The 57,671-nt window shown below is 60.1% G+C and carries 46 protein-coding genes (1 of these 46 running past the window's edge); 25 read left to right on the top strand and 21 right to left on the bottom strand.

All coding sequences use genetic code 11. The annotated features are described in order from the left end of the window. A protein-coding gene (gene pstA, locus F1542_RS01920) for a phosphate ABC transporter permease PstA (RefSeq protein ID WP_193731536.1) crosses the window boundary here: on the bottom strand, nucleotides 1–72 show its 5' end (the start). The gene continues 828 nt to the left of window position 1, outside the view; the window shows 72 of its 900 coding nt (coding positions 1–72); its start codon is at nucleotides 70–72; its stop codon lies off the left edge, out of view. A gap of 8 nt (nucleotides 73–80) precedes the next feature. Further along, nucleotides 81–1,058 (bottom strand): phosphate ABC transporter permease subunit PstC, encoded by a 978-nt coding sequence (gene pstC / locus F1542_RS01915; protein WP_193731535.1) that lies wholly within the window; start codon nucleotides 1,056–1,058, stop codon nucleotides 81–83. 255 nt (nucleotides 1,059–1,313) lie between these two features. On the opposite strand from pstC, the gene F1542_RS01910 reads away from it, so the two are divergent. Both F1542_RS01910 and F1542_RS01905 read left to right on the top strand, forming a co-directional pair. Beyond that, a complete protein-coding gene (locus F1542_RS01910; protein WP_193731534.1) occupies nucleotides 1,314–1,541 on the top strand; it encodes a hypothetical protein in 228 nt (75 codons plus the stop codon). A 145-nt stretch (nucleotides 1,542–1,686) separates the two neighbouring features. Continuing rightward, complete coding sequence (locus F1542_RS01905; RefSeq protein ID WP_193731533.1) at nucleotides 1,687–3,042, top strand: inorganic phosphate transporter; 1,356 nt, start codon at nucleotides 1,687–1,689, stop codon at nucleotides 3,040–3,042. Between the two features lie 221 nt (nucleotides 3,043–3,263). Here F1542_RS01905 and ppk2 read toward each other — a convergent pair whose 3' ends face one another. Beyond that, on the bottom strand, nucleotides 3,264–4,187 hold the full coding sequence (ppk2, locus tag F1542_RS01900; protein ID WP_193731532.1) for a polyphosphate kinase 2: 924 nt from the start codon (nucleotides 4,185–4,187) through the stop codon (nucleotides 3,264–3,266). Nucleotides 4,188–4,226: 39 nt separating this feature from the next. Then, nucleotides 4,227–4,391, bottom strand: coding sequence for a hypothetical protein (locus F1542_RS01895; protein WP_193731561.1), 165 nt, complete (start codon nucleotides 4,389–4,391; stop codon nucleotides 4,227–4,229). Between the two features lie 424 nt (nucleotides 4,392–4,815). Here F1542_RS01895 and F1542_RS01890 point away from each other — a divergent pair, with 424 nt between their 5' ends. Further along, nucleotides 4,816–5,085, top strand: a complete 270-nt coding sequence (locus tag F1542_RS01890; RefSeq protein WP_193731531.1) for a hypothetical protein — start codon at nucleotides 4,816–4,818, stop codon at nucleotides 5,083–5,085. A gap of 90 nt (nucleotides 5,086–5,175) precedes the next feature. Here F1542_RS01890 and F1542_RS01885 read toward each other — a convergent pair whose 3' ends face one another. Next, a complete protein-coding gene (locus F1542_RS01885) occupies nucleotides 5,176–6,111 on the bottom strand; it encodes an AEC family transporter (protein ID WP_193731530.1) in 936 nt (311 codons plus the stop codon). Between the two features lie 283 nt (nucleotides 6,112–6,394). Here F1542_RS01885 and bfr point away from each other — a divergent pair, with 283 nt between their 5' ends. Then, nucleotides 6,395–6,883 (top strand): bacterioferritin, encoded by a 489-nt coding sequence (gene bfr, locus F1542_RS01880; protein ID WP_193731529.1) that lies wholly within the window; start codon nucleotides 6,395–6,397, stop codon nucleotides 6,881–6,883. A gap of 49 nt (nucleotides 6,884–6,932) precedes the next feature. Here the strand turns inward: bfr and F1542_RS01875 are convergent, their stop codons facing one another. Then, a complete protein-coding gene (locus F1542_RS01875) occupies nucleotides 6,933–7,565 on the bottom strand; it encodes a TetR/AcrR family transcriptional regulator (RefSeq protein WP_193731528.1) in 633 nt (210 codons plus the stop codon). 434 nt (nucleotides 7,566–7,999) lie between these two features. Here F1542_RS01875 and F1542_RS01870 point away from each other — a divergent pair, with 434 nt between their 5' ends. From F1542_RS01870 to F1542_RS01850, 5 genes are all read left to right on the top strand, one after another. Further along, complete coding sequence (locus F1542_RS01870; protein ID WP_193731527.1) at nucleotides 8,000–8,986, top strand: HlyD family secretion protein; 987 nt, start codon at nucleotides 8,000–8,002, stop codon at nucleotides 8,984–8,986. Then, a complete protein-coding gene (gene rbbA, locus F1542_RS01865) occupies nucleotides 8,983–11,751 on the top strand; it encodes a ribosome-associated ATPase/putative transporter RbbA (RefSeq protein ID WP_193731526.1) in 2,769 nt (922 codons plus the stop codon). The genes F1542_RS01870 and rbbA overlap by 4 nt, the downstream gene beginning before the upstream one ends. 4 nt (nucleotides 11,752–11,755) lie before the next feature. Next, complete coding sequence (locus F1542_RS01860; protein ID WP_193731525.1) at nucleotides 11,756–12,883, top strand: ABC transporter permease; 1,128 nt, start codon at nucleotides 11,756–11,758, stop codon at nucleotides 12,881–12,883. Beyond that, entirely contained in the window at nucleotides 12,883–14,319 is a 1,437-nt protein-coding gene (locus tag F1542_RS01855) for a TolC family protein (protein ID WP_193731524.1), read from the top strand. Before F1542_RS01860 ends, F1542_RS01855 begins: the two co-directional genes overlap by 1 nt. Nucleotides 14,320–14,771: 452 nt before the next feature. After that, nucleotides 14,772–15,419 (top strand): TetR/AcrR family transcriptional regulator, encoded by a 648-nt coding sequence (locus F1542_RS01850; protein ID WP_010507502.1) that lies wholly within the window; start codon nucleotides 14,772–14,774, stop codon nucleotides 15,417–15,419. A gap of 34 nt (nucleotides 15,420–15,453) precedes the next feature. On the opposite strand, the gene F1542_RS01845 is transcribed toward F1542_RS01850, so the two are convergent. The 3 genes from F1542_RS01845 to F1542_RS01835 all read right to left on the bottom strand — a co-directional run bounded on the left by F1542_RS01845 (nucleotide 15,454) and on the right by F1542_RS01835 (nucleotide 21,184). Next, nucleotides 15,454–16,734, bottom strand: a complete 1,281-nt coding sequence (locus F1542_RS01845) for an NAD(P)/FAD-dependent oxidoreductase (protein WP_193731523.1) — start codon at nucleotides 16,732–16,734, stop codon at nucleotides 15,454–15,456. Between the two features lie 204 nt (nucleotides 16,735–16,938). After that, on the bottom strand, nucleotides 16,939–18,450 hold the full coding sequence (locus tag F1542_RS01840) for an aldehyde dehydrogenase family protein (protein WP_193731522.1): 1,512 nt from the start codon (nucleotides 18,448–18,450) through the stop codon (nucleotides 16,939–16,941). A 946-nt stretch (nucleotides 18,451–19,396) separates the two neighbouring features. After that, nucleotides 19,397–21,184: an alginate export family protein gene (locus tag F1542_RS01835; protein WP_193731521.1), complete on the bottom strand. Its 1,788-nt coding sequence runs from the start codon at nucleotides 21,182–21,184 to the stop codon at nucleotides 19,397–19,399. A gap of 1,250 nt (nucleotides 21,185–22,434) precedes the next feature. Between F1542_RS01835 and F1542_RS01830 the strand changes: the two genes are divergently transcribed. The 4 genes from F1542_RS01830 to F1542_RS01815 are packed head-to-tail and all read left to right on the top strand — an operon-like array spanning nucleotide 22,435 to nucleotide 25,377. Then, nucleotides 22,435–23,256 carry a MetQ/NlpA family ABC transporter substrate-binding protein gene (locus F1542_RS01830; RefSeq protein ID WP_193731520.1) on the top strand — a complete coding sequence of 274 codons (822 nt, stop codon included), beginning with the start codon at nucleotides 22,435–22,437 and terminating at the stop codon, nucleotides 23,254–23,256. Next, a complete protein-coding gene (locus F1542_RS01825) occupies nucleotides 23,247–24,281 on the top strand; it encodes a methionine ABC transporter ATP-binding protein (protein WP_193731519.1) in 1,035 nt (344 codons plus the stop codon). The genes F1542_RS01830 and F1542_RS01825 overlap by 10 nt, the downstream gene beginning before the upstream one ends. Further along, a complete protein-coding gene (locus F1542_RS01820; RefSeq protein WP_193731518.1) occupies nucleotides 24,262–24,915 on the top strand; it encodes a methionine ABC transporter permease in 654 nt (217 codons plus the stop codon). Before F1542_RS01825 ends, F1542_RS01820 begins: the two co-directional genes overlap by 20 nt. 15 nt (nucleotides 24,916–24,930) lie before the next feature. Then, nucleotides 24,931–25,377, top strand: coding sequence for an Rrf2 family transcriptional regulator (locus F1542_RS01815; RefSeq protein WP_193731517.1), 447 nt, complete (start codon nucleotides 24,931–24,933; stop codon nucleotides 25,375–25,377). 85 nt (nucleotides 25,378–25,462) lie between these two features. Here the strand turns inward: F1542_RS01815 and F1542_RS01810 are convergent, their stop codons facing one another. Next, complete coding sequence (locus tag F1542_RS01810; protein ID WP_193731516.1) at nucleotides 25,463–26,749, bottom strand: NAD(P)/FAD-dependent oxidoreductase; 1,287 nt, start codon at nucleotides 26,747–26,749, stop codon at nucleotides 25,463–25,465. A 408-nt stretch (nucleotides 26,750–27,157) separates the two neighbouring features. On the opposite strand from F1542_RS01810, the gene F1542_RS01805 reads away from it, so the two are divergent. Then, the gene (locus F1542_RS01805) at nucleotides 27,158–27,919 is read left to right on the top strand and encodes an SDR family NAD(P)-dependent oxidoreductase (RefSeq protein ID WP_193731515.1); all 762 of its coding nucleotides are present in this window, start codon (nucleotides 27,158–27,160) and stop codon (nucleotides 27,917–27,919) included. Between the two features lie 37 nt (nucleotides 27,920–27,956). Here the strand turns inward: F1542_RS01805 and F1542_RS01800 are convergent, their stop codons facing one another. The 5 genes from F1542_RS01800 to glpD form a co-directional block, all read right to left on the bottom strand. Then, nucleotides 27,957–28,715: a DeoR/GlpR family DNA-binding transcription regulator gene (locus F1542_RS01800; protein ID WP_193731514.1), complete on the bottom strand. Its 759-nt coding sequence runs from the start codon at nucleotides 28,713–28,715 to the stop codon at nucleotides 27,957–27,959. Nucleotides 28,716–28,747: 32 nt separating this feature from the next. After that, nucleotides 28,748–29,854, bottom strand: a complete 1,107-nt coding sequence (gene fbaA / locus F1542_RS01795; protein ID WP_193731513.1) for a class II fructose-bisphosphate aldolase — start codon at nucleotides 29,852–29,854, stop codon at nucleotides 28,748–28,750. Between the two features lie 48 nt (nucleotides 29,855–29,902). Then, nucleotides 29,903–30,889, bottom strand: a complete 987-nt coding sequence (glpX, locus tag F1542_RS01790; protein ID WP_193731512.1) for a class II fructose-bisphosphatase — start codon at nucleotides 30,887–30,889, stop codon at nucleotides 29,903–29,905. Between the two features lie 39 nt (nucleotides 30,890–30,928). Then, nucleotides 30,929–32,428, bottom strand: a complete 1,500-nt coding sequence (gene glpK, locus F1542_RS01785) for a glycerol kinase GlpK (protein ID WP_193731511.1) — start codon at nucleotides 32,426–32,428, stop codon at nucleotides 30,929–30,931. A 69-nt stretch (nucleotides 32,429–32,497) separates the two neighbouring features. Beyond that, nucleotides 32,498–34,060, bottom strand: coding sequence for a glycerol-3-phosphate dehydrogenase (gene glpD, locus F1542_RS01780; protein WP_193731510.1), 1,563 nt, complete (start codon nucleotides 34,058–34,060; stop codon nucleotides 32,498–32,500). A gap of 444 nt (nucleotides 34,061–34,504) precedes the next feature. Between glpD and F1542_RS01775 the strand changes: the two genes are divergently transcribed. Beyond that, the gene (locus F1542_RS01775) at nucleotides 34,505–35,317 is read left to right on the top strand and encodes an MIP/aquaporin family protein (protein ID WP_193731509.1); all 813 of its coding nucleotides are present in this window, start codon (nucleotides 34,505–34,507) and stop codon (nucleotides 35,315–35,317) included. Between the two features lie 193 nt (nucleotides 35,318–35,510). On the opposite strand, the gene F1542_RS01770 is transcribed toward F1542_RS01775, so the two are convergent. Next, complete coding sequence (locus F1542_RS01770; RefSeq protein WP_019086029.1) at nucleotides 35,511–35,954, bottom strand: Lrp/AsnC family transcriptional regulator; 444 nt, start codon at nucleotides 35,952–35,954, stop codon at nucleotides 35,511–35,513. Nucleotides 35,955–36,094: 140 nt separating this feature from the next. Here F1542_RS01770 and alr point away from each other — a divergent pair, with 140 nt between their 5' ends. Together alr and F1542_RS01760 are read left to right on the top strand one after the other, a co-directional pair. Next, nucleotides 36,095–37,240 (top strand): alanine racemase, encoded by a 1,146-nt coding sequence (alr, locus tag F1542_RS01765; protein ID WP_193731508.1) that lies wholly within the window; start codon nucleotides 36,095–36,097, stop codon nucleotides 37,238–37,240. Between the two features lie 34 nt (nucleotides 37,241–37,274). Then, complete coding sequence (locus tag F1542_RS01760; RefSeq protein ID WP_193731507.1) at nucleotides 37,275–38,531, top strand: D-amino acid dehydrogenase; 1,257 nt, start codon at nucleotides 37,275–37,277, stop codon at nucleotides 38,529–38,531. Between the two features lie 141 nt (nucleotides 38,532–38,672). Here the strand turns inward: F1542_RS01760 and F1542_RS01755 are convergent, their stop codons facing one another. Then, complete coding sequence (locus F1542_RS01755; protein ID WP_193731506.1) at nucleotides 38,673–39,638, bottom strand: LysR substrate-binding domain-containing protein; 966 nt, start codon at nucleotides 39,636–39,638, stop codon at nucleotides 38,673–38,675. A gap of 171 nt (nucleotides 39,639–39,809) precedes the next feature. Between F1542_RS01755 and F1542_RS01750 the strand changes: the two genes are divergently transcribed. The 3 genes from F1542_RS01750 to F1542_RS01740 are packed head-to-tail and all read left to right on the top strand — an operon-like array spanning nucleotide 39,810 to nucleotide 44,046. Then, nucleotides 39,810–41,405 (top strand): MFS transporter, encoded by a 1,596-nt coding sequence (locus F1542_RS01750; protein WP_193731505.1) that lies wholly within the window; start codon nucleotides 39,810–39,812, stop codon nucleotides 41,403–41,405. An 18-nt stretch (nucleotides 41,406–41,423) separates the two neighbouring features. Next, nucleotides 41,424–42,500: an HlyD family secretion protein gene (locus F1542_RS01745; RefSeq protein ID WP_193731504.1), complete on the top strand. Its 1,077-nt coding sequence runs from the start codon at nucleotides 41,424–41,426 to the stop codon at nucleotides 42,498–42,500. Further along, entirely contained in the window at nucleotides 42,487–44,046 is a 1,560-nt protein-coding gene (locus F1542_RS01740) for an efflux transporter outer membrane subunit (RefSeq protein ID WP_408886217.1), read from the top strand. Before F1542_RS01745 ends, F1542_RS01740 begins: the two co-directional genes overlap by 14 nt. 112 nt (nucleotides 44,047–44,158) lie before the next feature. On the opposite strand, the gene F1542_RS01735 is transcribed toward F1542_RS01740, so the two are convergent. Continuing rightward, nucleotides 44,159–46,228, bottom strand: coding sequence for an FUSC family protein (locus F1542_RS01735; RefSeq protein WP_193731503.1), 2,070 nt, complete (start codon nucleotides 46,226–46,228; stop codon nucleotides 44,159–44,161). 85 nt (nucleotides 46,229–46,313) lie between these two features. After that, nucleotides 46,314–48,035: an NAD-dependent malic enzyme gene (locus tag F1542_RS01730; RefSeq protein ID WP_193731502.1), complete on the bottom strand. Its 1,722-nt coding sequence runs from the start codon at nucleotides 48,033–48,035 to the stop codon at nucleotides 46,314–46,316. 105 nt (nucleotides 48,036–48,140) lie between these two features. Here F1542_RS01730 and F1542_RS01725 point away from each other — a divergent pair, with 105 nt between their 5' ends. Then, nucleotides 48,141–49,058, top strand: coding sequence for a LysR family transcriptional regulator (locus F1542_RS01725; RefSeq protein ID WP_227672385.1), 918 nt, complete (start codon nucleotides 48,141–48,143; stop codon nucleotides 49,056–49,058). 121 nt (nucleotides 49,059–49,179) lie between these two features. Here the strand turns inward: F1542_RS01725 and F1542_RS01720 are convergent, their stop codons facing one another. Next, nucleotides 49,180–50,127 carry an isopenicillin N synthase family oxygenase gene (locus tag F1542_RS01720; protein WP_193731501.1) on the bottom strand — a complete coding sequence of 316 codons (948 nt, stop codon included), beginning with the start codon at nucleotides 50,125–50,127 and terminating at the stop codon, nucleotides 49,180–49,182. Nucleotides 50,128–50,452: 325 nt separating this feature from the next. Then, nucleotides 50,453–51,634, bottom strand: coding sequence for an ATP-binding protein (locus tag F1542_RS01715; protein WP_193731500.1), 1,182 nt, complete (start codon nucleotides 51,632–51,634; stop codon nucleotides 50,453–50,455). Between the two features lie 325 nt (nucleotides 51,635–51,959). Here F1542_RS01715 and F1542_RS01710 point away from each other — a divergent pair, with 325 nt between their 5' ends. From F1542_RS01710 to F1542_RS01695, 4 genes are all read left to right on the top strand, one after another. Continuing rightward, on the top strand, nucleotides 51,960–53,705 hold the full coding sequence (locus tag F1542_RS01710) for a carbohydrate porin (protein ID WP_193731499.1): 1,746 nt from the start codon (nucleotides 51,960–51,962) through the stop codon (nucleotides 53,703–53,705). Between the two features lie 193 nt (nucleotides 53,706–53,898). Next, nucleotides 53,899–56,313, top strand: a complete 2,415-nt coding sequence (locus F1542_RS01705) for a TonB-dependent siderophore receptor (protein ID WP_193731498.1) — start codon at nucleotides 53,899–53,901, stop codon at nucleotides 56,311–56,313. Nucleotides 56,314–56,343: 30 nt separating this feature from the next. After that, nucleotides 56,344–57,033, top strand: a complete 690-nt coding sequence (locus F1542_RS01700; protein ID WP_193731497.1) for a Fe2+-dependent dioxygenase — start codon at nucleotides 56,344–56,346, stop codon at nucleotides 57,031–57,033. A 224-nt stretch (nucleotides 57,034–57,257) separates the two neighbouring features. Continuing rightward, nucleotides 57,258–57,464 (top strand): cold-shock protein, encoded by a 207-nt coding sequence (locus F1542_RS01695; RefSeq protein WP_007398099.1) that lies wholly within the window; start codon nucleotides 57,258–57,260, stop codon nucleotides 57,462–57,464. Nucleotides 57,465–57,671: the final 207 nt, after the last annotated feature.

Genomic DNA, 57,671 nt, shown 5'->3' with positions numbered 1-57,671 from the left:
CCGCACGGCCTGCGCGCCGCCACGCTGCCATCCACCGGCATCAGTGGATTGTGATTGGGGAGCCGACATCATGGACTTCCTCAACTTGACGTGCCGCGCTGCAGGAAAATGCGCGAGCAGGCCAGGGTAATGAACGAAATGATCATAAGGATCGCCCCAAGGGCCAGCAGGGCCGACAGTTTCAGGCTGCCTGCCGAACTTTCGGGAAATTCCAGCGCAATCAGTGATGCAATGGTGTTGCCCGGCGCGAACAGCGACCAGCCCATGCGGTTGCTGTTGCCAATGACGAAGGTCACGGCCATCGTCTCACCCAATGCACGCCCCGTCCCCAGCATGATGCCGCCCATGACCGCCTGCCGCGACCACGGCAGGACCACCTGACGCATCACCTCCCACCGCGTGGCGCCAAGGCCGAAGGCGCTTTCCTTCAGCACGGCGGGGATGGAGACAAATACATCCGTCATGACCGAACAGATGAATGGCGTAATCATGATGGCCAGGATCAGCCCGCCAGTCAGTAACCCGGTGCCATAGGGCGCGCCACGGAACAGCAGGCCGATTGCGGGCACGTGGCCCAGGTAATGCGTCACCATGGGTTCAATGTAATGGGCCATGAACGGCACCACGATGAAAAAACCCCACATGCCAAATATGATGGAGGGCACGGCCGCCAGAAGCTGCACGGCGGTTTCAATAAACCGCGCCAGTGCCGGTGGCGCCATTTCCACCAGCCAGAACGCCACGCCAAATGCAAACGGCACGGCAAAGACAAGGGCGATCAGGGTGGTGACCAGGGTACCGAAAATGGAGGTCGCGGCACCAAAATGATCTGAAATCGGGTTCCATGCCGTACTGGTGAAAAAACCGGGACCAAAGGTGGAAAATGCCCGCCATCCCCCGCTGGCCAGCACAATGACAATACCCGCCATGACCAGCAGGATGAACCATCCCGCCAGGCGGGCGATCATGCCAAAAACCAGATCGCCAAACCGCCCGCGCGTATTCTTGTCCATTGCGGCGCCATCGCCGGCCGTAATGGTGGATGGAAGTTCCATCATCTAATTCCTGATGTATATGTCACAACAGCAGAACTAGGCCGCCATGGTGAGCAATGGCAATAATAACCTGATCTGTTTTGTATGAAGTTTTTATGACACCAGCCATTACATGCACATACGCGTGTATATTTGCGCCTGTCATAGAAAGTTCATCTATTTCCGGTTGCCCGCGCATGCGAACTACTGCATAGCACCCGCATCGGGACGGTGTTGCATATATCATCCCTTACGGAAAAACAGGCAGGAAACAGCCTTATGTTTGAATCCAGCGTTATCGAAATCGATGGGATCTTTGTTGGTATCGTCTTCCACAACGGTCCCGATGAGCCGTATGAATTCCGCGCCATGCATGAACGCGTAACGCAGATGGACGGGGACATCCTGCCCACGTTCGAAGCCGCCGTGGCACAGGCCCGCAGCCGCTTCCGGCTTGGTCGCACCAAGGCCCCGCGCACAATGGAAACCACACGCCTGCGGGCCTGAAACCCCGCCCCGCGCGGATCGCAGGCGATATTTTCGCGTTCCATTGCAAATATGAATATTATATTAAACAAATAAAGTTCATCTTATATTTTAATTTATTCTTATTTATGGTGCGCATAACAATAACTTACTGGTGTATTGTTTCATGCTCCACTTCGCGCCATATTCGGCTTTTTCCATCATCGCACTGGTCATATGCTTTGCGCTTGTCTGCGTCTTTGAATTCGTAAACGGTTTCCATGATACGGCCAATGCCGTTGCGACCGTCATTTATACCAGGTCACTCAAACCCCGCACCGCCGTCATCTGGTCGGGGTGCATGAATTTTGTCGGTGTGCTGCTGGGCGGCATCAGCGTGGCCTACGGGCTGGTTGAGCTACTGCCGGCGGATGTCCTGTCACCCCCCAATGGCGACCCCGCCGTGCCGATGCTGATTTCGCTGTTTGGCACGGCGCTGGCATGGAACCTGTTTACGTGGTGGTTTGGCATACCGAACTCCAGTTCCCATTGCGTCATCGGCGCGCTGATCGGAATCGCCATTGGCGATGCGCTGCTGCATACGCGTGACCTGGGCAACAGCGTTGACTGGTCACAGATCTGGAAAATCCTGCGCGCCCTGGCCATCTCGCCCCTGCTGGGTCTGGTTGGCGCGGGTGGGCTGTATTTCATTATCAAGCACCTTGTCCATGATCCCGAACTGTACCAGCCGCCGCAGGGTGACAGGCCGACACGCGGCTGGGTCCGGGGACTGCTGATCCTGACCTGCACCGGCGTCAGCTTTTCCCATGGCAGCAATGACGGACAGAAAAGCATCGGCCTGATCATGCTGACCATCATCGGCATCCTGCCCGCCACCTTTGCCCTGGCCCCCGACAGCACGCCGCGCATTCCCCATATTGCGGAATACGCCACCAGTGCAGCCCCCCTGATCGATCAGTACGACCATGATGGCCTGCGTGACGAGGCGATTGCCGCGGTAAGCCGCCTGTCCCAGACCGATGCGGAGCATATTGTCCCCTCTGTCCTGCGTGCGGACATGTATGAAGTTGTCGCGGGGCTGAAGGCGGTTTCAGCCAATCCTGCCGCCTCGACCCACGAACGCGCACAGGCCAAGGTGCTGGGTAACGAGATGCGCCCGGTGGTGGAATACGCGCCGTGGTGGGTGCGCCTGCTCAGCGCACTGTGCCTGGGAATCGGCACCATGATCGGTTACAAGCGGATCGTGCATACGCTGGGCGAAAAGATCGGCAATACGCACCTGACGCCAGCGCAGGGTGCATCGGCCGAACTGGTGGGCGCGGGCCTGATCGCCACCGCGGGCTATACCGGCCTGCCGGTCAGCACGACACATATCATCACCGCCGGTATTGCCGGCACCATGCTGGGGTCCGGTTCGGGCATCAACCGTGGCATGCTGGTCAAGATTGCCTTGGCGTGGGTCTGCACCCTGCCGGTCACCATCACGATCGCGGCCGGACTGTTCTATATCCTCAATGCCTGATCCTGTCTGATATTCCGCAAAAAAAGAACCGGGACCACATGGTATGTGGTCCCGGTTTTTATATAAATAATGGTATGATATTGCAGACAGTTTCATAAAAATACCTGCAAAAAATCATGTGAATCATAAAAATTTTGGTGGAACTGTTTTTCAGAAATCTAAAAAAAACGCCGCCTTAAATAAAGGCGGCGCCCAAAAACTTTTATTATTTATTTCCACATTCAGTATTTCTGCGGCACGATCATGGTATCGGGCACGGGCTGGCGGATATAATCAGGGCTGTAGACACGCTCGGGCAGCCGCACTTCGGGCTTGCTAACATCATGATAGGGTACCTGCGACAGAAGATGGCTTATGCAATTAAGCCGGGCCTTCTTCTTGTCATCAGCCGGAACAATCCACCATGGCGCTTCATCAATATTTGAACGTTCCAGCATGATTTCCTTGGCCAGCGTATAGGATTCCCACCGCCGCCTGCTTTCCAGGTCCATGGGGCTGAGTTTCCACTGCTTCAGTGGATCTTCCATACGGGCACGAAAGCGCAGTTCCTGTTCATCATCGGAAATGGAAAACCAGTATTTGACGATCTGTATGCCGCTACGCACCAGCATGCGTTCAAATTCGGGAACCGAGCGGAAGAATTCCTCGTATTCATCATCAGTGCAGAAATTCATGACCCGTTCAACGCCCGCGCGGTTATACCAGCTACGGTCAAACAGCACGATTTCCCCTGCCGCCGGCAGATGACTGACGTAACGCTGGAAATACCATTGCGTGCGCTCCCGGTCATTGGGGGCGGGCAATGCCGCGACACGACATATGCGCGGGTTCAGCCGCTGGGTAATACGCTTGATCACGCCCCCCTTGCCTGCCGCGTCCCGTCCTTCACAGATCACCACCAGCCTGTGCCCGGTTTCCTTGACCCAGTCCTGCAATTTGACCAGTTCGCCCTGCAGGGACAGCAGTTCACGGAAATAGGCCCGTCTGAAATCAGGCGTGCCATTGTCTTTGTCCGAACCCAGACGCGCATCATCCAGTTCAAGTTCTATTTCTTCATCAATATCGTCCAGAACTTCCGCGCGCAGGCGGTTGCGTTCCCATGATGCCTTGTCACTGCCGGGCAATTCGGTCATGTCGGGGGTCATCTCCGTCTGGTTTCCTTATCATGAATGGAAGGAAGAACATCAGAATTCGTCATGAATATACTCTTCGTCTTCTTCCATCATTTCAGGTGGAGTGGACGGTAACGCCCGCTTTGCCTGTCCCCTTGTGTCTTTCCACACCAGGACAAGCGCAGGCTGCCATTCTTCATGGATATGCGGCGATTTCGGTTCGGAATCCTGTTTCATGATGTCCATTCCTGTCCAGACGCCTATTCAGATCATAGGCATGGAAAGGTATAGGGCAGCACGCGACATATAATATGAATATTTGGTGAAATTGCATGCTACATGAATGAAAACAAAAATAAAACTATAATAGATAATCATTTGTTTATATTTTTATATTGAAAATATAATAATAGTTTTTTGTTATTATATCCTGCCTTTAGAATATGTTCAAAACAACTCATTGATAAAAAAATAAAAGCTTTTGGGTACTGCCTTTTCCAAAAAGGCAGATTTCTTTGAAGCTTTTTGAAAAAAGCTTCACCAAAAACTTTCTTCTGATTTCAGGATGTTGCCAGATCTGACTTTTCAAACAGCCTCCTGTGGCTTGAGGGATGAAGGCAGGCTGCCATGTTCAGATATGGGCTACTGGATAAAACGGATCATGCTTCGATCGGGCGAAATCGTGACCGAGCGCGAGCTTCGTACGAATGAGAACCGCTTTGACGGGCCGGCTCCCATGGTCGGTGATTTCGTGGAAGTCGAATGCCGCGGCCGCAAATTCACAGCGGATGTCTTGTGGGGAAACTGGTCCGGCCGTGAGCATCCGGCGGACACCATCGTTCCCCTTCGGGTAGCGGAAATCGGTTATGAGACGGCAGGCATGGACTTACGCGCCCTGCGTCGTGAACAGGTCCGAAACAGGCGCGACTGACCATCCACCCTTACCAGATAATTTGTCCGCGCGGCCCGGACCGCCCGCATGGGCATGACATTTTAAAAACAGGTCGGATACAGCCCATCCCTATCCTACACAGGCAATGAACAGCGCCATCGTCAGAACCGACACCACGGCGCTAAGAAACAGGGTCGATGCCGCTTCCTGCTCATCCGTCCCGAAACGCACCGCAAGGATAACGACAACCGTTCCCACCGGAATGGACAGGGCCAGCACGGCAGTACGGATCACCTCATGCGGCAGACCCAGCATGGTCAGCAGAAGCCAGGACAGGGCGGGAATAACAATATTACGCACGGTGACCGTCACCACCACCGGCAACGTCACTGAAACCCGCTGCAGGAAAAGCACGATCCCCGATGCGAACAGACCGACCCCCGCAGCCGCATTGCCCAGCAGTTCCCCCGACCTGAGCAGCGATGGAGGTATGTGGACACCTGCCACGACCAGAAGGGTCGCGACAATCGGGGCCCAGACAATAGGCTCCCTGCAGGATGCGATGATCTGTGGCCAGAGCCGGGCCTGTTCCGGCGATCCCGCATGGGTACTTTTGGCCAGCATGACCATGCAGACCGGCGTCTGGACCAGAACCATGGCGAACACGGCGGCCGAAATGGCCACGGACGTACTGGCATGCCCCACCAGTACCGGCAGCATGGCCGACCCGATGAAGGGCACCGATGGCGCCCCCATGGCCAGTCCCTGCAGGGTGGCTGCCGCAGCCCCCCGCCGGAACACATGGCGCGACAGGACATATGCCACGCCAAAACTGCCACACATGATCCCGAATACCGACGCCGCCAGCGGCAACTGCCCCGCAAGGATAGTGCGCGGCATGCCCGCAATGCCCACGAACAGATTGAGGGGAAAGGCATAAAGCATGACCATCCGGTTCAGGACGGAAACCTGCTCCCCATTGAAATCATGGTGCCATCCGGCACGGTAGCCCAGCAGGAAAACCACGACGAGGGGCAACATGGCGGCAATAATGGTCGCGAGCATACAGTTTGATTATCCCGTGGCTTACGGATGGATGCGTTAGAAAAAACGGACATGAATAATGATGCCGGCCGCCACGCGGCACGGATGGCCCTGATAATGGCGCACGCCGCTCCCCCATGCGGGAAAGGTGCGATAACAGGTGGATGAAAAAAATGCATATCTTATATTTGAGAATAAGAATTATCATTATTAATGTGCTGATATGCAATGATTTTTTATTTACAAATCCTTATCAAGTCAAATATATCCAATCCTGCCATAGTTTATCATAGCGAGTCACGCCATGCCGATCAAAGACCCCAAGGTTATCGAACACCTGAACACGCAGCTGACGAACGAGCTGACGGCCATCAACCAGTATTACCTGCACGCCCGCACGCTGCGCCACTGGGGTGTGACCCTGCTGGGCAAGAAGGAATACGAAGAATCAATCGAGGAGATGAAGCACGCCGACTGGCTGATCGAGCGCATCCTGTATCTGGGCGGCCTGCCCAACGTGCAGCGCTACAACCAGATCCTGGTGGGACAGGACGTGGAGGAAATCCTCAGATGCGACCTGAAGCTTGAAGAAAAGGCCATTGGCGACCTGCGCGAGGGCATCGCGTATTGCGAAAGCGTGCGCGACTTCGTCTCCCGCGATCTGCTGCTCAGGATCCTGGTCAACGAGGAAGAGCATGAAGACTTCCTCGACCGTCAGTTCGACCTGATCCGTCAGGTGGGGATCGAGAAGTATATTCAGCTCAACTCCGCCCCTGCTCCCGATCAGGAATAGGCAGGCACCGGGCCATGCCCCTTTGCGGGGGCGCGGCCCGACCTTCCGGTTACCGTTCCTGCAATGGGTGGGTCCGCGTCCCGTTCAGGAACAGTTCCACCGCCTGATCGATATGACGGCGCATGGCGTCATCCAGCCTGGCCGCAATCAGACCCAGAACAGCCTGCTGGAACGGATACTGGATCACGGCAGCCGTCAGGTAATCCGCCGCAAAGGCGATATCACCAACTGCGATTTCCCCCTTCTTCACGCCCTCGTGCAGAACGTGACCGATCAATTGCGCCGCCCTGCGCGCACCATGGGAATGGATATTACGCGCGAGTGCGGGGAACTGTCGGCTTTCCGCTGACACCACGCGGTACATTCCCACGCTGCGATCCGTCAGCAGCCAGTCCAGCAGCAGCGTGCAGATCGACACAAGCCGTGAGCGGATATCCCCATCCGCCGGCATCAGCAGTGCCAGCGCATCCAGCCGGATATCGATGGTCGTGCTGACCACGGCTTCAAACAGCAGGGGCTTGCCGCGGTATCGCGCGTAAAGGGTGCGTTTCGTAACACCTGCCGCCTCCGCCACCATGTCCATGCTGGTACCCCGGAACCCAAGGTCGAAGAACAGCCGCCCGGCTTCCTCCAGAATCCTCTCGGACAGCGTCGCCGCCTCCGCTACGGACGGACGGCCCATGCGGGCAGGCCTGGGGTATTCCTTCTCTGGCATCCTGTTGCTGCTTTCCTCGTGATCGTGCGGCCAGTCCCTGCGTGCAGGCAGCCGGTCACCATGAACTGCCCGCGCATAATGCACACCTGAGACATATGCCGACACATAAGATACACCGAACCGGATATTTTGTGGGTTGCTTTCCTTTTTAAATTTAAAATACACTTATGCGTATACATATTAAAGGGGTGTCCGTACCCGCTTTTTTTCATCCGCGGCAGGACGTCGTTTTTTATCAGGAAAGTTCAGATATCCGCCTCTGGATCAATGCATGACCTTTCATTCCCATCGAAGATACACCCAGACGGCAGGACAGCCTGCGTTGACCACGAGGAAAGATTCATGATCGCGTCATTTCATTTTAACACGACCTGCGCGGGACAACATGAAGGCCCGGCGGCATGAAGTGGCGTGACGCAGCGATCGGTGCGGGCATTGCCGTAATCGTGGTGGCCGGCGGGGCCGGATGGTATGTGGTACAGCATCGTGGCGACCTGCCCGCGGGCCTTGCGCGCGCCAACGGGCGGCTGGAACTGGCCCGCATCGACGTGGCGGTCAAGTATCCCGGCCGGATCACGGAACTGGACTTCCACGAAGGGGATAGCGTAACCGGTGGCCAGGTCCTTGCCCGCGAGGATGACACCACCGCACGGGCGCAACTGGATGCGGCGCGCGCCCATCTGCGCGCGGCACAGGCCGATGTCGCCCGCGCGGGCGCCGAACGTGATGCCCGCCTGTCGGCGCAGCATCTTTCGCAGCTTGACCTTGACCACGCCCGCACCATGTTCCACCAGCATCTGGTGTCCGACATGGAACTGTCGCAGCACCAGACAAATCTCGATACCGCGACATCCGCCGCCGATGCGGCGGGGCGGGCCGTGGACGCGGCGCAGGCGGCAGCCGATGCAGCGCAGGCGCAGGTTACGGAAGCGGCCTCCGCAGCCGATGACATGACCATCCGCGCGCCCGTGGCGGGCCGGATCGAATACCGGATCGTGGAAAAGGGCGCCGTGCTGCCCGGTGGCGGCCGCGTGGCGTCCCTGCTTGACCCCACGGACATGTACCTGACAATCTTCTTCCCCTCACAGCAGGCGGGACGACTGCGCGTGGGCGACCCGGCGCGCATTGCGCTGGACGCGCTGCACCAGCAGGTCATTCCGGCCACGATTTCCTTCATTTCACCCGAAGCGCAGTTCACCCCGAAATATGTCGAAACCGCCACCGAGCGTGACAAGCTGGTCTATCGCGTGAAGCTGCGCGTCTCCCCCGAAACGGCCCGGCATTATGGCGACGTGCTGAAATCGGGCATGACGGGCGATGGCTATGTGCGCACCGACCCGTCCACCCGCTGGCCCGCAACGCTTGATGTGGCCGATGCCCCGCAATGAGCGCCGATACGCCGCATAACCCGGCGGGCATCACCATTACGGGGGTGACCCACCGCTATGGCGCGGTCACGGCACTGGACAACGTGACGCTGGACCTGCCCGCCGGGACCACCATCGGCCTTGTCGGGCCGGATGGCGTGGGCAAATCCACCCTGCTGGGCCTGATTGCCGGCGTGCGCAGGCTGCAGTCGGGCACGGTGTCCGTGCTGGGATCGGATATGGGCGACCGCCGCGCGCGGGAGGCGTTCCTGCCGCGCGTCGCCTTCATGCCGCAGGGTCTGGGCCGCAACCTGTATCCCACGCTGTCGGTATGGGAAAACATCGATTTCTTCGCCCGCCTGTTCGGCATGGATGCGCAGGCGCGTGATGCACGCATCCAGCGCCTGCTGGATGCCACGGGGCTGGCCCCCTTCCCCGACCGGGCGGCGGGCCACCTGTCGGGCGGCATGAAGCAGAAGGTCAGCCTGTGCTGTGCGCTGGTGCATGACCCCGACCTGCTGATCCTGGACGAACCGACCACGGGCGTCGATCCGCTGTCGCGCCAGCAGTTCTGGACACTGGTGGACCAGCTGCGCAAGGAGCGGCCGTCCATGACGGTCATAGTGTCCACCGCGTATATGGATGAAGCGGAGCGGTTTGCGTGGCTGGTGGCCATGGATGGCGGCAGGGTCCTGATCAGTGACCGGACCCATAGCGTGCTGGAACGCACGCACACCACGTCGCTGGAAGATGCCTACATATCGCTGCTGCCGGATGCCAGACGCCAGCAGGCAAGCGGTTTCATCATTCCGCCCTACGCCAATCCCGGCGGCCCGCCCGCCATCGAGGCCGAACACCTGACCCGCCGTTTTGGCAGTTTCACGGCGGTCAGCGACGTAAGCTTCACCATCAGCCGGGGTGAAATCTTCGGCTTCCTCGGCTCCAACGGCTGCGGCAAGTCCACCACCATGAAGATGCTGACCGGTCTGCTGGACGTGACCAGCGGCACGGCCAAGCTGTTTGGCGAGCAGATCACGGCGGGCGACATGAAAACCCGCATGCGTATCGGGTACATGTCACAGGCGTTCTCGTTATATGAGGAACTGACCGTGCGGCAGAACCTCATGCTGCAGGCGCGGCTGTACCGCATGCCCCCCGGCAAGGCCACGCAGGCGGTCGAACAGTCGCTTGATTCGTTTGAACTGCGTCCCTATGCCGATGTCAGCCCGGCTTCCCTGCCGCTGGGTATCCGCCAGCGCCTGCAACTGGCGGCGGCGTGCATCAACAATCCCGAAATCCTGATCCTTGACGAACCGACATCGGGCGTGGACCCCGCGGCGCGCGACATGTTCTGGCGGCACCTGATCCGCCTGTCGCGCGAAGGGCACGTGACGATTTTCGTGTCCACCCACTTCATGAACGAAGCGGCGCGATGCGACCGGATCTCGCTCATGCACCGGGGGCATGTGCTGGCGGTCGGCACGCCGACCGAACTGGTTGAAAAACGCAGGGCGCCCAACCTGGAAGCCGCCTTCATCGCCTATCTGGAAGATGCCGAGGCGGCAACCGATGCGCAGGCCCCGCCACCGAAACCCGCAGCACCCGCGCGCGCATGGTGGCATGGCGTCAGCAACAGGCTGGCCACCCGGTTTGGCAGGCTGGGGGGCGGCTGGCTGCCACGGGCATGGGCCTTTGCCCGGCGCGAGGCGGTTGAACTGCTGCGCGACCGGCTGCGCCTGACCTTTGCGCTGATCGGGCCACTGATCCTGCTGGTGGTGGCGGCGTCGAGCATTTCATTCGATGTGGAAGGGATCGGCTTTACCGTCAGCGACCATGACCGGACCACCATCAGCCGCGACCTGATCGACAGTTTCCGTGGCTCGGCCTATTTCCATGAACGCGCACCCGTGGCCGATGCCGATACACTCGATCGCGCCATCCGCAATGGCCGTGTGCAGCTGGCGCTGGATATTCCCGCAGGCTTCGCCCGTGACATGGAAGCCGGGCGCAGGCCGGAAGTGGGCGTGATCATTGATGGCGCCGTGCCCTTCCTCGCGGCCAATGTGCGTGCCTATGTCACCGGCGTGCTGGGGGGATATGCGACAACCCTGGGCCGGGAACTGCCGCAGGGGCCCGCGACCCCCATCACGATCGAGCCGCGTTTTTCCTACAATCAGGAATTCCGCAGCATCTACGCCATGACCCCCGGCGTCATCATGCTTGCACTGATCCTGATCCCGACCATGCTGACCGCCCTGGGCGTGGTGCGGGAAAAGGAGGTGGGGTCGATCGTCAACCTCTACGCCTCCCCCGCATCGGTAGGGCAGTACCTGATGGGCAAGCAGGCGCCGTATGTGGCGCTGGCGACGATCAGCTATTTCATGCTGGTGGCGGTGTCCGTGATCGTCATGGGCGTGCCGCTGAAGGGGTCGCTGCTGGGGCTGACCATCGGGGGCGTCCTGTTCGTACTGTCGGCCACGGGGCTGGGGCTGCTGATCTCGACCTTTGTCAGTTCACAGGTCGCAGCCATTTTCGGCACGTCCATCATCTGCCTGATCCCGTCGGTCAATTTTTCCGGGCTGCTTTATCCCGCTTCCACCCTGACGGGGATCAGCCGCATCGTGGGGCTGGGCTTTCCGGCCTCATGGTACCAGCTGATCAGCCTTGGCTGCTTTACCAAGGGGCTGGGGACCAGCAGCTTCTGGCCCATGTACATCGCACTGGCCGCCTTCGGGTCGGCCTACATGCTGGCGGCGCGCCTGCTGCTGAAAAAACAGGAAGCATGACGGCATGATGCGCTGGCTGGTCAATGTTGGTCTTCTGTGCGGCAAGGAACTGCGCAGCCTGGTGCATGATCGCGTGCTGCTGGGGCTGATCGTGTTCGCGTTTACCGCCGGCGTGCTGCTGGTGGCCAATGGGGTGAAGGTGGAAGTTTCCAATGCCACCATCGCCTTTATTGACGAAGACAATTCCGCCCTGTCGCGCCGGATGCGCGACGCGGTTTTGCCCCCTTATTTCAAGCCCCCGGTGCTGGTGGACCGCGCGCAGGCCCTGCATGGCATGGATGAAGGCGATTACATTTTCGTTGTCGACATCCCGCCCCGGTTCGAAGCGGACGTCAAGGCCGGGCGCACCCCCGCCGTACAGTTGCGGGTAGACGCCACCGCCATGACACAGGCGGGACTGGGAACAGAGTACCTGAATGAAATCATGCTGGGGGAAGTCAACGACATGCTGCATGCGCCGGCACTGGTGGACCAGATCCCCTTTACCGCGCCCAGCCGCATCCGCTTCAACCCCAACAGTGAATCGAAGTGGTTCACCTCGGTCATGCAGATCGTGACCAACATCACCATCCTGTCCATCGTGCTGGTGGGGGCGGCGGTCATACGCGAACGCGAGCATGGCACGCTGGAGCACCTGCTGGTCATGCCCGTCACGGCCAGTGAGATCGCGGTAGCCAAGATTGTCACAAACGGGCTGGTCATCTTTGTCGCGGCCATCGTGTCGCTGTGGCTGGTGGTGCATGTCTGGCTGGGGGTACCGCTGGCGGGATCGGTCACGCTGTTTGCCGCATGTTCGCTGCTGTACCTGTTTTCGGCCACGGCGCTGGGCATCATGCTGGCAACGGTCGCCCCCACCATGCCGCAGTTCGGGCTGCTGGTGGTGCCGGTCTATGCGGTGGCCTACCTGCTGTCGGGGGCCGCGACACCGGTGGAAAGCATGCCCGCCGCCATGCAGGTGGTGGTGCGCTTCCTACCTACCACGCAGTTCGTCAACCTGTCACAGGCCATCCTGTACCGTGATGCGGGGCTGGGTGCGATCCTCCAGCCCCTGCTGACCGTAACCGTGACGGGAATTGTATTTCTTGTATTTGCGCTCGCGCGCTTCAGATCCATGTTGGCAAGGCAGGAATAATGAAGAACAGATTGGCACGGGTCGCCTGCATGGGGGGCGTTGCAATGGCCGTGGGGCTGGCGGGATGTTCGCCATTCCGCACGCGCGTACCGGCGTCGCATGTCACGGTGCCCAGACAGTTTTCGCAAACGTCCGCAACAACGCTACCCGCTACCGACCTTACGCGCTGGTGGGAAGCATGGCATGACCCTGCCCTGGTGCAGGCGGTGGACACGGCCCTTGCCGCCAGCCCCGACATCCGCATCGCGCGTGACCGCGTGCTGGAAGCCCGTGCAATGCATACGGTCGCGAAATCCGCGCTGTACCCCACCGTTGGGGCAACGGGGAACATGATGGGTGGCGGCATGTACTGGCGCAATCCCAGCACCCTGCCGACCAGCAATGACCCCGGCACCGACGGGCATCTGGCAGGCATTGGCGCGTCATGGGAACCGGACCTGTTTGGCGGTCGCCATGCGGATGTAAAAGCTGCGAAAGCAGGCATGAAGACGGAAGAAGAATACTTCCACGGCGTACAGATGGTCATTGCCGCCGATGCCGCCAATGATTACCTGCAGACGCAGGGGCTACAGCGCCAGATCACCCTGACCGATCGCGGCATTGGCATGCTTGAACAATTGCACCGGTATGGTCAGGCCCGTTTTGCCGCAGGACAGGCAACAGCGGCGGATGTGACGGGCGTTGACCAGAAACTGTCTGACCTGAAGGCGCGCAGGCCGGTGCTGGTTGCACATCTTGACCTTGTGCGCAGGCGTCTGGCCGTGCTGTCGGGACAGCCCCCCGAAGGACTGCCTGCCCTTGCACCGCCGCCCGCCTATTACGTGCCTGCGCCACCTGTGGGGCAGATGCCCGACACGGTGCTGGAACGCCGTCCTGACATCCGTGCGCGACGCGACCAGGTGGATGCGGCGCTCAACCGGCTGAAAAGCGCCAAGACCGACCTGCTGCCCCGCTTCGGGCTGGAATTCTTTGGCGGGGACGGACGGTTGCGCTTTGATGGCATTCCCGGCCTGTCGGGCACGGGTGGCCTGATTGCGCTGACCACCTACCTGCCGATCTTTACGGCCAACCGCATACAGGCGCGCATACATGCCGCCAGTGCACGGCTTGATGCCGCGGTTGCGGGATATGACAACAGCATCCTGCACGCACTGGCAGAAGTCGAGGATGGTTATGAAAACCGCCTGAGCCTGGATGCACGCGATACGGACCTGACCCGTGCGCAGCGTCAGGCCGAACAGGTCGCCAGTGACATGATGGGGCTATACACCGGCGGCCAGCGTACCTTTGGCGATGTGCTGAGCGCACGCATGACGGCACTGGATGCGCAGGCCAGCGTGCTGGACAATCAGGACGCCCGCACATCCGCCACCATACAGCTTGCCCGCGTGCTGGGCGGGGGCTGGCAGCCCGAAAGCGTGACAGTGCATAAATAACGGGAATGTTTCATGACCCCCGCCCGGTCATGAAACACCATTTCGCCAGACATATCCCTTTCCCCGTACAGGCCGGCATGACCGGCAGGCGCAGGGATCATTGCCCGGTCCTGTGGCTGCCATCCATGACCCGGCGCGTCACATGCGGGGATATCGACGATGCCCTTTATCCACGTAACGACCAGCCTGCCACCTGTCGGTAATGACAACGCCCGACACACTGACCGCACCATGGCCCGCTTCGCTATCGGTCAATGTAGGGGATATGACAGGCTACCGTCTGGTCCGTGCCTCGACATGGCCTGATACTCGTGGCAGAACGCATTACCTACCTGTCAATGCCGCCAGCATGCTGGCCACAACGGCCCGTTCTGGCCATGAACCACCATTTTCTCGCGTCTTGAATGTTCACGATGCGCTGCTGCATGATGACCCGGACAAGAGGAGATTGAATGAAGCCCGTTGCCCCGACCATTTCCCCCAAGCCGGGTTTACGTGAACGCAAGCAGGCACGTGCGCGCACCACCCTGATTGCCGAGGCAATGCGGCTGTTTTCTGCCCAGGGCTATGACCAGACCACGGTGGATGAAATTGCCGACGCGGCCGAAGTCTCGCGCCGGACCCTGTTCCGCATGTTCGAGACGAAGGGCGATATCGTGCTGGCATGGACGCGGGGCATGACACAGACGCTGAATGACGCCCTGGCCACCTGCCCCGCCGACATGCACCCGGCGGACGCCATGATGCATGCCTTTACCTCGCTGGTGCCACGCATCGCGGCGAACCGGCAGGATACCTATGCTTTTGTCTATCTGATTGAAAAGACGCCTTCGCTGCAGACGGTCAGCTTGCAGAAATATGGCAAGTGGGAGGACTGTCTGGCGGAAGGGCTGGCGAAGCGGATTACCGAACGCAAGAACCGCCGGATGGCCGCACGCCTTATGGCACGTGGCGGAATCGCCATTTTCCGTACGGCGCTGGATGAATGGATCCGGCTGAAGGGGCGGCCCGCGCTGGTGCCGCTTTTGCAGAAAACATATGAACTGCAGGCGTCACTCTGGCCCGACCATGCCGGGACCGGGCCAGAGGACGCTGCCTGAGCCAGCAGGCAGCGATCAGGAAACCTGTGCCGCGTCAGTCCAGGCGCACGGACGGGCGGACAAACACATCCAGCCAGTCCACAAGGCAGGACATCAGGCCACGGAACGTGCCATACAGTTCGAACTGGTGCTGGCGATACAGCATCAGGTGGACCATGCGCGCGCTGATACCACGCAGCCAGCCGCCACCGAATACCTTGCCACCGGGGAAAGTGCCCCAGCCATTGTAATCACCCAGCGCCACGACCGCGCCCTTGTTATGGAATGCAAAAGGCTTCAGCGGGCGGCCATTGATCCATGCGGGCATGCAGCGGGCCAGGTGATGGGCCTGCTGGCGGGCGGCCTGTGCGGTGGGCGCAACGGGCTTGTCCGCGATGAAGGCACAGTCGCCCATGGCAAAGATGCTGTCATCTTCCACAAGCTGCAACGTCGGGCGGACCTCAAGCTGGCCGGAGCGTGACAGTTTCAGTTCACCGAATTTGCGCGTGACATCAGGTGCCTTCACCCCTGCCGCCCAGACACGCAGCGTTGCGGGAATGCGCGTGCCATCCTTGAGCATGAAGCCCTTTTCATCCGCACCGCTGACCATGGCGGAGGTTTTCACACTTACGCCGATTTTCTCCAGTTCCTTCTGCGCGGCGGTCGAGACCGCTTCAGGGAAGGCCGGCAGGATACGGGGACCGGCTTCAAGCAGGGTAATGTTCAGCTTGGGCGGCTTCTTGCCAAAGCTGTAGAGCGAAGCAAGGTCAAGCGCCTTGTGCAGTTCCGCCGCAAGCTGCGTGCCGGTGGCGCCACCACCCACAATGGCGATGTCAAGCTGTTCGTTATTACCGAACGCCTTGAGCAGTTCCATGCGGAAACGGTCGTTAAAGCCGTTGGCATCCACAAGATTGTCAATGAACAGGCAGTGCTCGGCCACGCCGGGGGTGCCGAAATCATTGGCGCGGCTGCCGATCGACAGCACCAGCGCGTCATATTCCAGCTTGCGCTCATCCAGGATCACCTCACCCGTCGGTTCGACAACCGGGGCAAGGGTAATGGTCTTGGCCTTGCGGTCCATGCCCGCAATCTCACCCGGCCAGAATTCGAAATGATGGCGACTGGCCTGCGACAGGAAGCTGATGCGGTCGTTTTCGTTAGCGGCCGTGCCCGCTGCAAAGCAGTGGAGCATCGGTTTCCATACATGGGCGAAACTCTTGTCAACCAGCGTGATTTCCGCCCGGCCCGATTTGCCGATTGAATCACCCAGCCGTGTTGCCAGCGCCAGACCGGCCACACCACCCCCAACAATTACGACCCGAAACTTTTGTGCCATCCTATGCCTCTTTTTTACTACTGCCGCACAGTGTCCCGGTCCCGTGGGAAAAACCCTGTCGCATATCCTGAAATACCGAAAACTGCCTTGTGCCGGGTCCTACGCGCGTGACCCGGGTAACATGCCGCGGCGGCCGACCCGGTAAACCAGTCCGACCGCCGCGCCATGCCTTGTGCCCTATGGGGTTTTCACCCCATCAGCGGATCAGAAGAAGCCGCGCTTCTTGTCGCTGTAGCTGACCAGCATGTTCTTGGTCTGCTGGTAGTGCTCAAGCACCATCTTGTGGGTTTCACGACCGATGCCGGACTTCTTGTATCCGCCGAATGCCGCATGCGCGGGATAGACGTGATAGCAGTTGATCCACACGCGACCGGCTTCCAGCCCGCGACCCATGCGGTAGCAGGTGTTGGCGTCACGGCTCCACACGCCCGAGCCGAGGCCGAAGGGGGTGTCGTTGGCGATGGCCAGCGCTTCTTCTTCCGTCTTGAAGGTCGTTACGGCCAGAACCGGGCCAAAGATCTCTTCCTGGAAGATGCGCATCTTGTTGTTGCCCTTGAACACGGTCGGCTGCACGTAGCACCCGTTGTTCAGGTCCCCACCAAGGTCGGGACGGCCGCCACCGGTCAGCAGTTCAGCGCCTTCGCCCTTGCCGATGTCGATGTAGGACAGGATCTTTTCCTGATGCCCGTGGGAGTTCTGCGCACCCATCATGGTGTTGGGATCAAGCGGGTTGCCCTGACGGATCGCCTTGATGCGGGGCAGAGCGCGCTCCATGAACTTCTCATAGATCGATTCATGGACCAGCGCACGGCTGGGGCAGGAGCAGATCTGGCCCTGGTTGAGGGCGAACATGGTGAAGCCTTCGATTGCCTTGTCCAGGTAATCGTCGTCCTTGTCCATGATGTCGGCGAAGAAGATGTTCGGCGACTTGCCACCCAGTTCCAGCGTTGCCGGGATCAGGTGTTCGGCAGCAGCGTGCGCGATCATCTTGCCGGTCGGGGTGGAACCGGTAAAGGCGATCTTTGCAATACGGTCACTGTTGGACAGGGCGGCACCCACGTCCTTACCCAGGCCGTTGACAATGTTCAGCGTTCCGGGCGGGAACAGGTCACCGATCAGTTCCATCAGCACCAGCATGGAAGCGGGCGTGCTTTCGGCGGGCTTCATGACCACGCAGTTCCCGGCGACCAGCGCGGGGGCCAGCTTCCACGAACCCATGAGCAGCGGGAAGTTCCACGGAATAATCTGGGCCACAACGCCCAGCGGCTCATGGAAATGGTAGGCGATGGTGGTGGCATCGATCTCGCTCAGCGTGCCTTCCTGGGCGCGGATGCAGCCAGCGAAGTAACGGAAATGGTCGATTGCCAGCGGGATGTCGGCGGTCATGGTTTCACGGATGGGCTTGCCGTTGTCCCATGTCTCGGCCCGGGCGAGCAGGTCGAGGTTCTTTTCCATGATATCGGCTGCCTTGAGCAGGATCAGCGCGCGGTCAGCCGGGGCCATTTCACCCCATGCGGCCTTGGCCTTGTGCGCGGCATCAAGTGCCAGTTCCACGTCGGCTGCGGTGGAAGCCGGGACTTCACACAGCACGCGGCCATCAACGGGGGAAGTGTTGGTCAGGTAATGACCATCAACGGGAGCCACCCACTTGCCACCGATATAGTTACCATAACGGGCCTTGAACGGGGGGGCTGCTGAGATACTGTCTGACGGCATGGAAATATTACTCCAGAAATTATTTTGCAATCAGGAACACCTGAAGGAATGCGTATGATTATTTATTAAATCCCTGCGCCATTCCTGATTTTTACACTAAACCCAAAACATAGGCATGGATCTGGTCTGGATGACTGTCCTGTTCGCACGGCAATCATTTCGCGTGAACATGATCCCCTTTCAAACCGGACCGCCCTCTGGCCATACCCCGGTCATTGCCGGGGCACCATCTATATCCATCGATATATAGAGCGTGGCATGACCGCAACCCGAAAATAGGTAACGTAAACGTGAGGTATGCATCTGGTGCCATAAGGACCATGGTGTAAGTATATAAATATCAATGTGTTAGTCATAATATAATCAGGAAAATATTTAATTTTTCGTATCTGATGTCCGGATGGGACATGATGGCGCATGCCATGACAGGACACCGGGTGCCATGGATATGCCGTCGGGCTGGTATGGTTGGGGGACACATTTCTCCCCCGCCCACCCGGTTCACCATGGCGCAGCGATTACGGCGATAACTGCAATGCATCCATAACATAATGACATGCAGGATTGCCCGCTTACCGGATGGCTTTTATTCAAGAAGCGATCAAATACTGTTGAAACTAAATGGAGAGTAAAATAATAAAAGTTTCCGGATGCCTCTTTTCCAAAAAAGTGACATTCCCTGATTTTTTTGAAAAAGCTTCACCCAAAACTTCTTTATGAGACTGTTTGAAAAGTCAGCACATGACAGCACTTTAAAATTAAAGGAAGTTTTTGGTGAAGCTTTTTGCAAAAGCTTCAAAAGAACGCCGCCTTTTTGAAAAAAGGCAGCACCCAAAAACTTTTATTGTTTTTTATCAATTGGTTGTTTTCAAACAGTCTCTATAATTTGCAGGCCGTTGCACATGACAGGTTTCCCAATGTAACCCATCCATATTGCCGCGTATCGTCAGAACCGGAATACAAAATTTGACTGGTAATACGTTCCACTGGAACCACCAGCAGCATTAAGGGCATGCGACGTCATGAAACGGGATGCATACTGCGTCCATGACACATGCGTGTTGATCTGCCAGGCAATCGATACCTGTGGCGCCATGCCAATGAACCTGCCACGGAAATTACCAGAAAACTTATAATTCCCCGATGATTTGTAAATGGGGTCGTTCACACTGTCACGCCAGAACAGTGGATACTTGAACTGGATGCTGACAGACTTGAATGGCGTAATCCGGACCAGCGGCGCGAAACTGATCAGGTTGGACGCCGTCATGTACGTTGTCGTGTCAAGGTAGTTGGTCTGCGGGTTGAAGGGGGAAATATAGGCACCAATCGTCCCTGTCCGGTCAGACGAATTACCACCCGAATACACATCCGTCTGGATCCCGGCGAATGTATTCAGCGTCTTTTCGGAAAAACGATAACCCACCGAGGAATTGATGGCATAGGCACTGACATTGCGCGCCAGCGTGGTCCCGGACGGACGGAATACACCCCCCTGCCAGATGCCGCCCACCGAGAATTCAATCGGCCCCGCCACGCCATGCCAGCGCATGCCAAAATTATTGCGCGTGTTGGACCCGGTAACCGAACCGCCCGGCCCCGCAATCGCCCCGGCCGCGCCATTCAGCTTGTAGCCAATATAAAAGGCATCGACAAAGGAATACCCTTTCTGCCCCATGAAGGTGAAATCAGGGGGCGCCCATGTCGTGTTGAAACCGTACAGGCGCGAAGCATAGTTTTCAGTATCGTGAAACATCTTGTTTTCACTGTCATATGTCTGCACGAAATCCCATCCGTCGATACGGATGCGCTTCCACACCATGTAACCGCGGAACCCGTCCCATGACAGCGGCACGTTCGGCGTCTCACGGGCATACAGCATGTAGGATGGCGCATCGAGAAACTGCTGCCGTCCAAAAATGAAGCCACTTTTGGCGCCAAGCATATTCCACCGTACTTCCACAAAGGCCTGCTGCGCATCCAGACGCTTGCGATAGGTCGAACCATAACCGTACCCGCCCCACCCAGCGGCATCGGCATTTACCAGCTGACCGAAAAAGCGCAGGTGCGAACCGATATGCAGATCCGCACCATACAGGTTGCGCACGGCGAAACGCCCGGAATCATTAGGCTTTTGCGTACCAAGCAGCGGACGGGTTTCAAACCAGTTACGCAGGCGGGTTTCGCCGGAAAAACTGATCCATACATTCCCGCTGCGGGTCAGCGGGATGTATTTCAGCACGTCAAAGGGATCATTATGGTTTTTCCTGCCGCGCAGGTTGCTCCAGTCCTCGGCCCACGGTGTCACGCCATACGTCCCGACCGGGCCGAACCCTGCGGATTCCCCGTTCCCCCGGTTGAACACGCCCCAGTCATACTGGTGGCCATTCTTGCGGTTTTCCGCGCCACTCATGCGCAGGGGCTGCCCCACAGGGTTGGCATGCGGATAGACCTGTATCGGGGGACGCCGCCCGATACGGACAATCACGTTTTCAGACTGTGATTGTGATGCCTGTCCTGCCGGTACGGCTGTCCCTGCCGCATTGACCGAAACTGGGTCGGCGGCATGTGCCCCCTGCCCCATGGTGACAATCCCCGCAGGCAGGCTGAGCAGCATGGCCAGGACATGGAAATCTCTCCCCTTCCTGCCGTCCCGCACGGAATGCGTGCAGGCGCCCTTCCTGCGGATGGAACGGTAGCGAACGGTCGCGGCTGAATTCAGGGATGGCAACATTGTCACATACCACTTCGCTATATGCTGGGCATCATGGTTCATTAAGCACTGTTTATTTACGTATTATGTAATTAAAAACACGTCAATGACGCATTTTTATATTCCCCTTCGTGAGCGTTCAAAATACGTAAAATATCGGAAAACTTTCCATTAACCATCTGTTATAAAACATTATATTTTATTTTTGAAATGGAACATAAAAATGGCGGGAGACATTTTTGTCGCATATAAAACGATAAGGATCGTACTATATACCCGTATCCATCATTGGCCAGGGATCATAGATCCCTGTTGTCCCAAAAGGGATGGAAACATTCATACATGCAGGTATCATGCATACTGCGCCAGAATGATATTTCCCTATATTCTGTTGATATAAAAAGAATATTTATGATTCTGTCTGTACGGAATGCAATCCGCCCCATGCTTCGTTAACGGCAGGGACAACCATACTGTTCCCCTATGCCAGAAGTATGTGACAACGAAGGCGCAGACTTATCATACGATCATATTCGTGAATTATTCCACGCTATCAAATGCGCTTTTCTTTCCCGCGGGTATGGATCCCTGAAACGTCCCTTATAGCAGGCCCGCGCACATCCATTCAGAAACGGCTTGAAAAACCAACCTTTGCAATATCGTATCAATTATAAAGCATTTTTGGTGAAACTTTTTGCAAAAAAAACATCCAAGACCTTTTATTTTAGTTATCCATACGTTGTTTCAAACAATCTCTTTAAGGGCAGACCATGAACCGGATGCCCCGCATTGCTGCGCTCTTGCCCCAAGAACAGGGGGCCAGATCCATGATGGTGCGCAGATTATCCCACCACACCAGAACATCAAATATGATCGGACCGGATGCTGGCAGGATAGAAAACGGGGTGTTTGCGTATCTCAAGACTATTCACTGTATGATGGTGTTTTTTACGGGACAATCCGGCATCAACATAACGATATTTTTTATTTTCAATGAGTAGGCCATGATATTCATGGCTATCACAACACCGCCCCGGTCCCTTTTGGCAATCAGGAAGCAGCCTTTTTTCCGAAAAAATTAACTTATAATTTCGTGATTAATGTTGACCAGCATAAAAAATTGTATTTTCATGCGCCCATCAATCCGCACACCAACAGGCAGGAACGTTACCTAAAACCCGGATCAGTCCATGGCGACTGCCATGCGCCATCGTATGAAACGCAATGCCGGTTTTTCCACGGCAGAAACAGTCATCCGAATCAGGAATGAAATGAAACTGAACGCCCCCATCACAAGAAGACACGCCCTTACCCTGCTGGGGACGGTAACCTGCCTGCCCATGATCCATGCAGCACAGGCAGCGGATGCCAGACGGTTGCGCATCGGGATCATGGCGGGCGAGGATGAGGATCTGTGGCGTGTCATCACCGCCAACGCCGCGAAGGAGGGGCTGGACCTCTCCATCGTGACATTTTCCGACTACAACACCCCTGACGAAGCTCTGGCCGAGCATGAAATTGATGCCAATGCCTTCCAGCACGGTCCCTTCCTGCAGGCGCAGATCGCCGCGCGCGGATATGACATCGTTGCAGTCGGAAATACCTATTTTTCGCCCATCGGGCTGTATTCGGCACGCTGGAAGTCGGTGACCGAGCTGCCACGGAACGCTGTGATCGGGGTGCCGAACGATCCCAGTAATGAAGGCCGCGCGCTGCATCTGCTCGAAACGCTGGGACTGATCAGGCTTGCACCTTCTGCGGGCCTGCTGCCGACCCCGCTGGATATTACCGACAATCCGCGCAACCTGACATTTCATGAACTGGATGCCGGGATTGTCGGGCGCTCCCTGCCCGACCTGGATGCAGCCGTCGTCAATACCAACTGGGCGCTGAAGGCGGAAATTGACCTGCAGAAACAGAAAATCGGGCAGGAATCCCTGCAAGACAACCCGTACGTCAACTTCATTGCCGTCAATGCGGCCGATGCGAAGGCACCGTGGGTGACGCCACTGGTCAATGCGGTCCACCAGCCGTCCACCCGCACGGCGATCGAGACGATCTTCCACGGTTCGGTCGTGCCAGCATGGACGTAGCACTGGTCCAGGTCAGCAATATCAGCCGCAGCTTTGGCGGCCACCTTGCGCTGGATGACATAAGCTTCACCGTGGCACAGGGCGAAATACTGGGCGTGATTGGCCGATCGGGCGCGGGCAAGAGTTCCCTGCTGCGCTGCCTTGGTGCGCTGGACCGGCCCGATACCGGTCATATCATGATCGAGGGACACGACCTGACCACCCTGCCCCTGTCGCAACTGATTGGCCTGCGGCGCAGGATCGGGTTTGTATTCCAGCATTTCAATCTGCTGGGTTCCCGCACGGTGGCGGGTAATATCAGCCTGCCGCTTGAAATCGCGGGCATGCCGCGCGCGCGGCGGGCGGCACGGATTACCGAACTGCTTTCCCTCGTCGGGCTGTCGGATCATGGCCATAAATGGCCGGCGCAGCTATCGGGTGGGCAGAAACAGCGCGTAGGCATCGCCCGTGCACTGGCCAACGCACCTGCCCTACTGCTGTGTGATGAAGCGACATCCGCCCTTGATCCTGAAACAACGACATCCATCCTTGACCTGCTGGCCCGCATCAACCGCGAACTGGGCCTGACCATCATCATGATTACCCATGAAATGGATGTCATCCGCCGGATTGCGACCCATCTGGTCGTCCTGGATCATGGCCGCGTGGTGGAAAACGGCCCGACGCTGGATATTCTGGGCGCGGATGCGCGTTCACCCGTGACACAGGCGCTCCTGTCGGAAACACAGCCGCAGGTACCCCCCGCCATCCGCGCCAGACTGGCCGATACAGACTGCGCCGGCGCGCGCATTGTCATACGCCTGCGCATGGGCGGAGCAGCGGCAGGGCAACCAGTGCTGTCCACCCTGGGACGGCGTTTCGGGGTGGACGCCACCATACTGGCGGGTGGGACCAGCGAAATCGCGGGTCAGCCCTTTACCGACATGATTGTGTGCCTGAGCGATTATCCAGCCGAAATCCGCGATTTCCTCCATGGCCTCGACCCCTCATTGAAAGTTCTTGGTTATGTCCCGGCTGATCTTTGACCTGATCCTGCGCGCAACGTGGGAAACAGCGCAGATGGTGCTGATATCGGGGCTTGTAGCCGTAATTGGCGGCCTGCCGCTGGCGCTGGTCATGGTGGCCACCCGCCGGGACGGCCTGCTGCCCTGCCCGCCCGTGGCGCGCCTGCTGGGGCTGGTCATTGACATGCTGCGTGCCATTCCCTTCATCATCCTGCTGGTGATCCTTATTCCCGTCACCCGCATGATCGTGGGCACGTCGCTTGGGACCACGGCGGCCATCGTGCCGCTATCGCTTGCGGCCATACCGTATTTCGCCCGCATTGCCGAAGTCTCGCTGCGCGAAGTAGACCCGGCACTGGTTGACGCGGTACGGACCATGGGCGGCACCCGGTGGATGATCGTCCGCCATGTCCTGATCCCCGAAGCCCTGCCCGGACTTGTCGCGGGCCTGACCGTTACCCTGATTACGCTGACCGGGGCATCGGCCATGGCCGGGGCGGTGGGCGCAGGCGGACTGGGTGATGTCGCCATCCGTTACGGCTACCAGCGTTTCAATACGGAAATCATGACGCTGGTGGTACTGGTCCTGATTGTCTTTGTCGCGTTGCTACAAACTATCGGGAACGCAATTTCCAATCACCTGCGCCATACCTGACAGGGGGCCATGCCCATGCACAGCGTACGTGACCGGACCGCCACTGCCCTGATCATCATGCTGGACGTGGCGTTTTACAGCATTGCCGGTCGGCCGGTCAGCACGATCGATATCGCGGACCGCTCCGGTCTGGCACGGCGTGGGATCGAACCCATCGTACAATCCCTTGCCCGGTCCGGTCTGTTGCAGGGCGTGCGTGGCCCGCATGGGGGCTACCGGCTGGGCCATCCGGCAGGTGAAATCCTGCTGGCGGATATATACCGGGCCACGATGCATGACGACGCCCCGGCCGAACGACGTCAGGGCACGCTGTTCAATACGGTTGTCCGGCCCTTTCTGGACCAGATGGAAGGTCTTCTGACCCACGAATACAGCAAGGTCACATTGCATGACTTCGTGCGGCAGGCCGAAACACGCGGCCTGCAGCGCCCGCCCGGCAGTCCAGCCAATTTTTCGATATAAACTGCTATTTTCTAAAAGATAAAAGTTTTTGAGCGCCGCCTTTTTTTTCAAAAAGGCGTCGCCAAAAACTTCTCATGATTTTCAATCAGTCCAGCCGAACGGAAGGGCGCACGAATACATCCAGCCAGTCCACAAGGCACGAAATCGTGCCACGCACCGGCCCATACAGTTCAAACTGATGCTGGCGATACAGCATGAGATGTACCATCCGCGCCGACAGCCCATGCAGCCAGCCACCGCCAAACACCGTACCGCCGGGGAACGTGCCCCAGCCATTATAGTCCCCCAGCGCCACGACAGCCCCCTTGTTATGGAAGGTGAAGGCGGGCAGCGGCTGGCCGCTCATCATCCATGCAGGCAATGCCTTGGCCAGGTGGTGCGCCTGCTGGCGGGCGGCCTGCGCGGTCGGGGCGACGGGTTTTTCAGCAATGAAGGCACAGTCGCCCATGGCAAAGATGTTGTCATCCTCCATGACCTGTAGCGTCGGCCTGACCTCAAGCTGGCCGGAACGCGACAGCTTCAGCCCGCCAAACTGCTTTGTCACATCCGGTGCCTTCACGCCCGCAGCCCAAACCCGCAGCGTTGCCGGAACACGGCTACCGTCCTTCAGGATAAAGCCGTTTTCATCCGCGCCACTGACCATGGCACCCGCCCGGACATCGACACCGATAGCCTCAAGCTGCTTGACGGCCGCATCCGATACGGATTCAGGGAATGCCGGCAGGATGCGCGGCCCGGCTTCCAGCAGGGTGATGCGCAGCTTGGGCGGTTTCTGGCCGAAACTGTAAAGCGATGCCAGATCCAGCGCCTTGTGCAGTTCCGCCGCCAGCTGCGTGCCGGTGGCGCCACCGCCGACAATGGCGATATCCAGTTCCTGATGATTGGCAAACGCCCGCAGCAGTTCCATGCGAAAGCGGTCATTGAAACCGTTCGCATCCACCAGATTGTCGATGAACATGCAGTGTTCGGCCACACCTGGCGTGCCGAAATCATTCGCCCGGCTGCCGATGGACAGGACCACCGCGTCATAATCCAGCGTGCGGGCGTCCACCACCTGCTCACCGGTCAGCGGGTCCTTGATGGGGGCCAGCGAAATGGTCTTGGCCTGACGGTCAAGGGCCGTGATCTCACCAGGCCAGAATTCGAAATGATGGCGGCTGGCCTGTGACATGAAGCTTATGCGGTCATTTTCATTCGCGGCCGTGCCAGCGGCAAAGCAGTGCAGCATCGGCTTCCACACATGGGCGAAGCTCTTGTCCACCAATGTGATCTCCGCCCGCCCCGCGCGTCCGACCGAATTGCCCAGCCGTGTCGCCAGCGCAAGCCCGGCCACACCACCGCCTACAATAACGATCCGAAACTTTTGTGCCATCTCGATAATGCTCCAAACCCGCTCGCACGGCGCTCCGGCCCCCACATGGAAAACCCCGATACGCCACAGCCATACAAACCACGTTGACGGGATTATAGGCAATCCAGCCCGTGCCCGAAACATGCGCTGGTACGGATTTAGGTACGAAGGCGCAACAACCTGTCATCCACGCCCCCCATTTTCCGCGCCAGAGCGCGAAAAAACGGGATATCGGCACAGGCGATCAAAAGAACCCGATCTATTGCATCGGGGCGTCATAGATCCCCTCACCCCCATCCCTCGCGCAGCAGCCCCGAGCAGCGAACATGACGGGCAACATCTATCCATTCCCGACGTTAGCCCGCATAACGGCAGACGCAACAGCTATGCCAACATACTGAAATCAATGACAGGACAGCAGGAGAAACCATGACCGCCACCCCACATGGACGCATTCAGGACAAGGTCGCCCTTATTACCGGTGCCGCAAGCGGGATCGGTCGGGCCACGGCCGAACGCTTCGCGGCAGAGGGCGCGCGACTGGCGCTGACCGACCTCAATACCGATGCGCTGGATGAACTGGTCAGCCAGTTTGAAAAAAGCGGGGTGCCCGTGATTTCGGTTCCCGCCGATGTCACAAGCGAGGCGGATATCAAGCGCGTGGTCCATGAAACCATGAAGCATTTCGGCCGGATCGACATTCTTGTCGCCAATGCGGGCGTCATTCCTGAAGCCGACCTGGCCACCGCCACGGCGGATCTGTGGGACCATACCATGGCGGTGGACGCACGCGGCATGTTCCTGAGCTGCAAGTACGCCGCCGCCGAGATGGTGCATGCCGGACAGGGTGCGATTGTCTGCCTGTCCTCCATTTCCGCCTTTGCCGGGCAGAAAGGACAGGCGGTCTATGGACCGGCCAAGTTCGTGGCATCGGGCATTACCAAGCATCTCGCCATCGACCTTGCGGACAAGGGCGTACGTGTCAATGCCGTGGCACCCGGCACGATCGATACCCCGGCAGTGGCTAAAATGGATGCGGACGCCATCCGCAAGGTGGTCGAGATGCACCCGATGGGACGCATGGGCAAGCCTGCGGAAATCGCCAGCGCGATCCTGTTCCTGGCATCCGATGACGCGTCATTCATCACTGGCGCGGTCCTGCCGGTTGATGGCGGGTATCTGGCGCAGTAACGCCATGGACGGGGGCGGTCACGCCCGCCCCCGTCCATCAGGCGATATGCAGTTCCACGTCATGTTCGCGCAGCAGCGCGCATATGCGTTCGGATGGTTGCCGGTCGGTAAAGAAACCATGGACATGCGACAGGTGTCCCAGCCGTCCCATGGGCCTGCGGCCAAACTTGGTCTGGTCCGCCAGCAGGTAGACACGCCGGGCATTGCGCATCATGGCCTGCGCCACGCTGATTTCATCTGCATCGAAATCCAGCAGCGTACCATCTTCCTCGATCCCGCTTATGCCGATTACCGCGAAGTCGGTACGGTACTGTTCAATAAAGGTGCTGGCGGCGGAACCGGTAATCCCGCCGTCATAAAACCGCACCAGTCCCCCCGTCACGATCACTTGGAAATCCGTCTGCGCGGACAGGGGGGTTGCGACATGCAGGTTGTTGGTAATGACACGTAGCGCCTTGTGCCGCCGCAATGCCTTGGCAAAGGCTTCCGTGGTGGTGCCGATACTGACAAACAGGGATGAATTGTCGGGTATCTGCCGGGCGGCAAGGTGGCCGATGGCCTCCTTGGCGCGGCGGTTGAGCACCTGGCGTTCGGAATAGGCAATATTCTCGACCGACGAGGCCAGCCCCGCCCCGCCATGATGCCGCGCCACCAGCCCGCGCCGGGCCAGCAGGTTGACATCACGGCGGATGGTCTGGACTGCAACATTCAGCCTCTGGGCCAGTTCCTCGTTCGAGACGTAACCCTGGGTGCGCACCAGTGTGATAATTTCATGGTGGCGTTCTTCAGCTGACACGTTGCCTGTTACTCCACTGCGTCATCCAAAACCTAGATCGCGCGCGCAACCGTGCGCCCGGTGGCCCCCAGATCGGCAAAGGACTGTTCCAGACGGTCCACGATCCCCTGTTCGCCAACCCGCAGCCACTTGCGCGGGTCATACAGTTTCTTGGTCGGCTTGCCGGTGCCGGGTGCGATCTGGTGGCTGAAGGCTTCGGCATGTTCATGCACGTAGCGGCCAATGCTGCTGGCGAATGCAAACTGGATATCGGTATCGATATTCATCTTGAACACGCCATAGGACACGGCTTCGGTAATCTTGGACTGTTCGGACCCCGAACCACCATGGAATACCAGCGCCAGCGGCTTTTCACCCCGCCCCGTAACCTTTGCCACCGCCGCCTGCGAATTGCGCAGGATTTCGGGCCGCAGCCTGACATTACCGGGCGCGTAGACGCCATGCACATTGCCGAACGACGCGGCAATGGTCACGAACCCGAGCGGGGACAGCGCTTCATACGCCTTCAGCACGTCTTCGGGCTGGGTATAGAGATGGGCGTTGTCCGCGCCGTCATCGAGGTCATGGCCTACGCCATCTTCCTCGCCACCCGTCACGCCAAGCTCGATTTCAAGACCGATGCCCAACGGGGCCATGCGGCGCAGGAAGGTGGCGCATTCGGCGATATTGTCCTCCAGCGGTTCCGCCGAAAGGTCAATCATGTGCGAGGAGAACAGCGGCCGGCCGGTTTCCTTCACCGCTTCCTCGCTCGCATCGATCAGGCCGGAAATCCACGGCAGCAGCTTGCGGTCGGCATGGTCGGTATGCAGGATCACGCACACGCCATAGGCGGCCGCCACCGTATGGACATGACGCGCCGCGGCCACGGCACCCAGCACGCGAGCCTGATCCGCGTCCTTCATGCCTTCGCCCGCGTAAAAACGCGCGCCCCCATTCGATAGCTGGATGATGACATCGGCACGGTTGCGGGCGGCGGCTTCCAGCACGGCGTTGATGCTGTCCGTGCCCACGACGTTCACCGCAGGCAGGGCGTAGCCTTCGTCCCGGCAGGTTTCAACCAGGCGGCGGTAATCAGCACCCGTCACCACACCGGGCTTCAGACCCAGACGGTGGGAAACCGCGTTCGCTGTATCGGTCATGTCGTTTCTCTATTGCCTGTTATTGTTGTTATGCAACGGATAAAATGTTCACCAGGTCTTGGTCTGGTAGTCGTGATGACCTTCCACGAAACGGATGGTGCCGGACTTGGAACGCATGACCAGCGAATGCGTGACCGTGCGCAGGCCACTGCGGCGGATACCGCGCAGAAGCGCCCCACCCGTAACGCCAGTGGCCGAAAACAGGACATCGCCCCGCGCCATGTCTTCCAGCGCCAGCTTGCGCGACGGGTCGGCGCCGGGGTTCATCTTGCGCGCACGCTCGATCTGCCCGTCATCCTCGAACAGCAGGCGACCCTGCATCTGCCCATGCACACAGCGTACGGCCGCGGCGGCCAGCACACCTTCGGGCGCGCCACCCGACCCCACGTAAATGTCGATCTCGCTATCATCCAGACATGCGGCAATGGCAGCCGCCACGTCACCATCACTGAGCAGCGTCACGCGGGCGCCAACGGCACGGGCGCGCGAAATCAGTTCCTCATGGCGTTCACGGTCCAGCGTGCACAGCATGAGTTCGGACACGTCGCATTTCTTGGCGGCCGCCAGCGACTTCAGGTTGGTCTCGATGCTGTTGTCCAGGTCCACCACGCCTTCGGGCAGGTAGGGGCCGACAACGATCTTGTCCATGTAGATGTCGGGTGCATGCAGGAAGTTGCCGCTTTCCGCCAGGGCCACAACCGTCAGCGCGTTGGGCAGGTTCTTGGCGCACAGGTTGGTGCCTTCCAGCGGGTCCACGGCAATATCCATGCCGGGGCCGCCCGCACCCACGTTTTCCCCGATGAACAGCATCGGGGCTTCATCCATCTCGCCTTCGCCAATGACCACGGTGCCGTTGATGGCAACCGTGTCGAACGCACGACGCATGGCCTCCACCGCCGCACCGTCGGCTTCGTTCTTCTGGCCACGGCCTGTCCATGCCGACGCGGCCACGGCGGCCGCTTCCGTCACGCGGACGAGTTCAAGCGCAAGGTTGCGATCCGTAACCTGATAGGGATTATGCCGGGTGGAGGTCATGAAACACTCTTTTCCTGTTTTCTTGCTATAATTCGTCGGTTACGCAGCAATGGTGGCGCTGAGCGTGCGGCGCACCGCCAGATGCCACCCTGCCACCATGCTGTCGCGCTGGGCCTTGTCCATTGTGGGGCGGAACAGCTGCCCGCGGCTCCAGGTGCCCTCGACTTCCGCAATGCTGCTCCATACCCCTGTCGCCAGCCCGGCCAGGAACGCGGCGCCAAGGGCCGTCGTCTCGACCTGCTTGGGCCGTTCCACCGGCGTGCGCAGCATATCGGCAAGGAACTGGCAGAACCAGTCATTGACCGACATCCCGCCATCAACACGCAGTGCGCTCAGTTCCTCGCCACCATCCTCATGCATGGCATCCATGAGATCAAGCGTCTGATACGCCACCGATTCCAGCGCCGCGCGGGCGATATGGGCCGCCGTTGCATCCAGCGTCAGCCCGCAGATCAGGCCACGGGCATCCGGGTCCCAGTGCGGCGCGCCAAGGCCGACAAAACCGGGCACCATATAGACGCCATGGCTGTGCGGCACGCGGGTCGCCATGTCATCGGTCTGGGATGCATGGGTAATTAGGCCAAGCCCGTCACGCAGCCAGCGGATGGCGGCGCCGGCCACGAAAATCGACCCTTCCAGCGCATATGTCGTCTCGGCACCGATGCGGTAGGCGATGGTGGTCAGCATGCGGTTTTCGGACTGGACCGGCGTGGTCCCGGTATTGAGCAGCGCGAAACAGCCCGTGCCATATGTCGCCTTGGCCGTGCCGGGCCTGAAGCAGGCCTGCCCCACCATGGCGGCATTCTGGTCACCCGCCATGCCCGCGACCTTCAACGGTTCGCCAAACAGCTCGGCCCGGGTCTCGCCAAAGATTTCGCTGTTGGTGCGTACTTCGGGCAGGATGGCGCGCGGCACGTTGAACAGCGCCAGCAGGTCATCATCCCACGCGCAGCTATGGATATTGAACAGAAGCGTGCGTGATGCATTGGTCGTATCGGTGGCATGCACCCGCCCACCCGTCAGCCGCCACAGCAGGAAGCTGTCGATCGTGCCGCAGGCCAGCTTTCCCTGCTCGGCCTGCACGCGCGCACCTTCGACATTATCAAGGATCCACGCGATTTTCGTGGCCGAGAAATAGGGATCCAGCAGCAGCCCGGTGCGTTCGCGCACAAGCGGTTCATGCCCCTGTTCATGCATGCGCGCGCAGACAGGCGTCGTGCGCCGGTCCTGCCAGACAATGGCGCGATGAATGGGCTTTCCCGTTTCCCGGTCCCACACGACAACGGTTTCGCGCTGGTTGGTAATGCCGATCCCCGCGATCGTACCCGGACCACCAGCCTTTTCAATGGCTTCACGCGCGGTGGACAGGACGTTGGACCAGATTTCCTCCGGATCGTGTTCGACCCAGCCCGGATTGGGGTAATGCTGGGCAAATTCGGTACGCGCGACAGAAAGCGCGTTGATGTCACGATCGAAGACGATGCTGCGGGTCGAGGTCGTTCCCTGATCGATAGCGAGAATTCTGTTCTTCTTGTTCATTATTTTCTCCTGCCCTGACGGGCGGATGCGGTTCTGGCCGTGGACGATGTTACGCCCACGGCCTGTTTGTCACGAAGCCGATTTTGCAGCGACCGGCTGGCGGCCACGCAGGTAGGTGTCAAGGCGGCCTGCGTCCTCATCGGTCACATGCAGCCCCATGCGGGAACGGCGCCACAGGATGTCCTCGGTCGTCTGCGCCCATTCATGCGCGATCAGGTATTCCACTTCACGCGCGGTCAGGCCACCGCCAAACTGCTCGCCCATATCAGCCATGCTGCGCGCATCACCCACGATTTCGGTCGCACGCGAACCATAATTGCGCACCAGACGCCAGCACAGCTGTGCATCAAGGAACGGGGCCTTTGCCGCAAGGCGGCTGACCGCGCCATCAAACCCGCCCTCGCCCAAGTCACCGCCGGGCAGCACCTGATCCGCGGTCCAGCCCGGCGCGGACAGGACCGGCAGGAAGGGCTGCAGCTTCTCCAGCGCGTGTTCAGCCAGCTTGCGGTACGTGGTGATCTTGCCACCGAAGATGGACAGCATCGGCGCCTGATTGCCCTGCGTGTCCACATCCAGCACGTAATCACGCGTCACGGCGGAGGCGTTCTTGGCCGCGTCATCATAGAGCGGGCGCACGCCGGCGTAGCTCCACACCACGTCATCCGGGGTGACCGGCTTGGTGAAATAGCGGCTGACGCTTTCGCACAGGTAGCTGATTTCCTCGGGCGAGATCTCAACCCGGCCGGGGGCCTGCGTCCACGGCACGTCGGTGGTGCCGATCAGGGTGAATTTCTGCTCGTAGGGGATCGCGAAAACGATTCGCTTGTCCGGGTTCTGCAGGATATAGGCCTGCGGCCCGTCAAACAGGCGCGGCACCACGATATGGCTGCCCTTGACCAGGCGCACGTTCTTGTCGGAATCGACCTGCGCGCGCTTACGCAGCACCTCGCTCACCCACGGGCCGCCGGCATTGACCAGTACCTTTGCCTGCACGGTCGTCTGGCTGCCATCGCGCGTGTTCTCGATCACCGCTTCCCATATGCCGTTAACGCGGCGGGCCTGCACAAGGCGGGTGCGGGTGCGGATATCGGCCCCGTGCACTTTGGCATCCATGGCGTTGAGGACGACAAGGCGGCTGTCCTGCACCCATCCATCGGAATAGGCAAAGCCACGCGCCAGCGTGCCGTTGAGCGGCCTGCCTGCCGAATTCGTGCGGAAATCAAGCGACTTGCACTTGGGCAGCGTCATGTTGGGCGCGAGGTGGTCATACAGGAACAGGCCAAGGCGCAGCATCCATGCGGGCCGTGCCTGCGGGGTATAGGGCAGCACGAAGCGCATCGGCCAGATGATGTGGGGCGCGATGCGCAGCAGGCGCTCACGTTCGATCAGCGCCTCACGCACCAGGCGGAATTCATAATATTCAAGGTAGCGCAGGCCACCATGGATCAGCTTGGTGCTGGCTGATGAAGTGTAGCTGGCAAGGTCGTCCTGCTCGACCAGCAGGACGGACGCGCCCCGCCCTGCGGCATCGCGCGCGATGCCCGTGCCGTTGATCCCACCGCCAACGACCAGCAGGTCGAGCGGACCGCCCTGTGCCGCAGGGGTGCGGAATGTTTCGTCCTTGGACGCCATGGTAGATGTTCCTCCTGATACTCATGTTCGTAAACGAACATCGCGCGCGTTTCAATAGGGAAAGCGCACATCAGCCGCGGTATTCCGTGAAATATTTCATGCATAAATATTGCCGGTTTTAGACATAAATTCGCCATATGCAGGTATTTATCTGTGTGGGCGGTTTTTGTGCATGTGCGAAAACGCGCAGCATGAGCCACCGCCCCGCCCCCGCTGCTGTCTGACACGCACCAGCGCGGCATGCCCCCAAATCTGCCCGGCTGGAGAGGTTTCATGAAATATAATGAAATAAAAGGAAAAAGGAGAAACTTTCCCCCCGGCCAGCACACGTCCCCCTTTCCGACCCGGATATGTTCGTTTAAGAACATGACAGGGCCGGAAACCCGCCACAAGGCGGACAGCCCATTCCCATCGAATGATAATAAAAGAATAAAGTGGGTTAAAATGCTAAAGAACCGACAGTTTCTGGGCGAACTGATATCAGAATGCATCGCGGTCATGATCATTGTCCTGATCGGTGATTCCGTGGCAGCCATGTACACACTGTATGATCCCAGCCCCTACAAGCTCTCATACTGGGGGGTTTCCATTGTATGGGGGCTGGGCGTGACCATCGCGATTTACGTGACCGGCAGCGTATCGGGCACCCATGCCAACCCGGCCGTATCGGTGGCGCTGGCGCTTTACCGTGGTTTTTCATGGCGCAAGGTGCCTGCCTATTGTGCGGCACAGGTATTGGGGGGCATGCTGGGTGCGGCCCTTGTCTATACGCTGTACCAGCCGGTCATAGACCATTACAACCAGTTGCATGGCATAAGCCGCGCCGATGGCGGGGCGGCCGGGGTATTTTTCACCCATCCGGGCGAATTCATCACGCCGCTCCATGCCTTCATGGATGAAACCATCCTGACGGCGCTGCTGGTCGGCGGCATCTTCGCGATCACCTGCGAGTACAACACCGTCGCACCGCAGGCCAATTCCAGCGCGCTGATCATCGGCCTGCTGGTGGCCAGCATTGGCGCGTGTTCAGGCTATCTGGAGGCATGGGCCATCAATCCCGCCCGTGACTTCGGCCCGCGCCTGTTCTGTTTCCTGGCCGGATGGGGCGGTTCCGCACTGCCTTCGGCGGACAATTTCTGGTGGGTGCCAATTGCTGGTCCACTGCTGGGCGGCGTGGTTGGTGCGGGCTGTTACCAGTTCCTGATCCGTCCGTTCATTCCGCGTCACGCCGGCGCGGTGCTTCCCCCGGTCCCGTAACCTTCCTTTTCGCACCGCCGGATCATCCCGGCGGTGTTACGTTTCATCACGGGGCAGACCCAGAATGGTCCGCGCCCCGGATAACCAATTCAACAAAAGTTTTTAATGAAGCTTGTTTCAAAAAGCTTCGTGGAACGCCGCCTTTTTGAAAAAAAGGCGGCACCCGGAAACTTTGTTCATTTCTTATTAATACTTAACGCTGCACGACGGTGCGGATGGCAAAGTTGCTCTGTATCCGGGCGACACCGGGCATGCGCGACAGTTCTTCCTTATGAATGCGTTCATAATCGGCGGCATCCCGTGCCTCGACCCGGACCAGATAATCGGCATCCCCCGTCATCAGGTAACATTCGCGCACATCGGCGCATTCGCGCACGCGGGCCTCGAACCGGCGCAGGCATTCCTCCGTCTGGCGTTCCAGCGTGATCTGTACGATCACGGTGGTCATGCCATGGACCGAACGCTCATCCACCAGCGCGCGATAGCCCCGGATCACCCCGTCCTTTTCCAGCATACGCACCCGCCGCAGGCAGGCGGAGGGGGACAGGCCGACCTTCTGCGCCAGTTCGGCATTGCTCATGCGTCCGTCATGGCGAAGGTTGCGCAATATGGCGTCTGTCAGACGATCGAATGCCATGGTGAATTTTCCGCTTATTTTCGTATATGATTGCGTACAGACAATTCTTAATTGCATGAAATTGCGTCAAACGACAGGACATTTTGTTTCAGTCAGCGTACGATCAACCTGTCCCGCCAGCCCGATGGAGTACACGCCCCATGCCTGACCTGCCTTCCTTCCCGCACACTACCGGCTGGGCCGCGCCGGGTGCGGGTGCGATGCTGGAAATCGACCTGGACGCGATCGCGGCGAATTACCGCCTGCTCAATGCCCGTACGGGCAACACCACCTGCGCGGCAGTGGTCAAGGCTGATGCCTACGGGCTGGGTGCCCACCGGGTTGCCCCCGTGCTGGAACAGGCCGGGGCAAGTACCTTTTTTGTCGCCCATCTGGAAGAAGGCATCCGCCTGCGGCCGCATGTCGCCCCCACCGCACGCATTTTTGTCCTGCATGGCCCGATGCCGGGAACACAAGCCGAGTTCACCCGCCATGCCCTGCTGCCGGTGCTGAACAGCATGGAACAGGTGGCCGGATGGCGCATGCATGCGGGCAGGATGGAACAGCCCCTGCCCGCCGCCCTGCAGGTTGATACCGGCATGTCCCGCTTCGGCCTGTCCAGGCAGGATGTCACCACACTGGCGGCAAACCCGGACCTGCTGGATGGAATCGACACGCAACTGGTGATGAGCCACCTTGCCTGCGCCGATACCCCGGCCAGCCCCGCCAACACCATCCAGCGCGACCGCCTGCGCGCCATGGCCGCCCGCCTGCCTGCGGCCCCGCTGGCGCTTTCGGCCTCATCGGGGATCTTCCTTGGGCCTGATTACCATTTCGATCTTGTGCGTCCCGGTGCCGCCCTCTACGGCCTGGCGCCCAATGACGACGCGCCCAACCCCCTGCGCCCCACCGTGCGGCTGGGCGCGCGGATTGTCCAGCGCCGTACCATCAACGCGGGAGACGGCGTGGGCTATGGCCTGACATGGCGCGCCACGGGACCATGCCGGATTGCAACCCTGGGCATCGGCTATGCCGACGGGTTCCTGCGCCACGGCGCCGATGGCGATGGATGTGCGTGGCTGGGGGACTACCGGCTGCCGATCCTTGGCCGCATTTCCATGGATTCCACCACCATCGACGTAAGCGACGTGCCCGAAAACGTGCTGGCGCAGGCCACGCATGTGGACATGATCGGCCCGCGCCGCAGTGTGGATGATGTCGCCCGGTCCGCTGGCACCATTGGCTATGAAGTGCTGACGGCGCTGGGTTCCCGTTTCCATCGCGCGTACCTGACACAGGCGGCGTGATGCGTTTCCACCCGCCAGAGAAGGCATCTGTGTAATGAAAATCATCGTTCTGGGTAGCGGTGTCGTCGGTGTGACATCGGCATGGTACCTTGCGCAGGCAGGGCATGAGGTCACTGTGGTGGACCGCCAGCCCGAAGCAGGCCTTGAAACCAGCTTCGCCAATGCGGGGCAGGTCTCACCGGGATATTCATCCCCCTGGGCCGGGCCGGGCGTGCCGCTGAAGTCGATCAAGTGGCTGCTGATGAAATACCGTCCCTTCGTATTCTGGCCCATGCCTGACCCGCATCTGTGGAAATGGCTGGTGCAGATGCTGGAAAACTGCACGACAGCCGCCTATGACCGCAACAAGGGCCGCATGGTGCGTATCGCGGAATACAGCCGCGACGTGATGCGCGACCTGCGCGCCAGCACCGGCATCACCTATGATGACCGACAGCAGGGCACGCTGCAGGTTTTCCGCACGCAAAAGCAGATGGACGCCATCGCGGGCGATATCCGCGTGCTGGAACAGTACAATGTCCCCTATGAAATCCTGACGCGCGAAGGCTGCGTGCGGGCCGAGCCGGGTCTGGCGTCATCGGCGGACAAGATTGTGGGCGGCCTGCGCCTGCCGGGTGATGAAACGGGCGATGCCTTCCTGTTCACCCAGCGCCTTGCGGCCATGGCGGCGAAGGCTGGCGTCACCTTCCATTACGACACCCGCATCCGCACCATGACGAATGATGGTGGCCGCATTACCGGGATCGAGACCAGCCGCGGCCAGATGGTGGCGGATTCCTATGTCCTGTCACTGGGCAGCTATTCGCCAGCCATGGTGCGCCGCCTTGGGCTGGACCTGCCGATCTATCCGGTCAAGGGCTACTCGCTGACCGCTGACATCGTGAATGAAAAGCAGGCCCCGGTTTCCACCATCATGGATGAGACGTTCAAGATCGGGATCACCCGCCTTGGCGAACGCATCCGCGTGGGTGGCACGGCGGAACTGGCAGGCTTCAGCACGAAGCTGCGCGCGCCGCGGCGGGAGACGCTGGAACATTCGGTGACTGACCTGTTCCCCGGTGGCGGCAATATCGCAGCGGCCAAATTCTGGACCGGCCTGCGCCCGATGACCCCCGATGGCACGCCCATCATCGGCCGCACGAAATATGACAACCTGTTCCTCAACACCGGGCATGGCACGCTGGGCTGGACCATGGCCTGCGGGTCGGGCCGGGTACTGGCTGACATCATGTCAAACCGCATGCCCGACATCCCGTACGAGGATCTGGGCGTGGTGCGCTACGGGCAGTAAAAACAGTTTGAGAACAAAAGTTTTTTGGGTGCCGCCTTTTTTCAGAAAGGCCGCGTCCCCTGAAGCTTGCTGAAACAAGCTTCACCAAAAACTTCTTTATATTCTGCCTTGTATCTCAAAGACGGGTTTTGCAACCAGCCTTTATGTCCCATTCCCCGCTGCCACCGTGGCGGGGGAAAACCCATCCGGCAGGACATCCCCGCGCTGGCGCACGACCTGATAGACCGTATTGCGCAACCAGCGATGCACCGGATCGCTGTCACGCCTTGGGTGCCACGCCTGAAATGAATGCACCGGGGGCAGTTCGAAGGGAAATTCGAACTCTTCAAGATGCATGGACCGTATGGGCAGGTAATCAATGGCGATACCCGGCAACGGCAGGATCATGTCCGTCATGCGCAGGGTTTCCACCATGGCGTAATAAGTGGGGACGACCATGACCACCCGCCGCTTCAGCCCGAAGCGTTCCTTCAGCACCGTATCGATCGGTCCGTGCGGCCGTCCCCGGCGCGACACGCTTATGTGTTCGTACCGCGCGACCGAGGCGGGCGTAATCCCCTCGGTCAGGATGGGATGGCCCGCGCGCACCAGTGCGCGGAAGGACGTGGGAAAAATGCTCTGGCGGCGTATTTCCGACCGCATGTCATCAGATGCGCCAAGATAGAGGTCAATCCGCCCTTCCCGCAGGTCGTTGCTGGGTTCCTCATCCGTTTCCGGGGCGAAGGTTATGGTGCAGCCGGGGCATTCGGCCCGCAACGCCGCAAGGATGGCAGCCCCGAACGCCCCCACGATCAGGTCATTCGCCCGCAGGGTGAAATGGGGGGACAGACCGGCAAGGTCGGGGGCGTCCTGTTCCTCCAGCAGGGAATCCGCACCTTCGACCAGCGTCTGCACCCGTTCACGGATCCCCAGCGCAAAGGTGGTGGCGACCAGCCTGCGCCCCGACGCCACCAGGATGGGATCGCCAAAGACCACGCGCAGTTTGGCGAGGGTACGGCTCATGGCGGCCTCGCTCACCTGCAGCCTGCGCGCGGCGTGGGAGACGCCTTCTTCCTCGATCAGGGCCTGAAGACTACGCAGTAGGTCGAGATCGTAGCGTTTCCTCATGACCCTGCGTGTCTTCCCTACACTGAAACCGGAATGCAGCCATCCCGATTATCCTGAAAAAACGGATTTGACCAATCCGCAAAATGAAAGTGTCACCTTACGCGATCATGGGTATTCGCGCACGCCCCCCGCGCCGATCATGTGTCTGTTTTCCCATCGGGACAGATAAATGTGAACGCCGCCCACGCCGCCCCTTCCTATATCCCGCCCTTTGGCATCCGCACGGTCGTGGGGTGCCTTGGGGTTCTGCTGGCCGTGCATGTCGCCGGTTTCAATGAACACATCACGGAAATCGGCCTGCCCGATATCCGTGGGGCGATGCATATCGGCCACGATGAAGGCACGTGGTTCATTTCCATCTATGAATGTTTCAACATCGCGGCGATGGCGTTCACGCCGTGGTTCTACGTCACGTTTTCCATCTACCGCTTTACCCTGTTCATGACGGCGCTGCTGGGACTGCTGGCCATTCCCGCACCCTACATGCCCGACATGACCACGCTGTGCATCCTGCGCGCGGCGCAGGGGCTGTCGGCGGGGTGCCTGCCGCCCATCCTCATGACCGTCATGCTCAAATACCTGCCTGCCCCGCTGCGGGTGTTCGGCATTGGCGGGTATGCCATGAGTGCGACCTTTGGCCCCAACCTTGGCGGCCCGCTGGAGGCGATGTGGTTCGAACATGTCGGCTGGCGGTGGCTGTACTGGGAAACGCTGCCGCTGTGCGCGGTGGCGGTGCTGATGATCGGCTGGGGGCTGCCGCGCGATCCGTCGCACTGGGAACGGTTCCGCAACTTCAACTGGCGTGGGTTCATGCTGGGGGTTCCGGCCATCATGTGCGTGGTGACGGTGCTGTATCAGGGCGACCGGCTGGACTGGTTCCGCTCCCCCGTCATCACGCACCTGACATTCTGGGGCGGGGCGCTGTTCATTGCCTTCCTGGCGCATGAATGGTTCCACCACAGCCCGTTCTTCCGCATCCAGTTCTGGGGTAACCGCAATATCGCCGCATCCCTGCTGACGCTGGTGGCGTCACTCATGATCTGCGGGCTGATGACGGAAATCCCGTTCACCTACCTTGCCGATATCCGTGGCTACCGGCCCATTCAGGCAGCACCCGTGGCCCTGGTGGTCGCATTGCCGCAACTGATCCTGCTGCCGCTGACGGCGGCACTGTGCAATCTCCGCGCGGTGGACTGCCGGTACGTGCTGGCCATCGGGCTGATCTGCCTTGGTGTTGCGGCATGGCTGGGCACGTGGCTGACGCCGGACTGGGTGCGCGACAATTTCATGGTCATCCAGATCCTGCAGGTCTTCGGGCAGCCGATGGTGGTCATCCCCACCCTCATGCTTGCAGCGCTGGGGCTGGGGCCTGCCGACGGGCCGATGATCTCGGGCATGGTGAACATGCTCAAGGGCATGGCCAACGCCATCGCCACCGCCCTGTTCGAAGTCATGCTGCGCCGGCGCGAGCAGTATCATTCCACCATGCTGCTGGACCTGCATGGCACACACGGCACGGCGCTGTCGGGCATGGGCGACCCCATTGCCGGGCAGATCGCGGCCACGTCGCCCGATGCCGGGCATGTCGCGCGCAACGCGCTGCAGATCTTCCATACCTACGTGCATGAACAGGCCACCGTGCTGGCGCTGGCGGACATCTATCTGCTGGTCATGTGGATCTGCGCCTTTTTCCTTGTCCTGACGGCAATCCTGCCCGGACGTATCTACCCCCCGCGTGCGCCGGTCCCTGCACCTGCCGCACACTGAATGATCGGGTCCAAAGCAATGCCCCACAAGAAACCCATCATCCTGGCTGGCGCCACGGTCATTGTCCTGGTTGCGGCCGCATGGACCGCCGACCGGCTTGTATCGGGTAACGGCACCAGCGAATATACCAATGATGCCTATGTCACGGCGGATTTCACCACCGTGGCGCCGAAGGTGCCCGGCCGCATCGACCGTGTGATCGCGCAGGATAACGAGGCCGTCCACCCCGGCGAGGAACTGGCCCATATCGAGGACGAGGATTACCGGGCTGCGCTGGAGACAGCACGGGGTGAGCGGGAAGCGGCACAGGGCGACGTTGCGAACCTTGAGGCCGAGCTGGTGCGCCAGTCGGCCCTGATCGCGCAGGCGCATGCCAGCGTCACCGCAGATCAGGCGCAGCTTGTCTTTGCCCAGCAGAATGCGCGGCGGTACCGTAACCTGTCGGCGGACGGGTCCGGCACGCTGGAGCAGAACCAGGACAGTGCCGCCCGCCTGCTGGAAGCGCAGGCCCGTCTTGACCACGACAACGCCGCGGTCGAAGCTGAAACCGATCAGGTCGCGGTCCTGCGCGCGCGCCTGCTGCATGCACAGGGCGCGCTGGAACAGGCACGCGGGCGCGAACATACGGCCGCACTGAACCTGTCCTACTGCACCATCCCCGCCCCGGTCGAAGGCGTGGTGGGTGAACGTGGCGTGCGCGTGGGGGCCTATGTCCATGCGGGCACGGCCCTGCTGGCGGTGGTGCCGACACAGGCGGCCTACGTGCTGGCCAATTTTCAGGAAACGCAGCTGACCCGTGTCCGCACCGGGCAGCGCGCGACCATATGGGTCGATACCTTTCCCGGCCACCCGCTGCATGCCCACGTGGACAGCCTGGCCCCCGCCACCGGCGTTGCCTTCGCCCCGATCCAGCCGGACAACGCCACCGGCAACTTTACCAAGGTGGTGCAGCGTATTCCCGTCAAGCTGGTGTTCGACCCCGGACAGACGCTGGCCGGGCTGGTGCGTGTCGGCATGTCGGTCGAAGCCCGCATTGATACCGTAACCCCGCCTGACGGCCCCCACGCGACGGAGGCCCGCTATGTCTGGCAGTAACATCCCGCACGCCGCACGCCATCCGCGCGCCCTGCTGACCTTTGGCATGATCGCACTGATTGCCACCGGCTGCACGGTTGGCCCCAACTATCACCGCAAACCCCAGCCAGCGCCTGCGACATGGCATGACAGCCTGCCGCCTGCCGAAAGCCACGTCACTGATGCGAAGACAGACGCGCAGTGGTGGACCATTTTCAATGACGCCACCCTGACCGCGCTGGAAACACAGGTGGCGCAGGACAACCTTGACCTGAAAGCCGCGTCATGGCGCTTTGCCCAGAGCATGGCCGAACGCCGTATCGCAAGTGCGGCCCAGTTCCCGCATGCCGAAGCCAATGCGTCCTATGCCCGCGAACGCGCCAGCACCAATGGCATACTGGGCCTGCTGGGCACCATGGAGCAGCAGGGCGCTGGCACGATCGCCAGCGGCACGCAGGGCTTTGGTCCCACGGCCATGCCCGGTTCGATCGGCAATCCGTCCTTCAACCTGCCGCAGTACGGCATGAATGCAGCGTGGGAAGTGGACCTGTGGGGACATGTGCGCCGTCAGGTCGAAGCCGCCACCGCCGCCATGCACGCGACCGAGGACATGCGCCGGGGGCTTATGGTCTCACTCATGGCGGAAACGGCGCAGGATTACCTTGACCTGCGCGGCGTGCAGGCACGCATGGCCATTGTCCGGCAGAACATCGACCTGGCCAGCCATACGCTGCACCTGACCACGCGCCGCCTGGACGAAGGGGCCGCGACCCGCATGGACGTGGCCGATGCATCGGGCCAGTACGAGGAATTCCGCTCCCGCCTGCCGGTGCTGCAGGATCAGGAAGCGCATCTGCTCAACGCCCTGAGCTTTCTGGTCGCCCGCGAACCCGGCGCACTGACCCAGAACCTTGGGCCTGGCGGCGGCGTGCCGCCGGTGCCGCGTGAAATTCCGGTGGGGCTGCCATCGCAACTGGCGGAACGCAGGCCCGATATCCGCATGGCGGAAGAACGGCTGCATGCCGCCACCGCCAGCATTGGCGTCGCCATTGCCGATTTCTTCCCGCGCGTGACGCTGTCGGGCAGCCTTGATGTGCAGGCGCTGCAGTTCAGCGGGCTGGGAAGCTGGGCATCGCGCCAGTACGGTTTTGGCCCGACCGCGACCTTTCCCATATTCGAGGGCGGGCGGCTGACGGGCCAGTTGCGCCTGCGCAAGGCGCAGCAGAAGGAAGCCGCCATCATGCTGCAGCGCACGATGCTCAAGGCATGGCAGGAAATCGATGACGCGATGGCCGACCTGTCATCAGCACAGAACCAGCGCGACCGGCTGGCCGCCGCCGTGGAGCAGAACCAGATTGCCGTGCGCACCGCGCAGCGCCAGTACACCGAAGGTTCGGCTGCGTTCCTGAATGTGCTGGAAATGCAGGACCGGCTGCTCGATACGCAGTCCCGCCTGGTCGAGGCGGATGTCGCGGTCTCGACTTCCGTCACCCATCTGTATCGCGCGCTGGGCGGTGGATGGGAAAGCCGTTATCCCCTGCCCCAGCCACGCCGGAAAAAAGGCTGAAAAAACAAAGACGTTCTTGGTGAAGCTTTTTTCAAAAAGCTACCAGGAACGCCGCCTTTTTGACAAAAGGAGACACCCAGAAAACCTTTATTATTCCCGGATATAACAGGCATTATTCCACTCCCGCCGCCATGGCGGTCACGCAGGCCGAAGCCGTGCGGCTGATCCCGTCAAGGCAGGCCAGCACCTCCAGCAGCCTGCCATTGCCGGGATCGGCCTTTTCCATATGGGCCAGCCGCCTGCGCGTGGCCCGGACCATGGCGATGCCGCGCGGACTGACCGGCCGGTAGCGCACCAGCACACGCAACAGTTCGGTAATGACGTCCGATACCGTATCGCGCCGCTGCCGCTTGAGCTGGCGCAGCAGCAGGATATTCAGCCCGACGGAAGAAAACATGAGCATGAGCCGGATCCCGGCGGCAGCGCTGCGGTCCCTTTCCTGTGCGGCATGGCGCACCATGCGCCCGATCCGGTCCACGCTGGTGCCAATCCACCATTGTGGCGATGGCGGCAGGGGCACAAGGCACAGCCGCCGCAGTTCACCACGTATATGCATGCCAAAACGCAGCCGTTCGTCCCGCGCGCGGAATGGCAGGACCAGCCGGAACACCAGCACGCTCAGCCCCACCGCCAGCACCGTGTGGAAGGCACCATTCAGGAATGTGATTTCATCCACCCGGCTCTGGTTACCGGGCATGAGCAGGTTGGGCATGAGCAGGCCATAGGCCGCAGCCGCCCCCGCCGTGCCCCGGTTGCATTTGGCAAGCCCGCCCACGAACAGGAATATGCCCAGCACGAAGGCGAATTCCTCGTAATCCGTAAGATAAGGCAGGATCCACAGGTCAAGGGTGCCCGCGGCAACAGCCGACCATACCGCCCCCGACAGGAACCGCGTCGTGCCCACAACCGGATTTTCACGCGTGGCGAACAGCCCGCAGACCAGCGTGGTAATGGCGATGAACCCCATGCCACCGGGCCACGCCGTGCATTCGTAAACGAAAGCCGCCAGCATGATGGCGGCGGCGCCACGCAACCCGTTATACAACGCCAGCCGGATATCGCGGTGGCCACCCAGATGGAAGCGGAAACGGTCATGCGCTGGCGGGCTGAAAATGGCGTGGCAGTGATCCAGCGCCGTTTCCAGATCATCCATCGTGGCCGCGAGTACGCCATGGGTAATGCGGGCCGTTTCCTGTTCACCATACGCCGCGCGCCGTTCAAACAGGGTGCGCAGGTGCGTGACCTGCGCCTGCACGCCGTCCAGCGCTCCGGATTTCAGCCGGCAGGCCGCCAGCCGGTCACATAGATGCAGCAATTGCCCCCGTGTATCCGCCAGCACTCCGTCATCGGCCAGCATGGCACGCTCCGCCCCGCCGGACAGGCCGACAAGGCGGGTGACAAGGATCGAGACCTCCGCCAGTACGGCGCGCGCGTGATCGCCCGCATGCACCTGCCGCCCCATTTCGATGGCCGGGAATTCCAGCCCCTGATGGACCGATACCACCATGTCCGAAAACTCACCGGCATGGACCAGCGTGTCACGGTCATGCAACACGATTTCGCGCAGCAGCGTGCCCAGACGATGCAGCACGTTTTCCACCTGCGCCGCCATGGTGGCCTGAGCGCGCGTGGACAGGCTGACGGTGAACAGCATGGCCATCCCCGCCTCGCACACCACGCCAAGGATAATATAGGTGGCGCGTGAAATGCCGATGAAAAACACGTTGTCCGGTGCGGATGCCGCCGCAACCGCAATGATCGAGCAGGTATAGCCCGACAGCACGAAGGCATAGGAACGGAAGTTCAGGCAGAACGTGGCAAGGAAACTGCACAGCCCGATCCATGTCGCCACGGCGGGAAAGAACAGCCATGACTGCTGTGGAAAGGCGGCAATGAACACCACGGCCGCGACAGCACCGACCAGCGTACCCACGATACGCCATCGCGCCTTGGACATGCTTTCGCCCCGGCGCACCTGCGCCACCGACCATACGGTGGCGACCGCCCATTGCGGGCTGTCCAGTTCCATCCACAGCGCAATGGCCAGCGCCACGATGGAGGCAATGGTATTGCGCAGCGCGAACGCCACCGCCTGTGGCGTGGGACAGAACAGCCAGCGCAGCATGTCCCTACCCACCGGCCAGCGCATGACCGGATCGGGCATGAAGCGGGAAATATTCATCTGATCCTGCCCGTCATGGCATGGCGGACACGTTTTACTTCCCCTTATGGAAGCCGTTTGCCCATGAAAATTGTCTCAGGCAGGCCTAGCGGGCAGAGGGCGCCTTTTCATACGGGCGGTACCGTGCGGTCCACACGGCATCATTCAGCGCGGCCTCGAGCGTTTCGGGCGATGCCTGGGGGGCAACCCCTTCCACCTGTCCCTGCCGGATCACGGCCCGGGCCACGGCCATGGCCACGGTGCGCAGTTCGGATACGGGCGGCAGCAGGGGCGCTGTCGCCTGATCATCCGCCCCGGCGGCGGGCGAAAGCCCCGCCAGCGCATGGGCCGCGGCAAGGAACATGCCATCCGTCATGCGCGTGATGCCACCTGCCACCACCGCAAGACCCACGCCGGGAAAGACATAGGAATTGTTGATCTGGTCCACCGGACGCTGGCGTCCATCATACTCCACCGGGGCGAATGGACCACCTGTGCCGATGATCGCACGTCCCCCCGTCCATTCCAGCAGGTCGGCAGGCGTTGCCTCGATATTGGCGGTGGGGTTGGACAGGGCGAAAATGACCGGACGCACCGACTGCCGCGCCATGGGGGCCACGATATCACGCGTAAAGGCGCCACCCTGTCCCGATGTGCCGATCAGCATGGTGGGACGGGCATTTTCCATCACCTCGGCCAGCGTGACATGGGCGGGATCAGCCACATTCCACGTTGCCGCGATATCGGCAGGCTGTACGAAGGGACGCTGGCCTTCGGTCACGCCGTCCATGCCCGTGCGCACGAGACCGTTGATATCGACCATGAAGAAACGGCGGTTGGCCTCCTCAGGCGTCATGCCGTCAGTCACCATCATCTGCGCCAGCAGGTCGGCAATGCCGCAACCCGCGCCACCTGCGCCAAAAATGACGATCCGCTGCTGCGCCAGCGGGGCCGCACCGGCACGGATCGCGGCCAGCAGCGCACCCGCCGTCACCCCGGCCGTACCCTGGATATCGTCATTATAGGTGCACATCCCGCCACGATAACGACGCAGGATCCGCAGCGCGTCCGCACCCGACAGGTCTTCCCAATGCAGGGCGATATTGGGCCAGCGCGCATTAACGGCAGCCACGAATTCGGCAATGAAAGCGTCATAATCCGCCCCACGCACGCGTTTGTGCCGCCAGCCGATATATTCCGGGTCTTCCAGCAAGGTGGCATTATCCGTACCGACATCCAGCAAGATAGGCAGCGCGCGCGCCGGGTCCAGGCCGCCACAGGCAGTATAGAGCGACAGCTTGCCAATGGGGATGCCCATGCCATTGGCCCCCTGATCGCCAATGCCAAGGATGCTGCCGCCATCACTGGCCACGATCACGCGCACCCCATCCCATTGCGGGTCTGACAGGATTTCGGCAATGCGGCCCCGGTCCGTGTAATTCAGGAACAGGCCGCGCGGGCGGGTCCAGATATGGCTGAATTCCCGACAGGCCCGGCCAATCGCGGGTGTGTAGATGACGGGCAGCCACGCCTCCAGCGCCTGATCGATAATGGCGTAGAAAAGCGTTTCATTCCTGTCCTGGATTTCGCGCAGCGCAATATGTCGCGAAAAGTTGTCCGGCAGCGCCGCCAGCCGCGCACGGGCAAGGTCCGCCTGTTCTTCCAGCGTTGCAATGCGTGCGGGTAACAGGCCATGCAATCCAAACAGGTCACGTTCACGGCTGTCGAATGCATTCCCCTTGTTCAGAACTGGACAATCCAGAAGTTCCCTGCCTGACAGCGCTGTTTTGAGGGAAGTGTGACAGGTGGACTGGACTGTATCCGACATAAGAACCCGATATTGCGATAACAGTTGAAGAGTGCGCAGGATACGGATCTGCACATCTTCGTGTAGGGCATACGATTGCACGCCAACCGTACGCCAGACGCAATCATGGGACGCCTTATGCCGGATGAAATCAGTGACCTGAAGTTTTTCTGCATCCTGACCGCATCGGGCAGCATTGCCGGGTGCGCACGCGCCATGGGCATGTCGTCTGCCGCCATGAGCCGCCGCCTGAGCGCCATGGAAACCCGTCTGGGCACGCGTCTGGTCACGCGCACGTCGCGCCATTTCGCCCTGACGGCAGAAGGCCAGCGCCTGCATGAGCACGCAGTCAGGATCATGCAGGAAGTGGAGGAAGCCGAGGCCGAACTGACCGCGCGCGCCGGTATCCCGCACGGCCTGCTGCGCGTGGGCGTGCCATCGGAAATCGGGCGCAAGCTGCTGGCTGGCGTGGTGGCCGCCTTTGTCGGGCAGTATCCCGATGTCACCGTGCACCTGACCCTGTCGGATGCGGGGCTGGATGTAATCGATGATGGTCTGGACATTGCCATCCGCCCCGGCATGCCATCGGATCAGGAAGTCATGACCACCAGCCTGATCAACAGCCGCCGCGTGGTATGTGCATCCCCTGATTACGTCGCGCGCAAGGGATTGCCCGCCACACCGCATGACCTGCTGAAACATGACTGCATCTGCCTGATCCGCCGCCAGCGCATATTCAATGAATGGGCCTATCTGGACGGCAAGGTGCGCAAGGAAATCCACGTAACACCCCGGCTTGCCACATCCAGCAGCGAGGTCGTGCATGACTGGGCGGTAAACGGGCGGGGCATTGCGCTGAAGGTACTTTGGGATATTGCCGATGACCTGAAATGCGGTCGTCTGATCGAATGTCTCAGCACCTATGCGTGGGAGGACGTGACGCTGTATGCCGTCTATCCCTCCCGCGCGCACCTGCCCTCGCGCACGCGGTTTTTCCTTGATTTCGTGCGGCGTGAACTGCGCCAGAACTATTTCGGGACGTAAGAGAAAGTTTTTGATGACGCTTTTTCAAAAAGCTTCGAAGAACGCCACCTTTTTGAAAAAAGGCGACACCCAAAAACTTTTCTTTTTTATCAATTGGTTGTTTTGAAATCCTTTAGGATATTCATGTCCGCCCACCATAATTCGCCCGGATGCGTTCATCCAGATAATCGCGGGCGGTAATGGGCGCATATTTCTTCCGTGGCCCCTGAATGATCGCGTCACGGTTGGCCTGACAGAAAAACGGCAGGGACAGGCGCGGGCCAAGATATTCATCGCGCCGGGGCATACGCACACGGTGCAGGGTGGATTTCAGGCGGTCATCGCTCCAGCGCATCAGCATGTCACCAATATTGCACGTAACCGCGCCCGCCACCGGCGGCACGTCGGTCCAGGCCAGTATATCCACATCCTTGCCGGGACAGACCTGCAGCCCTCCCTGCCCCGGCCGCTGGTGCAGCAGTGTCAGGCAGTCAAAATCGGAATGGGCGCCCGCACGCCAGAATTCGAAATCCGCGTCGCGGGCATTTTCCATGCTCATGTAATGGATCAGGCGCAGGGTACTCTGGTACCCGGTTGATGCAGGATCGTGGTTACGGGTGAAGAAATCCGCATCGAACCCCAGCCTGATCGCGAAACACGACAGGATTTTCATTCCCAGTACCCAATTCTGGCGTTCGAAACGCCGCATGCGAGCCTGAAATCCGGGCAAGGTGGTTTCGGCTGGCCATATGTCTTCCCCCATCCGCGGCAGGGTGATCTGGTAGGATTCCTTGTTATCCGGGGTGCCGGTGGAAGGGCGGACCTGCGCACGGTATTCCCACCCGACATTGGATCCGGGATGGCGGGCATGACGTGCCTTCTGGTCCATGGGCAGGTCAAAGAACCCTTCGGCCGCGGCAAAGGCAGCGTCCACATCCGCGGCGTCAATGCCGTGATTGATGACCTGAAAAAAGCCAACCTGTGTTGCGGCCTCCCATAATGCATCGGCAATGACAGATTTGCGCCTGTCATAATCCGACAGGTCGATCTGCGGGATATTACGGGCAATACAGGTGCCCTGCCCGCCCATCAGGGCTTCCCGATCCAGTTCGGACTGCGCATTGCCATGTGCGGGTGCAGGTATGGGGACATGCGGTGTTCTCCGGTCAGAAGGTTTTTCCTGCCGGGCACGCAAGGGTTACAGGGCATGGCGCGACCGTCCCGATCCGGTGTTGCCGGATGATGCGGAAAAAAACGCCATCAATATAAAATGCCATGCAAGCCAGCGGCCCACAAATCAGGAACTGATTGGTGTGGAGCAATGCCCAGGATACAATCCCGACCGCTTCTACTCGCCCCCGACAACAACATGCCGGGGCATTTTCCGTCAAGACCGAAAACCGCGTGGACTGGCCTTATCCCTGCGGTAGCCAGACGCTGCAGCATGTGCCCTGTCCCGGCGTGCTGGTTATATCCAGCCGGCCACCATGGCGGTCCACGATATGTCGGACAATGGCCAGCCCCAGTCCCGTTCCCTGATCGCCCCCGCTGTGCCCGGCAGACTGGGACACACGATAGAACCGTTCGGTCAACCGGGGCAGGTGCTGCGCCGCGATGCCCGGACCGTTATCGCGCACCGAAATCACAAGCCCGCCGTTTTCCAGCCAGTGCGCCGCAACATCGATCCGCGCCACGGTCGGCGGCGCGGGACGGCCATAACGCAGTGCGTTTTCACACAAATTGACCAGCACCTGTAAAATCTGGTCCGCATCCCCCCGCACCGTGCCGGGTGGTGGCGCATGGATAATGATGGCGGCCCGGTCTTCCGCCGGTTTGCCCTGCAGTTCATCATTCAGGCGTGCAAACAGCTCAGGTAGCACGACCTGACCCTGGGGGCGCTGGTGTTCAAGCATCTGCACGCGCGACAGGTACAGCAACCGGTCAATCAGGCGCTGCATGCGGGCGGCCTGCCGGGCCATGATGGCAAGGAATTTCTGCCTTGCCGCGGCATCGTTCGCGGCTGGCCCCTGCAATGTTTCGATAAAGCCGATCAGGGCGGCCAGCGGGGTGCGCAGTTCATGACTGGCATGGGCGACAAAGTCACTGCGCGCGCGGTCCAGCGCATCACGCGCCGTGGCATCCAGCAGCACCACAACGCAGGCGGGATGGCCGTGCCACGACCCTGCCTTCACAAACGCCTGCACCACGCGCCGGACGGGCACATCGGCTTCGATCCGCACCTCGCTCACACCGCCGGGTTGCAGGTCTGCCACGGCGCGCTGCAGGGCGGGATGGCGGATCAGGGTACCCAGTCCTTCGGCAAATTCAGACTGTGCGCGGGGCGCGGCATGCAGAAGCCGCCCCCCACGTGACAGTACGACCAGGGCGACGGGCAGTTCATCAACCGTAATCGTGTCGGCATCCCCACTGGCGACGGGGTTCGCCAGCGCACGGGCGGGAAACCGGCCCACCCTACCGGCGGAGGACGCAGCCAGGTGCACGCCATATCCCCCCGCGACCGCACCGATCACCAGTCCCACCACCATCAGAACAAGTGCTGTCACCCCATTCTCCCATTCCCGGCCTGCGCAGGGCATGACACGGGCGATACCATGATGCCGGGACAGCGGAAAGCAGAATGATATTTGTAATAAAATTACAATTTGTGCGGTGCAAAATTAATATAATTCTGAAATGTTTGACATTTCGATAATTTTAAAATACGCATCGATCATCATAAAAATAAAAACAATGGTTGAATAAAATCATGATCCACACGATCCTGCTCCACACCGCATCTGCCCGCTTTTCCGAATGCGTCATGTACGTGCCCGTCCCCTGATACGGCGACAGCACGCACCCAGGCATCCTTGCCGCGTTTTCACGCCCCGCCATCCGGCCCGGCCACGAGAAAATCGACAGATGACAACACTGACACGCCATGCCCGTGACCCGCATGGCCGCCATCACCCATTCCCCCATGCCTGCGGTTGGCTGCTGGCCGTAAGCACCATGGCGCTGCCAGCCCACCGCGCCCTTGCGCAGGCCGCATTCCCTGCGGCCCCTACGGTTCCCTCCCTTGTCATGTCCGGCGCGGTTTCCGCCATGCCTGCGACAGCGGTGGCATCAGAGGGCATGACATCCGAACGGCAGATCAGCCTCAACCTGGATGCAGAACGTCTGGGACCGACGCCCGGGGCCATCCGCCGCCCCCCCAACACGCCCATTCCGCCCAGTGGCGTGCCGACCTACCCATCCGCCGGGCTGGCAACCATGAGTGTCGCCCCCGTCAGCAGCCCCGGTGACAGCAGGGCGTTCCACAAGATCGAGCTGGATGCCATCCTGACCCATCACGAAGGGCCGTCCGGGCTGCTGCCCGAATGGATCGACGCGCAGCATGACACCGATCTGGAAGACCCGTACTATGTTCCCACCGCAGGCAGCGGCCACCTTGTCCCGCAACTCAATCCGTTGCGGAAGAAGCTGCTGGATCATGGCGTAAGTTTCGCCTTCACCTACAAGGGCGAAGCGATGGGCGTGATCAATGGTGGCGTGGAACGGGGCATGAGCTACGTGCACGAACTGACCGCGCAGGTGAACTTCGACCTGGAAAAAATGGCGGGGATAACCGGCTGGTCGGTCCACACACTGGTGATGGAACGCGCGGGCCATGCCGTAAGCCATGACCGCGTGGGGGAATATTACGTCAACCTGCAGGAAGTCTATGGCCTGTCGGGCAACGTCGTGGCCCATCTGGTGGATTTCTATGCCGAAAAGAAACTGTGGGACAACCATCTGGACATCACCTTCGGCCGCATGGCGCTGACCCATGTGTTTGCCACGTCGCCGCTGCTGTGTTCGTTCATGGTCACTTGCTCCGCGCCTGTGGCGCTGAAGCTGGATCCCGGTTTCAGCGTGTACCCGAAGGCAACATGGGGGTCGCGCATCCGCATGCGGCCCACGCGTGACACCGCCATCCAGCTTGGCGCGTATTCGGTCAGCGCCCTGACCGACAACCCCAGCGGCTGGGCATGGGGTAGCGAGAAGGCGACCGGCCTCATGCTGCCTGTCGAATTCACGTGGCAGCCGTTCCTGACCCGCAACCGCCTGCCGGGGCATTACGTGCTGGGCTATGCGCATGACACCACGCGCTATCCCGACCAGATCGGCATTGGCCTGCCCCCCGCCCTGCGTACGGCGGCAGGACACCAGCGATCGGCGCCCATGGACATGTTCTGGTTCGAAGGCGACCAGATGGTCTATCGCCGGGGCGGGCGTAACCAGATGGCAGGTGGCTACCTGATGGCGGGTTATATCCACAATACCCCGCACGTGACCTCGATTTCGGATGAAGCCTATGGCGGCCTGTCCTTTGCCGGTGTCATCCCGTCGCGGGTTACGGACCGGCTGGGCATCATGTATTCATGGTACCATGTCAGCCACCGCAAGGAGGAAGGGCAGATCCTGCGGTATGAAGCCGGTTATTCGCTGGGCACCGCCGTGCGCGCGCCGCAGACGGATTCCCACATCATAGAAGCCTATTACGCCATTGACGCGATGCCGGGCATACTGGTCCAGCCGGAATTCGAGTACATGATCCGGCCGGGTGAAACCAAACACATTCCCAATGCCGCCCTGGTCGGGCTGAAGGTCATCGCCAACCTGTAACATGCCTGTCGCGCATTGGTGCACAAAGCCCCGTATCCCCTGTGGTGCGGGGCTTTTTCGCGCTCGGGTTGTAATTGATAATGCGAATTTGTTGCATTTAAGAGACACAGGGAAGCGAAGCGCCTCAGGGGTTATTGCGAATAATTATCAAAATAGATATGCAGCCTTCATGCAATTAAGAGGCTGTTGCAATATGACAAACCAGACCATCCGCCAGAAACTCAGGCCTTTCTCCCTGCTCACCGCTTCCATGGCGCTGGCCTGCGCGGCTACCGGCGCGCAGGCTGCCGCACAGGACACGACATCCACATCCCCGACCGGCAGCACCAAACAGGCCCGGACGACCACGGCATCGGATACCGATACAACGGACCTGTACAATCATTCATCCGATACATCCCATGACCTGACCCATGTCACCGCATCCCCGATGAATGTGCTGCATGAATCCATCGGGCTGAGCCGGATGCCGCAGGACGCCATGCACACGCCACAGAACGTGAATGTGGTGCCGCAGGTGCTTATGCAGCAGCAGAATGTCAAATCCCTGGATGAAGCGCTGAAGAACGTGCCCGGGATCACCGCATCGGTGGGTGAAGGCGAAGGCGGCATGGCGGGGGACCAGTTCCTGATCCGTGGTTTTGCAGCCCAGAACGATATTTATGAAAACGGCCTGCGTGACTTTGGCGTCTATACGCGCGACAGCTTCTATTATGACCATGTTTCGGTCATCAAGGGGCCGTCATCGGAAGTATTCGGTAACGGCACCACGGGTGGCGCGATCAATATCGTGACCAAGACCCCGCATCTGGGCAACAGCTACCAAGCCAGTTTTTCAGGCGGCAGCGGGTCCTATTATCGCGGCACGCTGGATGTGAACTACCAGTTGAACAGCACCACCGCCTTCCGCCTGACGGGCATGGGCAACGAAAACAATGTCGTTGGCCGTGACGATATCTATTCCCACCGCTGGGGTATCGCGCCGTCCATCGCATTCGGGCTGGGCAAGAAAGTGTCGTTCGTGCTGGAATATTTCCATCAGAACGATAACCGCATTCCCGATTACGGCGTGCCGGTTGTCTATTCCTCCGCCGGTGCCATTGGCCGCCCCGTTACAGAATACGGCGTCAAGCGTACCAACTGGTATGGCACCACCTATGACCAGGACAATTCCAGCACGGACATGATTACCGGCCGCCTGACGGCCAGGGTCAACCCGATCCTGACATTATATAACGACATGCGTGGCGGCATCTTTCATCGCTATTTCTCCGCATCACAGGAAGCATGCTCGAACTTCAGCAGCGGCGCCGTGCTGACCAACAACACATTCAATGGCGTGTCGCCTTCATCCACCTGTCAGTCCGATTTCTTTTCCGCCAATCCCGGTGCGGCACAGGTGGCGCGTAATGGCGGGGTGGGTGGACCCGAACCCTACCGGCAGAGCGACTGGTCCATACAGGACGTGTTTTCCGGTGTCGCCCACCTGAAAACCGGCGGCATCCGGCACGAGATCATTGGCGGCTTCGACATTGAATACGTGACCGACCACCGACAGAACTACGCCTACGGCTCCAACCGTCCCGGCACCAGCCTGCTTGACCCCTCACCCTACGTGCCCGGCCTGACATTGGGGGACTGCAACCAGTATCCGAACCGGCTGGTCAATATCGGCAATGGCGTGGGCCGCAAGTGCTACAAGGACAGCGACGCGCTGGATGTGGGCTTCTTCCTGTCCGATCAGATCTGGCTGACGAATTACCTGTCGGTGAAGGCAGGTTTCCGCTGGGATAACTGGAACAGCCATTACAGCGCCACCGGCGGTAGCACCGCGACGCCGGATGTGCATTACGGGCAGAACGAAACCACCATCAACCCGTCGGTCAGCATCATGTACACCCCGCGCAGCAACCTGATGGTGTATTTCAACTGGTCGGAATCCACCACGCCGCTGAGCATGTATGTCACCAACAGTTCCGAACCCATGAACGCCAAGAACGCAACGGCCGCGCCCGAACGCAGCAGGCTGTATGAAGTGGGTGCGAAATACAGTGCTTTCCACGACCGCGTCGGCTTTACGGCGGCCCTGTTCCGGCTGGAAAAGAACAATTCGGTGCAGACCGATCCCTCCACCGGGGACATTACCGCCACCAGTGACCAGGAACGCAACCAGGGGCTTGAACTCAGCGCATCGGGCACCCTGCTGCGCAACTGGATGTTCTATGGCACCTATGCCCTGTATGACCCCACCATCACCAAGGCCGGTTCCACTTCATCCAAGCAGGGCGGGCAGATCCAGTATGTGCCCCATAATCAGGCCACGGCGTGGACCAGTTATGAAATCGCCCCGCGCAAGCCATGGAACATGACCATCGGCGGCGGCATCACGTGGCGGCAGGGTGTATGGCTGGATCAGGCCAACACGGCGCGCGTGCCCGCCACGGTGGAATTCGACGCCATGGTATCGCACCATTTCGCCGACCACTGGAAAGTGGCGATGAACGCCTATAACCTTGATAACCGGCTGAATTACGGCAGCCTGTTTTCAAACCGGGTGACGCCTTCCATCGGTCGGTCGTTCCTGTTCAACATCTCGGCCCAGTACTGATCCCCAACGCCATATGCCCAAGATCCCGCCATGCTGCTGCACATTCCCGCCCTGCTGACGGCCGATGAACTGGCCCATTGCCGTGAAACACTGAAAAACGCGCAATGGACCGACGGACGCGAGACGGCAGGCGCACAGTCAGCGAAGGCCAAGAACAACCTGCAGCTGCCCCGGGATTCAGAAGCCTGTCTTGAACTGGGGCAGCTTGTGCTGCGCGCGCTGGGCCGCAATGCCCTGTTCAACAGCGCGGTGCTGCCCTACCGGGTCAGTCCGCCGCTGTTCAACCGCTATGAAAGCGGCATGAGCTTTGGCGCGCATGTGGACAACGCCATACGCGGCATCCTGTCGGGGGGGATCCATACGCGTATCCGCACGGATGTCTCCTCCACACTGTTTTTTTCCGACCCGGATGAATATGACGGCGGTGAACTGACCATTCATGCCAATGGCAATGAACAGGCAATAAAACTGCCGGCGGGCGACATGATCCTGTATCCCACCACCGTGCTGCACAGCGTCACCCCGGTAACACGGGGCAGCAGGCTGGCAGCCTTTTTCTGGTCGCAGTCCATGATTGCCGAAGAAAGCCGGCGGCAGATCATGTTTGACCTGGACATGCAGGTGACATCGCTGCGCGAACGGCTGGGGGATGCCGATTCCGCCGTACTGTCACTGACCAATATCTACCACAACATGATGCGCCAGTGGTGCGCGCTTTAGCCCGCCATCTGATGCCCGACAGGAAATATTTCCGCTTTTTTGAATATTTTCCGTGCTATTTGCGTGCAACCTCTATACAAGATGCCCCACGGCTGGACTTTTCAGCTACGGACAAGATTTCAATTGCAGCCACGCTACGCGGCCTTCTGGCATCCCCGATAAAACGAAAAGTCTCGATTCCGCGCATGTTCGCGTGGGTGCCGGTTACGCAAGGAGGCCAACACATGGCCGCAGGAACAGTTAAATGGTTCAACGCCCAGAAGGGCTTTGGATTTATCCAGCCTGATGATGGAAGCGCTGACGCTTTCGTTCACATCTCTGCAGTCGAGCAGGCTGGCCAGCAGACCCTGAACGAAGGACAGGCTGTGACCTACGACCTCGAACGGGGCCGTAATGGCAAGTCTTCCGCAGTCAATCTGAAGATTGGCTGATAATTTCGGCAGGAACCCCGGTTCCTGCCGTTTTTATTTCTACCCTCTTTTACAGCCAGACAGCATGTTCCGGTTCCTGATACTGGTGCTGGCCTGCCTGCCCCTGCATCGTGCCATGGCACAGATGCCCGGCGCGGTCCCCGGTGGCTGGAATGGCAGCGTGGCATTGCCCCACGCAACGATGGCCCCATTGGGCCCGTCCATACC

This window comes from Komagataeibacter sp. FXV3 (assembly GCF_015155755.1).
Lineage (GTDB): Bacteria > Pseudomonadota > Alphaproteobacteria > Acetobacterales > Acetobacteraceae > Komagataeibacter.
This window is presented reverse-complemented; position numbering and strand designations above follow the sequence as displayed.

Coding starts and splice junctions, on each gene's coding strand:
- pstC (WP_193731535.1), bottom strand. CDS start 1,058: ATGATGGAACTTCCATCCACCATTACGGCCGGCGATGGCGCCGCAATG.
- F1542_RS01910 (WP_193731534.1), top strand. CDS start 1,314: ATGTTTGAATCCAGCGTTATCGAAATCGATGGGATCTTTGTTGGTATC.
- F1542_RS01905 (WP_193731533.1), top strand. CDS start 1,687: ATGCTCCACTTCGCGCCATATTCGGCTTTTTCCATCATCGCACTGGTC.
- ppk2 (WP_193731532.1), bottom strand. CDS start 4,187: ATGACCCCCGACATGACCGAATTGCCCGGCAGTGACAAGGCATCATGG.
- F1542_RS01895 (WP_193731561.1), bottom strand. CDS start 4,391: ATGAAACAGGATTCCGAACCGAAATCGCCGCATATCCATGAAGAATGG.
- F1542_RS01890 (WP_193731531.1), top strand. CDS start 4,816: ATGCTTCGATCGGGCGAAATCGTGACCGAGCGCGAGCTTCGTACGAAT.
- F1542_RS01885 (WP_193731530.1), bottom strand. CDS start 6,111: ATGCTCGCGACCATTATTGCCGCCATGTTGCCCCTCGTCGTGGTTTTC.
- bfr (WP_193731529.1), top strand. CDS start 6,395: ATGCCGATCAAAGACCCCAAGGTTATCGAACACCTGAACACGCAGCTG.
- F1542_RS01875 (WP_193731528.1), bottom strand. CDS start 7,565: ATGGGCCGTCCGTCCGTAGCGGAGGCGGCGACGCTGTCCGAGAGGATT.
- F1542_RS01870 (WP_193731527.1), top strand. CDS start 8,000: ATGAAGTGGCGTGACGCAGCGATCGGTGCGGGCATTGCCGTAATCGTG.
- rbbA (WP_193731526.1), top strand. CDS start 8,983: ATGAGCGCCGATACGCCGCATAACCCGGCGGGCATCACCATTACGGGG.
- F1542_RS01860 (WP_193731525.1), top strand. CDS start 11,756: ATGATGCGCTGGCTGGTCAATGTTGGTCTTCTGTGCGGCAAGGAACTG.
- F1542_RS01855 (WP_193731524.1), top strand. CDS start 12,883: ATGAAGAACAGATTGGCACGGGTCGCCTGCATGGGGGGCGTTGCAATG.
- F1542_RS01850 (WP_010507502.1), top strand. CDS start 14,772: ATGAAGCCCGTTGCCCCGACCATTTCCCCCAAGCCGGGTTTACGTGAA.
- F1542_RS01845 (WP_193731523.1), bottom strand. CDS start 16,734: ATGGCACAAAAGTTTCGGGTCGTAATTGTTGGGGGTGGTGTGGCCGGT.
- F1542_RS01840 (WP_193731522.1), bottom strand. CDS start 18,450: ATGCCGTCAGACAGTATCTCAGCAGCCCCCCCGTTCAAGGCCCGTTAT.
- F1542_RS01835 (WP_193731521.1), bottom strand. CDS start 21,184: ATGTTGCCATCCCTGAATTCAGCCGCGACCGTTCGCTACCGTTCCATC.
- F1542_RS01830 (WP_193731520.1), top strand. CDS start 22,435: ATGAAACTGAACGCCCCCATCACAAGAAGACACGCCCTTACCCTGCTG.
- F1542_RS01825 (WP_193731519.1), top strand. CDS start 23,247: ATGGACGTAGCACTGGTCCAGGTCAGCAATATCAGCCGCAGCTTTGGC.
- F1542_RS01820 (WP_193731518.1), top strand. CDS start 24,262: ATGTCCCGGCTGATCTTTGACCTGATCCTGCGCGCAACGTGGGAAACA.
- F1542_RS01815 (WP_193731517.1), top strand. CDS start 24,931: ATGCACAGCGTACGTGACCGGACCGCCACTGCCCTGATCATCATGCTG.
- F1542_RS01810 (WP_193731516.1), bottom strand. CDS start 26,749: ATGGCACAAAAGTTTCGGATCGTTATTGTAGGCGGTGGTGTGGCCGGG.
- F1542_RS01805 (WP_193731515.1), top strand. CDS start 27,158: ATGACCGCCACCCCACATGGACGCATTCAGGACAAGGTCGCCCTTATT.
- fbaA (WP_193731513.1), bottom strand. CDS start 29,854: ATGACCGATACAGCGAACGCGGTTTCCCACCGTCTGGGTCTGAAGCCC.
- glpX (WP_193731512.1), bottom strand. CDS start 30,889: ATGACCTCCACCCGGCATAATCCCTATCAGGTTACGGATCGCAACCTT.
- glpK (WP_193731511.1), bottom strand. CDS start 32,428: ATGAACAAGAAGAACAGAATTCTCGCTATCGATCAGGGAACGACCTCG.
- glpD (WP_193731510.1), bottom strand. CDS start 34,060: ATGGCGTCCAAGGACGAAACATTCCGCACCCCTGCGGCACAGGGCGGT.
- F1542_RS01775 (WP_193731509.1), top strand. CDS start 34,505: ATGCTAAAGAACCGACAGTTTCTGGGCGAACTGATATCAGAATGCATC.
- F1542_RS01770 (WP_019086029.1), bottom strand. CDS start 35,954: ATGGCATTCGATCGTCTGACAGACGCCATATTGCGCAACCTTCGCCAT.
- alr (WP_193731508.1), top strand. CDS start 36,095: ATGCCTGACCTGCCTTCCTTCCCGCACACTACCGGCTGGGCCGCGCCG.
- F1542_RS01760 (WP_193731507.1), top strand. CDS start 37,275: ATGAAAATCATCGTTCTGGGTAGCGGTGTCGTCGGTGTGACATCGGCA.
- F1542_RS01755 (WP_193731506.1), bottom strand. CDS start 39,638: ATGAGGAAACGCTACGATCTCGACCTACTGCGTAGTCTTCAGGCCCTG.
- F1542_RS01745 (WP_193731504.1), top strand. CDS start 41,424: ATGCCCCACAAGAAACCCATCATCCTGGCTGGCGCCACGGTCATTGTC.
- F1542_RS01740 (WP_408886217.1), top strand. CDS start 42,487: ATGTCTGGCAGTAACATCCCGCACGCCGCACGCCATCCGCGCGCCCTG.
- F1542_RS01735 (WP_193731503.1), bottom strand. CDS start 46,228: ATGAATATTTCCCGCTTCATGCCCGATCCGGTCATGCGCTGGCCGGTG.
- F1542_RS01730 (WP_193731502.1), bottom strand. CDS start 48,035: ATGTCGGATACAGTCCAGTCCACCTGTCACACTTCCCTCAAAACAGCG.
- F1542_RS01725 (WP_227672385.1), top strand. CDS start 48,141: ATGGGACGCCTTATGCCGGATGAAATCAGTGACCTGAAGTTTTTCTGC.
- F1542_RS01720 (WP_193731501.1), bottom strand. CDS start 50,127: ATGGGCGGGCAGGGCACCTGTATTGCCCGTAATATCCCGCAGATCGAC.
- F1542_RS01715 (WP_193731500.1), bottom strand. CDS start 51,634: ATGCCCTGCGCAGGCCGGGAATGGGAGAATGGGGTGACAGCACTTGTT.
- F1542_RS01710 (WP_193731499.1), top strand. CDS start 51,960: ATGACAACACTGACACGCCATGCCCGTGACCCGCATGGCCGCCATCAC.
- F1542_RS01705 (WP_193731498.1), top strand. CDS start 53,899: ATGACAAACCAGACCATCCGCCAGAAACTCAGGCCTTTCTCCCTGCTC.
- F1542_RS01700 (WP_193731497.1), top strand. CDS start 56,344: ATGCTGCTGCACATTCCCGCCCTGCTGACGGCCGATGAACTGGCCCAT.
- F1542_RS01695 (WP_007398099.1), top strand. CDS start 57,258: ATGGCCGCAGGAACAGTTAAATGGTTCAACGCCCAGAAGGGCTTTGGA.